The sequence below is a fragment of the Streptomyces sp. NPDC001544 genome, assembly GCF_042894285.1.
Taxonomy (GTDB): Bacteria; Actinomycetota; Actinomycetes; order Streptomycetales; family Streptomycetaceae; genus Streptomyces.
On sequence record NZ_JBIAVN010000017.1, the window covers coordinates 1 to 41,747 of the forward strand.

The 41,747-nt window shown below is 72.2% G+C and carries 31 protein-coding genes and 1 pseudogene; 21 read left to right on the forward strand and 11 right to left on the reverse strand.

Annotation, left to right across the window (positions count from 1 at the left end):
• Positions 1-346: 346 nt before the first annotated feature.
• The gene (locus ACFY0F_RS31455; protein ID WP_388801801.1) at positions 347-1,252 is read right to left on the reverse strand and encodes an NADP-dependent oxidoreductase; all 906 of its coding nucleotides are present in this window, start codon (positions 1,250-1,252) and stop codon (positions 347-349) included.
• Between the two features lie 425 nt (positions 1,253-1,677).
• On the opposite strand from ACFY0F_RS31455, the gene ACFY0F_RS31460 reads away from it, so the two are divergent.
• From ACFY0F_RS31460 to ACFY0F_RS31475, 4 genes are all read left to right on the forward strand, one after another.
• A complete protein-coding gene (locus ACFY0F_RS31460) occupies positions 1,678-2,034 on the forward strand; it encodes a MerR family transcriptional regulator (protein ID WP_388801804.1) in 357 nt (118 codons plus the stop codon).
• 338 nt (positions 2,035-2,372) lie between these two features.
• A complete protein-coding gene (locus ACFY0F_RS31465) occupies positions 2,373-5,258 on the forward strand; it encodes a helix-turn-helix transcriptional regulator (protein ID WP_388801807.1) in 2,886 nt (961 codons plus the stop codon).
• Between the two features lie 481 nt (positions 5,259-5,739).
• Positions 5,740-5,895 carry a hypothetical protein gene (locus ACFY0F_RS31470; protein WP_388801810.1) on the forward strand — a complete coding sequence of 52 codons (156 nt, stop codon included), beginning with the start codon at positions 5,740-5,742 and terminating at the stop codon, positions 5,893-5,895.
• A 39-nt stretch (positions 5,896-5,934) separates the two neighbouring features.
• Positions 5,935-6,213 (forward strand): gamma-glutamyl-gamma-aminobutyrate hydrolase family protein, encoded by a 279-nt coding sequence (locus ACFY0F_RS31475; RefSeq protein ID WP_388802196.1) that lies wholly within the window; start codon positions 5,935-5,937, stop codon positions 6,211-6,213.
• A 49-nt stretch (positions 6,214-6,262) separates the two neighbouring features.
• Here the strand turns inward: ACFY0F_RS31475 and ACFY0F_RS31480 are convergent, their stop codons facing one another.
• Complete coding sequence (locus tag ACFY0F_RS31480) at positions 6,263-6,442, reverse strand: DUF6104 family protein (RefSeq protein WP_240118762.1); 180 nt, start codon at positions 6,440-6,442, stop codon at positions 6,263-6,265.
• 197 nt (positions 6,443-6,639) lie between these two features.
• Here ACFY0F_RS31480 and ACFY0F_RS31485 point away from each other — a divergent pair, with 197 nt between their 5' ends.
• The 8 genes from ACFY0F_RS31485 to fxsT all read left to right on the forward strand — a co-directional run bounded on the left by ACFY0F_RS31485 (position 6,640) and on the right by fxsT (position 20,213).
• Positions 6,640-7,467, forward strand: coding sequence for a CU044_2847 family protein (locus ACFY0F_RS31485; protein ID WP_388801813.1), 828 nt, complete (start codon positions 6,640-6,642; stop codon positions 7,465-7,467).
• The gene (locus tag ACFY0F_RS31490) at positions 7,464-9,560 is read left to right on the forward strand and encodes a trypsin-like peptidase domain-containing protein (protein ID WP_388801816.1); all 2,097 of its coding nucleotides are present in this window, start codon (positions 7,464-7,466) and stop codon (positions 9,558-9,560) included. Before ACFY0F_RS31485 ends, ACFY0F_RS31490 begins: the two co-directional genes overlap by 4 nt.
• A gap of 109 nt (positions 9,561-9,669) precedes the next feature.
• On the forward strand, positions 9,670-10,716 hold the full coding sequence (locus ACFY0F_RS31495; RefSeq protein ID WP_388801819.1) for an AAA family ATPase: 1,047 nt from the start codon (positions 9,670-9,672) through the stop codon (positions 10,714-10,716).
• 7 nt (positions 10,717-10,723) lie between these two features.
• Entirely contained in the window at positions 10,724-14,110 is a 3,387-nt protein-coding gene (locus tag ACFY0F_RS31500; protein WP_388801822.1) for an SAV_2336 N-terminal domain-related protein, read from the forward strand.
• Positions 14,111-14,123: 13 nt separating this feature from the next.
• A complete protein-coding gene (gene fxsA / locus ACFY0F_RS31505) occupies positions 14,124-14,312 on the forward strand; it encodes an FxSxx-COOH cyclophane-containing RiPP peptide (protein WP_388801825.1) in 189 nt (62 codons plus the stop codon).
• A 164-nt stretch (positions 14,313-14,476) separates the two neighbouring features.
• A complete protein-coding gene (locus ACFY0F_RS31510; RefSeq protein ID WP_388802199.1) occupies positions 14,477-15,595 on the forward strand; it encodes an FxsB family cyclophane-forming radical SAM/SPASM peptide maturase in 1,119 nt (372 codons plus the stop codon).
• Positions 15,595-17,052: an aKG-HExxH-type peptide beta-hydroxylase gene (locus tag ACFY0F_RS31515; protein ID WP_388802201.1), complete on the forward strand. Its 1,458-nt coding sequence runs from the start codon at positions 15,595-15,597 to the stop codon at positions 17,050-17,052. The genes ACFY0F_RS31510 and ACFY0F_RS31515 overlap by 1 nt, the downstream gene beginning before the upstream one ends.
• A gap of 152 nt (positions 17,053-17,204) precedes the next feature.
• Entirely contained in the window at positions 17,205-20,213 is a 3,009-nt protein-coding gene (fxsT, locus tag ACFY0F_RS31520) for an FxSxx-COOH system tetratricopeptide repeat protein (RefSeq protein ID WP_388801828.1), read from the forward strand.
• Positions 20,214-20,306: 93 nt separating this feature from the next.
• On the opposite strand, the gene ACFY0F_RS31525 is transcribed toward fxsT, so the two are convergent.
• The 4 genes from ACFY0F_RS31525 to ACFY0F_RS31540 form a co-directional block, all read right to left on the reverse strand.
• Positions 20,307-24,095, reverse strand: coding sequence for a multifunctional oxoglutarate decarboxylase/oxoglutarate dehydrogenase thiamine pyrophosphate-binding subunit/dihydrolipoyllysine-residue succinyltransferase subunit (locus tag ACFY0F_RS31525; protein WP_388801831.1), 3,789 nt, complete (start codon positions 24,093-24,095; stop codon positions 20,307-20,309).
• A 402-nt stretch (positions 24,096-24,497) separates the two neighbouring features.
• Complete coding sequence (locus ACFY0F_RS31530; protein WP_388801833.1) at positions 24,498-25,607, reverse strand: sensor histidine kinase; 1,110 nt, start codon at positions 25,605-25,607, stop codon at positions 24,498-24,500.
• The gene (locus tag ACFY0F_RS31535; protein ID WP_388801836.1) at positions 25,604-26,341 is read right to left on the reverse strand and encodes a response regulator transcription factor; all 738 of its coding nucleotides are present in this window, start codon (positions 26,339-26,341) and stop codon (positions 25,604-25,606) included. The genes ACFY0F_RS31530 and ACFY0F_RS31535 overlap by 4 nt, the downstream gene beginning before the upstream one ends.
• 123 nt (positions 26,342-26,464) lie before the next feature.
• Positions 26,465-27,142, reverse strand: coding sequence for a spermidine synthase (locus tag ACFY0F_RS31540; protein WP_388801839.1), 678 nt, complete (start codon positions 27,140-27,142; stop codon positions 26,465-26,467).
• Positions 27,143-27,336: 194 nt separating this feature from the next.
• Between ACFY0F_RS31540 and ACFY0F_RS31545 the strand changes: the two genes are divergently transcribed.
• Complete coding sequence (locus ACFY0F_RS31545) at positions 27,337-28,086, forward strand: rhomboid-like protein (RefSeq protein ID WP_388801842.1); 750 nt, start codon at positions 27,337-27,339, stop codon at positions 28,084-28,086.
• Positions 28,087-28,547: 461 nt separating this feature from the next.
• Positions 28,548-30,971 carry an endopeptidase La gene (gene lon / locus ACFY0F_RS31550; RefSeq protein ID WP_388801845.1) on the forward strand — a complete coding sequence of 808 codons (2,424 nt, stop codon included), beginning with the start codon at positions 28,548-28,550 and terminating at the stop codon, positions 30,969-30,971.
• Positions 30,972-31,034: 63 nt separating this feature from the next.
• On the opposite strand, the gene ACFY0F_RS31555 is transcribed toward lon, so the two are convergent.
• Positions 31,035-31,859, reverse strand: coding sequence for a lysozyme (locus ACFY0F_RS31555; protein WP_388801848.1), 825 nt, complete (start codon positions 31,857-31,859; stop codon positions 31,035-31,037).
• A 263-nt stretch (positions 31,860-32,122) separates the two neighbouring features.
• On the opposite strand from ACFY0F_RS31555, the gene ACFY0F_RS31560 reads away from it, so the two are divergent.
• Entirely contained in the window at positions 32,123-32,614 is a 492-nt protein-coding gene (locus tag ACFY0F_RS31560) for a MarR family winged helix-turn-helix transcriptional regulator (RefSeq protein WP_388801851.1), read from the forward strand.
• Positions 32,615-32,663: 49 nt separating this feature from the next.
• On the opposite strand, the gene ACFY0F_RS31565 is transcribed toward ACFY0F_RS31560, so the two are convergent.
• On the reverse strand, positions 32,664-33,452 hold the full coding sequence (locus tag ACFY0F_RS31565; RefSeq protein WP_388801854.1) for a protein phosphatase 2C domain-containing protein: 789 nt from the start codon (positions 33,450-33,452) through the stop codon (positions 32,664-32,666).
• A gap of 384 nt (positions 33,453-33,836) precedes the next feature.
• On the opposite strand from ACFY0F_RS31565, the gene ACFY0F_RS31570 reads away from it, so the two are divergent.
• Genes ACFY0F_RS31570 through ACFY0F_RS31595 form a run of 6 tightly spaced genes read left to right on the forward strand, consistent with a single transcriptional unit; the run spans position 33,837 to position 39,838 of the window.
• Positions 33,837-36,632: a nitrate- and nitrite sensing domain-containing protein gene (locus ACFY0F_RS31570; RefSeq protein ID WP_388801857.1), complete on the forward strand. Its 2,796-nt coding sequence runs from the start codon at positions 33,837-33,839 to the stop codon at positions 36,630-36,632.
• Positions 36,629-37,126, forward strand: a complete 498-nt coding sequence (locus ACFY0F_RS31575; protein WP_388801860.1) for a roadblock/LC7 domain-containing protein — start codon at positions 36,629-36,631, stop codon at positions 37,124-37,126. The genes ACFY0F_RS31570 and ACFY0F_RS31575 overlap by 4 nt, the downstream gene beginning before the upstream one ends.
• A complete protein-coding gene (locus ACFY0F_RS31580) occupies positions 37,123-37,542 on the forward strand; it encodes a DUF742 domain-containing protein (protein WP_388801863.1) in 420 nt (139 codons plus the stop codon). The genes ACFY0F_RS31575 and ACFY0F_RS31580 overlap by 4 nt, the downstream gene beginning before the upstream one ends.
• Positions 37,523-38,176 (forward strand): ATP/GTP-binding protein, encoded by a 654-nt coding sequence (locus ACFY0F_RS31585; protein ID WP_388801866.1) that lies wholly within the window; start codon positions 37,523-37,525, stop codon positions 38,174-38,176. The genes ACFY0F_RS31580 and ACFY0F_RS31585 overlap by 20 nt, the downstream gene beginning before the upstream one ends.
• Positions 38,177-38,208: 32 nt before the next feature.
• Positions 38,209-39,462, forward strand: coding sequence for a styrene monooxygenase/indole monooxygenase family protein (locus tag ACFY0F_RS31590; protein WP_388801869.1), 1,254 nt, complete (start codon positions 38,209-38,211; stop codon positions 39,460-39,462).
• 58 nt (positions 39,463-39,520) lie between these two features.
• The gene (locus ACFY0F_RS31595) at positions 39,521-39,838 is read left to right on the forward strand and encodes a cupin domain-containing protein (protein WP_388801872.1); all 318 of its coding nucleotides are present in this window, start codon (positions 39,521-39,523) and stop codon (positions 39,836-39,838) included.
• 44 nt (positions 39,839-39,882) lie between these two features.
• Here ACFY0F_RS31595 and ACFY0F_RS31600 read toward each other — a convergent pair.
• The 3 genes and pseudogenes from ACFY0F_RS31600 to ACFY0F_RS31610 all read right to left on the reverse strand — a co-directional run.
• Positions 39,883-40,491, reverse strand: a pseudogene (locus ACFY0F_RS31600) (coiled-coil domain-containing protein); the annotation flags it as partial.
• 115 nt (positions 40,492-40,606) lie between these two features.
• Positions 40,607-40,927 carry a hypothetical protein gene (locus tag ACFY0F_RS31605; RefSeq protein ID WP_388801875.1) on the reverse strand — a complete coding sequence of 107 codons (321 nt, stop codon included), beginning with the start codon at positions 40,925-40,927 and terminating at the stop codon, positions 40,607-40,609.
• Positions 40,920-41,579 (reverse strand): TetR/AcrR family transcriptional regulator, encoded by a 660-nt coding sequence (locus ACFY0F_RS31610; protein ID WP_388801878.1) that lies wholly within the window; start codon positions 41,577-41,579, stop codon positions 40,920-40,922. The genes ACFY0F_RS31605 and ACFY0F_RS31610 overlap by 8 nt, the downstream gene beginning before the upstream one ends.
• Between the last annotated feature and the right edge of the window lie 168 nt (positions 41,580-41,747).

Genomic DNA, 41,747 nt, shown 5'->3' on the forward strand with positions numbered 1-41,747 from the left:
CCGGTGGGGGCACCGCCCGCTCGAGCGAAGCCGAGAGTGGGGGAGGGCGTGCCAAGCCCCGCGTCTGCGGCATGATCCGCCGGACAGGCCCTAGGTGTGCTGTCCCGGCACGTGGGTGACACGCGGGCGGCTGGAGCGGTCCCGCGTCAGCCGATCGACCGGCCCCCGGCCCTCCTGATCAGACATCCACGATGCCCCTGGGGTCACTCGGCGATGGTGGTGCCGTCGTTGACCGCTGACATGCCGACGCGAACGGGGAGGGAACATGCACGGAACCCTCGCCACGCAGGCCCACGCGTTGCGAGTTACCCATCTCGTGGGCCTGTTCAGACACGGATCGGCCTGTTCAGATGCAGATCACGATCTTTCCTCGGGTGCGTCCGCGCTCTGCGTGCGCGTGGGCGTCGGCGATCCGCTCCAGGGGGTAGGCCTGTTCGATACGAGGTGTGTAGCGGCCTTGCCCGCCCAGTTCCGCCGCCGCGGACAGGAGAGTGGAATCGTTCTCCGCGTTGACCACATGCGTGCCCAGGCGCTGCCCGCCCACGTGGTCGGCGACCGTCGCGACGCGCTTCGGGTCACCTGTGATCGCGACGAGGTCGTCCAGGGAGCCGGAGGCCGCGGTGTCGAGCACGATGTCGACGCCATGCGGAGCGAGCCTGGTGAGGCGCCGTGCGAGGCCGGGGCCGTAAGTGGTGGGAAGGGCGCCGAGAGAGGTGAGGAACTCGTGGTTGCGTTCACTGGCTGTCCCGATCACAGTGGCACCTTGCGCCACCGCGATCTCGACCGCCGCACTGCCCACGCCTCCGGCGGCGCCCTCGACGAGAAGGGTGCGCCCCGCGAGGGAGCCGAACGCGTTCAGTCCACCCATCGCGGTCGCTGACGCGAGACCGGCACCAGCGGCCTGCTCGTCGTTCCACGTGGCGGGGGTGTGCGCCCAGGCCGAGAGGATGAGCAACTCTGCGGTCGCCCCAGTGACACCGCCCAGTCCGAAGACCCGGTCGCCCATGCTCACCCCCCGCACCCCGTCGCCGATCTCGTCGACCACACCGGCGCCGTCGCGCCCGGGAATGGCGGGCAGCTCCAGGGGAATCAGCTCGCGCAGGGCGCCGGCGCGCAGCTTCCAATCGATGGGATTGACGCTGGCCGCCGCGACGCGGACACGGATCTCACCGGGCCCGGGGTGGGGGTCCGGGGCCTGCTCGATCACCAGGCTCTCCGCTCCGCCGTATTCGTGGAACCGTGCTGCGCGCATAATGGTCTGCCTTACTTCGACGGGCCGGAATGACGTGTTCATCCGACGCTCGTCACCCTAGAACCTGACGTTGACGTGAGGTGCAAGCCGCAACTGCCGCCCGGCTGGAGGAGGGCAGGCGCGGATGGGTGAGGTTGCCGAGCGGGCGGGGGTCCGCGTGGGAGCCTGCGCCACTACCAGGGATCACGCCGCCCGTCACGGTCGACACCCATGTGCCCTCGGACGGGCTCGGCGATTCCGGCACGACGCGAGGACTGCCGTGCGCACGTGAACCGCGTGTACGCGCTCGTGTCCGCCACCGGGTCGTGATCAATCTCGGCGCCGGCAACGGTTCGATCGGCCCCAGGGCTGCCCCCGGAGCCGGCATTGCTAGCCTGAACCTGACGTCAACGTGAGGTAAGAGCGGGGAGGGAGTGGCCTGCGTCATGCGCATCGGACAGCTCGCCAGGCGGTCAGGGGTCAGCGTGCGGGCCCTGCGCTACTACGAGGAACAGCGGCTCCTGGAATCGACGCGGACGCCCGGTGGGCAGCGTGACTATCCCGACGAAGCCCTGGAGCGCGTCCAGCTCATCCAGGACCTCTTCGCGGCCGGCCTCTCCAGCCGTACCGTCGTCGAACTCCTGCCGTGCGTGAGCACCGGCGTCGCGACCCCCGCCATGCTCGCCCAGCTCATCATCGAACGCGACCGCATCGCCGCACGCATCCAGGACCTGACCCGGGCCAAGACCAAACTCGGCCGCGTGATCGAGAATGTGACCGCGGCGAACGTGGCGCAGGACTGATCAACCCGTCGCGAGGGGTGGGGCCCCGACCTGTCCGGCATCCACCGGGCACTGGCCGGTTCCGAAACCCCGCGGCACGCCGGCCACGCCGACATCGTGCGAGAACTCATCGACGGAACCCGGCGTGCTGCACTGAGGGGCCGGACGCTCCGCCGACACCTTGCACCCGTGGGTCAGAGATGGGAGTCCGGGGCCTACCGCACTGGGACGACGTCCGTAGCCCTTCGATCCGAAGGCGAAGGCAGTCCGCATCGTCGCCCAGATGTATGTCAGTGGCCGCTTCTAGGATTGGCGGAGGGGACAAAGATCCACTGAGCGGGCAAGGCGGAGGCACGGGCGTGACACAGCTGGTGGGTAGATCGGCGGAACTCGCCAGGCTTGACGACCTGCTCGCGCGCCTGGACCGGCCTGAGGCACCGGCGGTCGTCGACATCGCCGGTGAACCCGGCATCGGCAAAAGCCGCTTGCTCGGCGAAGTATGTGCCCGGGCCCGTCAGGAAGGATTCACGGTGCTTCGCGGCCGGGCTACGGAGTACGAACAGCACGTCCCTTTCCAGGCTTTCACCGATGCGCTCGCCGATGTCGACCCCGGCGTCATGGCCGCTGACCCTGCCCTCCCCGAACTGGACTTGATGCTGCACGGCATCCGACAGCCGCCGGGCGATCGGTCCGCATCGGGCGCCGTGGCCCGCTTCGGGCTGCATCGTGCGATCACCGCGTTCCTCGCGCGCCTGGGCGGGCGCGGTGTGGTGCTGGCCATAGACGACCTGCACTGGGCGGATCCAGCGTCGCGGGAACTCGTGGATCACCTGATCCGGCACCCTGCCCGCGGCCGCGTCCTGCTGGTGGTGGCACGGCGGGTCCGGCAGACCCCCATGTCCCTGACCGCGACGCTGGCGCGCGGCACCGACAGCGCAGACGTACTCCACTTCGCTCTGGGGCCGCTCCCCGAGCAGGAGTCCATCCGTACGTTGGCTTCAGATGTCCCCGAGTACCGGGCAAAGCAGCTGTACGCCGCCAGCGAGGGCAATCCCCTTTATCTGCTCGCACTGTTGCACGCGTACCGGGACGGAGCGTCCCTGCACGGCATCACGGCGCATTCCGACGCGACGGACGCGATCGGAGTACCTGGCGGGCTCGCAGCCCTGCTGCTCGACGAGCTGACCACGCTGACCGCGCCGCAGCATCGTGTCGCCGAGGCGGTGGCAGTGCTTGGCGACCGTGCCACACCCGCCATGGTGACCGAGGCCATCGGGCTGCCGGTCCAAGCGGTAGTGGAGGTGGAGGAGCAGATCCGCGCACTGATGGCGCGGGATGTGCTGCGCGCCGGGCCGGGCGGCCGATGGGCATTCCGTCATCCGCTCGTGCGGGCACTGGTCTACGAGAACATCGCGCCAGAGCGGCGTACCGACCTGCATCGTCGGGCCGCGAGGGAACTGGCCCGCAGTGGTGTTCCCGCCACCGAGCGGGCCCACCACGTCGAACGGTCGATGACCGCCTGGGATGCCGAGGCTGCGGCAGTGCTGCAAGAGGCTGCCGCGAAGTGCGCGGCGACCGCGCCGGCCACCGCCGCCCACCTGCTGCACGTCGTCCTCGGACATATGCCGGACACGCCCGACCACGCCCGACGGCGTGGCGAACTCGTCCTGGCGCGTGCCCAAGCTCTCGGCGTCAGCGGGAACCTCCGAGAGAGCCGGGACCTGCTGCACGACCTGATCGAAACGTCGGGCAATGATCTACCCGTGCTCCGTGCGGAGGCCGTCGCCTGGTGCGCGGTGATGGAGCGGCACCTCGGCCACTCGCCTGAGGCAACCGCCCTGCTGCGCCGGGAGCTGTCCCGCCATCCGAGCCCGTCGCCCGGCCAGGCGGTCTCCCTGAGGCTCGCCCTCGGCATGTCTGCCCTGCTGACCGCGTCCTATCCCGAGGCGCGCACGGATGTCGCAGAAGCGGTCTCCATCGCCCGTGCCGCCGGCAACTCCGCGGGTGAGGCGGCGGCCCTTGCCCTGGCGGCTCTGGGAGAGGCGTACGAGGGCGAGACGGAAGCGGCTGCCCGATTCACCGACGCCGCATCCCGGCTGGCGGATGCGCTGACCGACCCGGGCCTCACGGATCTGTGTGAGTCGTTGGGATGGCTGGCCTGGGCGGAAGCATTGCTGGAGCGCTATCCCGACGCGGAACGGCACTTCACCAGGGGGCTCGATGTCGCCCGACGCGGTGGCCGGCTGCACGTGCTGCCGCATCTGCTGACGAGCAAGGCCTTCGTCCACCTCAACACCTGCCGCCTGCCCTCCGCGCTGGAGGCAGCCGAGGAGGCGGAGACACTGGCTCGGGCCGCGGGCAGTTCCGATCTTTTGGCGTTCACCCTGGCCATCAAGACGCTGGTGCTGCTGCTGGGCCGTCCTTTCGGGGACGTCAGTGCCCTGGCCACCGCTGAAGAGGCTGTCGCGGCGACCAGTGGTGGCAAGGGCTGGTGGTCCGCCCTTGCGTGGTGCATGCTCGGGCACGCGGCGTTCGTGAGCGGGGACCCCCACCGCGCGCAGGAGGCCATCATGACGGCCGGCGGTGGCCGTGAACTCCGCCTGCTGCAGCCGTCGATCCGTCCGGGCCAGCTGGACACCCTCACGGGCGCCGCACTTGCCGCCGGTGACGTCGACCAGGCCGGACGCTGGGCCGAGCAGGCGGCGCGCGAGGCCGACCAGCTCGGTCTCGACGGCCAGCGCGCAGGCGCCTTGCGAGCCGAAGCCTCGCTGGCCGAGCACCGTGGCGACACCCGCGGGGCTGTTCGTCTCCTCGAAGCGGCCGCACAGGAATACGTCCGCTGCGGCCAGAGCCTGTGGGAGGCGTACGCCCTGCTGCGCACGGCGCCCTTGGCACAGCGCACCGGGCAGGGCACGCGCGCTGCCGCCATGTGGCACCGCGCCCACCGGATCGCTGTCGCCGGCGGCGCACGCCTGCTCGTGGACCTGGCCGAGTTGATTCGTCCTCAGACGATGTCTCAGGCGCCTGCGGTCCCAGCGGAACTGGCCGAACTGACGGCACGGGAACGCGAGGTGGCCGGACTGCTCGCGGAAGGTCTGAGCAACCAGGACATCGCCGCCCGACTCCACCTCAGCCGGCGCACCGTCGAAACGCACCTGTCCTCGATCTACCGCAAGCTCTCCGTACCGTCCCGCTCGGCGCTGACCCGCCTCATGACCCGCGTTGGGCTGGGAGCCGGCTCGTGAGTGGTCCGGTACGCCGTGTGAGTGAGGTGTGACCTTGCGGAGCGCAGCGTTGACGACCGCGCCTTCACATCGAAATGGCGGACGGGGCCGGCTCGTCGTCGGGGGCCCCTTCGGCCCACTGTTCCTTCTCCCCGCTTTCGGCTCGTCCGCGCTCCGCGGGCCCGTGTCTTTCAGCGGCCCCCTGGCCGACTGTGCCCTGCACGTTCCTGGGCCGCGCCGATGATCCGCACCGCGCCTCCGCCCGTGTAGTTACGTATTTGATTACGTAGTTCTACTGGAGCCCGCCGCGATGCGGCGTTGGGAGACTCGTTCCACGAGCTTCCTGACGGAGTCGTGGTGTCACGCCGAGGAAGCCTGCTGCCTCTTGACTGGGCAACCGCCGCCGGCGGCCCAAGGGATAGCGACCGCTGTCCAGTCAGTTGAGCCCCGCTGAGAATGGGAGAGTCTTCCGTTGGTTTCCAAGGTTCGTGTCCTTCTGGGCATGCTCGTGCTCCTGGCGCTGGCCATCGGCGCCATCGCCCTGCTCGCGGCGATGAAAGCCGGTGCCGTCTGGTTCACGATCGTTCCTCTCAGCATCCTCTTCACCGGCTCGACCGTCGCCCGGATGTCCGGATGGTTCGACAAGAAGGCTGGGTGACGGACCTGGCGGCTCACCTGTCGCACACGACGCCATCTGCTGCACCCGGTGACCATCCGACCAGGAACACGGATGGCGGAGGCAGTCGGCGCCGAGAAGGTCGAGGCGTCCTGCTTCCACCACCAACGGGCCGAGCGCCTGGGCAACGGCCTGACCACGGCGGCCACAGCCGACGACGGCACCATCGAAGCCCTGGAACTGCCTTCCTCACGAGGCTGGTTCGTGGCGGTGCAGTGGCACCCGGAGGACACCGCGCGCCATGACCCCTCTCTGCGGAAACTGTTCAGCGCTCTGGTACGTCATGCCGGCTCAGGCTGAGCAGCCCGGCCGGCGCGGCTGCGGCCCGCCGACACCCGAAGGAAACGACCTAGTCCTCGTCCTCGTCGTCCAGGCGGGCGAGCCATGTCGCCAGTCGTTCCACCGGAACCTCGAAGTCGGGATTCAGGTCGACGAACGTGCGGAGCTGCTCGGCGAGCCACTCGAAGGTGATCTCTTCCTCGCCGCGCCGCTTCTCCAGTTCTTCGATGCCTCGGTCGGTGAAGTACATGGGGATGGTGCTCCGTGGTGTCAGTGCAGGGGTAGGGCCGCTCCCGTGGGGGAAGAACCCTCTCCCTTGGGAAGAGTGGTGCCGGCTTCCCGTCCGGGGAGCCACGACAGGACAGGTAAAGGATAGGCGCAGGGAGCGCCGGGCCCGCCGGCCTGCCGGCGGGCGGGGCGATGCCACGGGGAACGGGGGAGCGTGGAATGGGGCGGGAAGCGACGCGGGTGGCGCGGATCGAGTTGCCGGACGGCACGCCGGTCTGGGCGCGGATATCGGGGGCCGACGAGCTGGCCGTGCCGCCGGGGGAGCTGTCGTACACGGACACCGGGTTCGCCGAGCGGGTGGAGGCGAGCGTGGAGAGCCTCCACTCGCTCGTCACCGGTGTCGCGCGCTCGCTGGCCGGTCCGCTGCGGGCGGTGCGGCCGGACGAGGTGAGCGTCGAGTTCGGCATCGAGCTGACCGCGAAGGCCGGGAAGGTCGTGGGACTGCTCGCGGACGGCGAGGCCAAGGCCGGCATCACGGTGACCCTGACCTGGAACGGCGGCGGCCCGCCGGACCCCACGGTTCCCGTCCTGGACACACCGCCGACCCCCGACCCGGCCCCGCTCCCACCCCCGCCGCCCGACTCACCTCCGCCCTCGCCCCCCGGCCCGGGCTCGGCTCCGGCTCCTGGCTCGGCTTCGGGTGGTGGCGCGGCTGCGGTTTCCCGGCCGAGCCCGGCTTCCGGCCCGGCCGCGACCTCCGGTCCTGGCCCGGCTGCGGCTCCCCGCTCGTCCCCGGCTGCCCGCCCTGGCCTTGGCCCGGTTCCCAGCTCTGGCCCGACTCCGGCCCCGGTTCTCCGCGACGTCCGGAACCCTGCCCCGCCGCCCTCCGCTCCAGACACCCCGACAAGCTCGCGTTCCGCAACCGCCGTAACCGCCGCAAGCACCCCCGCCCCTCCAGGCCTCCGCGACACCCCCCGCGCGGGCGCGTCCCCCGGCGTGCGGGGGCATGGGGGCGCCCGGTGGGTCGGCGGCGGGGGGCGGATATGACGGACGGGCACGGCGGGGGCGCATCGTACGGTGTCCATGCCGCCCACCATGCGCTGCGTGAACTCGTCCTGGCGGCCACCGTGCGCATTCATCACACGGGTGTCGGGTATGCCCTGGACGAACCCGGCACCTTTCTCGGCAGCGGATTCTTCATCGCCCCGAACTGGGTTCTGACCTGCGCACACGTGGTGAACGGCGGGGAGGGGGACGAAGTGGCGGTGGTCTACCAGACCGACCCCGGCCAGGGCCCCTGCGTCGTCCCCGGCCAGGTGGCGGCCACCCTCCCGGAGCACGTCGAACGCCCACTGCCCGGCGGCTGGCCGGCCCCGGACCTGGCCCTGGTCCGGCTCCGCGAACCCGTCGGCCACGACTGCGTGTACGTCTCCGAGCGGCCCGCCGCGCACTACGGCGAGGGCCGCGTGTTCTACGCGGGCTGGACGGTCACCGGAGGCCAGCTGCAGATCCTGGACGGGTTCCTCTCGGTGCAGGGCACCATCGGCGGCTGGTCCGCGGGGGTGCAGATGCGGATCGGGCAGAACGACCTCCCACCCGGTGTCTCGGGCGGCCCCGTGATCGACCCGGTGCGCGGCGAGGTCGTCGGCGTACTGAAGTCGCGCGCGGCCCACGGGACGGGCGGCACCTCCACGGGGATCGAGCGGCTGCGGACGCTGCAGGCGCCGCCGGACGGCGTGCGGACCGAGCACGACGACGTCTACCAGGCGGTCTTCCACGCCCACGACCGCTACCACCGCGACCGGCAGCAGCCCTCGGACTCCCGGCGCCCCACCTGGGCCGATCTGCAGGGCGAGCTCGGGGCCCGCCCCGGCCGCACGCTCGGCCCCGAAGAGCGCGGCGAACTGCTCGGCCGGTTCGCCGACCTGCCCCCGCCGGTCACCACCCGCAGCCTGCTCGACATCCTCGACTCCCTGCCGAACTTCCAGCTGCCCACCCTGGTCCCGGCGCCCCGAGGCTGGCGGGACGGCCTGGGGGTGCTGTACGAGAACGCCCGGCACGACGGCGCGCTGAAGCTCGTACTCGACTACGCGATGCAGGTCATGGCCGCCGAACGCCCGGCCACGCCCAGCCTGCTGGAGGCCGAACAAGCCCTGTGGGAGTGGGTGAAACAGACGTCGACGGGCCTCGACAGCGGCTACCGCCACGGCCTGGCCCGGCGGCGCGCCGAGTGGCTGGGGCAGCGTCGCGGCACCGGGACGCCGGTGTGGCCGGCCGGGGAGCGGCCGGCCACGCCCGGGCTGTCCGTGCTGCTCGAGGTGCTCCCCAGGGGCTGGGAGCCGGACCGCTGCGACTGGTCGGTCTCCGTGGCCGCCCCGGACGGCGACGTGACCCGTCTGCACGAGGAGGAGCGCACCCTGCTGGAGGACCTTCCGGCCCGGGTCGCGGCCCCGCTCGCCGAGGCCTTCCGTCGCTGTGACGAGCCCGGGCGTCCTGTGGCGCTGCACGCGGCGCTGCCGCACCCGCTGCTCGGGCTGGCCGTGGACGAGTGGCGGCTGCGGCCGGACGGCCTCCCCCTGGGCGCCGAACGGCCCGTCGTCGTGCGCTGCTGCGACCGTGACCAGCTCCCCGGCGCCGGTGAGCCCGGGATGCCCGGCACGCAGTGGAGCGGCGCCGAGGAGGAGACGGAGCGCCGGGACCGCTGGCGCCGGCTGCACGCCCGGGACGCCGGGACCGAGGTGCTGGACTGCGACGACGGGGTGCGCGAGCCGGTGCCGGCCGTGGCACGACTGCGCGGCCTGCCACCCCGTACCGTCCCGGTGCTGTGCCGCTACGGCGACCGGCGTTACGAGGACGACGCCGCCGCGCTCGGCCGCATCCTGCACGCGGGCTTCTCGGTGGTCGTGTGGCGCCGCTGGCACAGCCGGCCGGACGCCGTGTGCGGGGAGTTCCACCGGGGGGTCAGACAGGTCGTCGACGACGGTCACGGCGCGGCGTTCCTGCCCGACCTGGTGCACGGGCTGCGCGTGAAGCGGTACGCGGGGCTCACGGAGGCCTACTGGGCCGATGGAATAGCACTCCTGTACGACGACCCGCATCAGCCCCTGCCCGGAACCGGAGATCTCCTGGAGGCCCCCTGATGCAACGCGCCCGAGCGCCTTTCGGCCTCTTACCAGCTTCCCAGCGGGTCGATACCGTGATGCACGTTCGACGGCTGCCGTGGCGGACGAGTGACGACGAGGACCGGACATGACGGAATCCAGTGAGTGGCTCATCTACCGGGGCGCCGGAGAACCCCACGACGGAATGAGCCGGCTGCCTCCGCCGCCGCCCTGGCGGGACTTCGCCGGCCGGGACACCGCGGACGGCGGCGACGGCTCCCGGGAGCGGGACGGCGACGGCTCCCGGCAGCGCAGACTGGGCGCGCACCGGCACCTGGCGGAGCTCCACCGGCCCGGCGCCGAGGAGCTGGAGATGATCAACGCGGCGCTCTACCTGCGCCGCCCCCTGCTCGTCACCGGCAGCCCCGGCGCGGGCAAGAGCACACTGGCCCATTCGGTGGCGTACGAACTGGGGCTGGGCGACGTACTGCGCTGGTCCATCGTCAGCCGCTCCGCCCTCCAGGACGGCCTGTACCACTACGACGCCATCGCCCGGCTCCAGGACGTCCAGATCGCCGCGCAGGGGGGCTTCGGCGCGGCGGCGGGCAGCCCCGGCTCCGTGGAGGCCATCGGCAGCTACATCCGCCTCGGCCCGCTCGGCACCGCCCTGCTGCCCTCCGACACACCGCGCGTGCTGCTCATCGACGAACTCGACAAGAGCGACATCGACCTGCCCAACGACCTGCTGAACGTGCTGGAGGAGGGCGAGTTCGAGATCCCGGAGCTGCAGCGCATCGCCGACCGGCTGCCGGACGGCGAGGCCGAGGTGCTCACGGCCGACGGCGCCAAGGTCCGGATCCGGGACGGCCGGGTGCGCTGCCGGGCCTTTCCGTTCGTGGTGCTGACCAGCAACGGGGAGCGGGACTTCCCCGCCCCGCTGCTGCGCCGCTGCATCCACCTGGAGCTGGGCCGCCCGGACCACAACCGGCTCGCCACGTTCGTGCGCGCCCACCTCGGCGACGAGGCGGCCCGCGCCGGCGACGACCTGATCACCCGGTTCCTGGAGCGCTCGCGCAGCGAACTCCTCGCCGCCGACCAGCTGCTGAACGCCATCTACCTCACCGACGCGGCCGCACCGCCCAGCCGCGACCGACTCGCCGACCTGCTCATCCAGCGACTCGACCGCCCGAGGTGAGGCGCTGATGCCCGACGCCGAGGCGCCCCACGGTCCCCCCGGCCCGGACCGGGCGCCGCAGACCCCTGCCCCCGAAGGCACCGCCGACCCGATCGCCGAACTCGTCGCACGGTTGCGGCTGGCGGGGCTCGACCCGGACACCGAGGGGCTGAGCGACGCCCTGTGGCTGGCCCGCTGGGCGCGGCCGGCACAGGCGCCCGACCCGGACGGATCGCCGCGGGCCGGCGGGGCGGCGCCCACCGGCGGCACCGGGAAGCCTTCGCACCTCGACACCCCGGGCCCGACGAAGGGCACCCCGCGGCCCGAGCCGCCCGCACCGTCGTCGTACGGCATCCGGGCCGACGGAAGCGTGCCCCTGTACCCGCCGACGCGCGGCGGGGCGGGACGCGGGCGGGCATCGGGCCGTGCCTCGGCGCTGCCGGTCGGGGTGCCCGTGGCCCCCGTACTGCCCGCACCCCTCGAACTCCAGCGCGCCTTACGGCCGTTGCAGGGCTACCGCAGCGCCGCACCGCCGCTGCGCAAGGAGCTGGACGAGACCGCCACGGCCGAACTGAGCGCCCGCGCGGGGGGCTTGGTGATCCCCGTGCACCGGGCCGTGACCCGCGCCGACACCCGGCTGCAGCTGGTGCTGGACGCCTCACCGTCCATGCGCGTATGGGACCGCATGTTCGCCGAACTGGAGCAGATCTTCGGCCGGTTGGGCGCGTTCGGGGACGTCCAGGTCAGCCATCTGCACGAGGGGCCGGACGGCGACCCGCTGGTCAGCCGCAGCCCCGACGCGCACACGGCCCCGCTGCACGCGGCGGACCGGCTCAGCGACCCGACGGGCCGCCGGATCACCCTCCTGGTGAGCGACTGCGCGGGCCCGCTGTGGCGCAGCGGCCGCGCCCACCGGCTGCTGCACCACCTGGCCCGGCAGGCCCCCGCCGCGGTCCTCCAGCCGCTCCCGCAGCGCCTGTGGAGCCGCACCCGGCTGCCGGTGACGTACGGCGAACTCACCCGCGGCGCGACCCTGGGCGGCGCCGCCGCGCTGCGGGTGCGAGGCCCGGCCGGCGCCGTGGAGCCGCGGGGCGGCGGCCTGCCCGTCCCCGTGCTGCCCCCGGAACCGGTGGCCCTCGGGGCGTGGGCCCGGCTGCTGTCCGGGGCCGGCGCCGCCCCGGTCTCCGGCGCCGTGGGCTGGGTACGCGCGGACCAGCCGCCCGCGCCGGCCGCGGGCCCGGCCGGGGAGCGCTCCTGGGCGCAGCGCCTCGGCCGCTTCCGCTCCACCGCCTCCCCGGCCGCCGGCCGGCTCGCGGGCTGCCTGGCGGCCGCACCGCTCTGCCTGCCGGTGATGCAGCTCGTCCAGCGCACGATGCTCCCCGACTCGGGCCCGTCCGAGCTGGCCGAGGTGCTGCTCAGCGGACTCCTCACCCGCGCGGGCGACAGCTACGGCGACGGCGGCGCCCAGTGGTACGAGATGCAGCCCGACGTACGGGAGGCCCTGCTGTCGACCCTCGGCCGGGACGAGGCGGTCCTCGTCCTCAAGCACTGCTCGGAGTACATCGAGCAGCGCTACGGCAAGGGCGGCCCCAACTTCCCCGCCCTCGCCCTGGCCCAGCTCGGCGACGGCGACGGCGACGCCGGCGGCGCCGGACGCCCCTACGCGCCCGGCGGCTCCTACCCCGGCGACCCCGGCGAACACGGCGACCCCACGCTCGTACCGCAGCCCTTCGCGGAGGTCGCCGCGCGCGTGCTGGAGAGGTTCATGCCGCTGCCGGAACAGTTCGCGGCCTACGGCGGCCGTCCGGCGCCCGGTACGGCCGGTCCCCGCTCGGCGACGCACCGGGCGGTCACCCGGGCCCGTTCGCTGATCACGCGGTTCGACGACGAGCGCATGGTGCAGGACCTCATCGACGCCGTACAACTGCTGCGCGGCGCCACCGAGCACGAACGGCCGCCCGGCTCCGACCCGGAACTGTGGGCGGAGTACGCGCGGTGCACGCTGCGGCTGTGGGAGGTGCAGGGCGGGCCGGAGCTGCTGCGGGAGGCGGAGCAGGCCGCGGAACGGGCCGTCGCGCACCCGCACGCGCTGCGTGAACGGGCCGTCCTCGCGAGCGTGCTGCACGCCGCCGCCGTGGACCGCAGACGGCACGGGGACCACCGCGGCGCACTGGACCTGCTGCGCCGCGCCGACCGCGAGTACGCGGTGGCCTGCGCGGCCCCCGACCTGGCACAGGACGAGGCCCTGAAGCTCACCCTGGAACGCGTCGGCGCTCTGGAGGCACAGTGGCGGCTCGGGCACGACAGCGCGCTGCTGCAGGGCGCCGTGGGCATGCTGGAGGCGTTCGCCGACGCCTGGCCGGACCGCCGCCGGCGCCCGCCCGAACTGCCGCTCGCCCACGGGCGGATCCTGCTCCGCCTGGCCGACGCCACGGCCGACCCCGAACAGGCCCGCGGCCACGCCGAGCAGGCCGCCCGGTCGCTGCGGGACGCGCTGGACACCGCCGCCGAGGCCGGTACCGAACAGCCACCGCGTGAGGGCGTGCGCATCCGGCTCGACCTGATCGACGCGCTGCTGGCCTCGGGCGGACCCCTGGACGAGGCGCGGGACCGGGTCGAGGAGGGGCTCCGGCTCACCCGGGAACGGGGGCTGCGCTCGGCGCTGCTGGTGCGCTCCGGACGTATCGGCGTCGCACGGCACGGCGAGTCGGGCGACCCCCGCGAACTGCGGCTGGCCGCCGACCTGTTCGAGCAGGCCGCCCGTGGCATGCCGCGCGACGAGCCGGCCCACGCGGAGGTCCTCGCCGAGTGGGGCGGGGCGCTGCTGCGGCTGGCCGCCCTGGAGACCGGCGGCCGGGCTTCCGGCCCGCTGTCCCAGGCGATCCGGGTGCTGCGCGAGTGCCGCACGGAGACACCGCCCGGTGACCCCCGGCTCGCGCACCGGCTGCTGTCGCTGGGGCAGGCGCTGATGGCCCGCTACGGCACCCGGGGCGACCCGGTCGACCTGCGCGAGGCGGAGCACCTCTTCGGGCTGGCCGCGGCCGAGGCGGGCGACGCGCTGTCAGCCGCACGCTGCCTGCTGGAACTCGGCAAGACCCGGTTCGAGACGTACCGCAGCCTCGGCCGGACCACCCGGCTGGACCCGGCGGTGGACGCGTTCCGGGACGCCGCCCAGGCCGCGGGGGACGCGGAGGAGACGGCCGAGACCGAGCGGCAGCGGCTGACGGCCGTGGAGCTGCACGCTCAGGCACACCACTGGCGGGGTAGGACCTATGAGGCGGCCGCGCGCCCGCGTGCGGCCCGCGAGGCCTACCGGTCGGCGCGGGCGGAGTGGCAGCGGATGCCGCAGGACGGCGTCGGCACGAGCGAACCCACCGCCGAGGAGACGGCACGCAGGCTGGCGGAGCTGGAATGACATGGGGGAGAGCATGAGCGTGGAGACCACGGAGCAGGTGTCGGAGCCGGTGGGGGACGAGCCCCTGCCGGATGTCCTGTCGATGAACCTGACGGAGCTGAGGACGGTCCGGCATCCCGTGCTGCGCGAGGTCCTTGAGGATCTGCGGGAGCGGGCCACCCGGCCGGGCGAGACGCTGTGGGGGTTCACCAACTCCCTTTGACAGAGACGGTATCCGGTCAAATCCCTTTGCCGACCAGTGAGTTCAGTTTGCCCGTGGTCCGCTCGGGAATGCGGCCCCTGGACGGCCGAGGGCATGGGGGTGGCTAAGTGTCGTACGGCGTTGCTCGCGCTGTCCCGTTCCCCTTCCGGCAGTTCATCGTGAAGATGCACGGCCGCTGCAACCTCGCGTGCCGTTACTGCTACCTCTACGAGGGACCCGACCGGTCCTGGCGCGACCGCCCCCGGGCCGCGTCCCCCGCCGTACTGGACCGGACCGCCACCCGCATCGCCGAGCACGCGAGCGCGCACGGCCTGACGGCGGTCGGCCTCGTCCTGCACGGCGGCGAACCGCTCCTGGCCGGCGCCGGCACCCTGGCCCGCTTCACCGCCACGGTCCGTGAGCGCGTCCGGCCCGGGACCTCCGTCCACCCGGTCGTCCAGACCAACGCCACCCTCCTCGACGAGCGGCGCCTCACCGTCCTGGCCGCCGCCGGCATCCGTGTCGGCATCAGCCTCGACGGCGGCCTGCCCGGCCACAACACCCAGCGCGTCGACCACGCCGGCCGCCCGTCCTGGCCCGCCGCGGCCCGCGGGGCGCGGCTGCTCGCCGACCGCTTCGCCGACTCGTACGCCGGCATCCTCACGGTCGTCGACCCGACGCTGGACCCGGTCGAGACCTACGAGTCGCTGCTCTCCCTGCGTCCCCCGGCGCTCGACCTGCTGCTGCCGCACGGCAACTGGTCCGCGCCGCCGGCCCACCACGGCGAAGAGCGCCACGGCCGGTGGCTGTGCGCCGTCTTCGACCGCTGGTGGGACGCGGGACGGCGGGAGACCAAGGTCCGCCTCTTCGAGTCGTGCATGGCCCTGCTGCTCGGCATGCCCGCCGCCACCGAGTCCCTCGGCCTCACACCGTTCGAAGCGGTCGTCGTGGAGACGGACGGATCGATCGAGCAGGTCGACTCGCTGAAATCCTGCTACGAGGGCGCGGCCGAGACGGGGCTCGACGTCTTCCGGCACGCCTTCGACGAGGTGCTGCGCCACCCGGGGGTGGCGGCCCGGCAGGCGGGCGAGGACGCGCTGGCCGCCGGGTGCCGTGCGTGCCCGTTGCTCCGGGTGTGCGGCGGCGGCCACTACGCCCACCGCTACCGGGCCGGACACGGCTTCGCCAACCCCTCCGTCTACTGCGCGGACCTGCAGCGATTCATCCGGCACGTGGCGCGACGGCTCACCGAGGACGCGGCCCGTGCACCGGCCGCCTCCTCGGCCGAAGGAGGCACACCGTGATACTCCCGTCGCTGCCCGACCACGCCCTCACCGAACTGGGCCGCACCGGCGGCAGCCCGGAGACCCTCGCCCTGCTCGCGCGGGACCAGGACACCCGGCGGCTCCTCGTCCTGCGCGCGGTCCTCGACGGCGCGACGGCGTCGCCGGCCTGTTCCCCCGGCGCACGGCAGCGGCTCCGGGAGGACTGGGCACTGCTGGAGGAGGCCGAGGCCGCGCGGACGGGCCCCCGCGGACGGGCCCCGTCGACAGCCGGCCCCTCCGGCCCCGCCGTCCGCACCGGCCTCCTCCAGCCGCTCCTCGGTTCCTGGGCCCAGCGCGTCCTGCACACCCTGGAGGCCGCGGACGGCGACCCGCGGGGGCAGCGGGACCTGGCCGCCGGCCTGGACCACTTCGGCGCCGTGACCGCGGCGATCGCCGCCCGCGCCGGAACGCCCTTCGCCGTACGGCTCACCGCCCACGCCGGAACACTCGTGCTGCCGTCCGTCGGAGCGCTGCACACGGACGATCCGGGGCCCACGCCGGTCGACACCGTGTGCCGCGGCGGCCGGCTGACCCTGCGCCGGCCGGGTGCCGCCGATGTCGTCGTCCACCTCGAGGACGGCGTCGGAGCCTGGTCCGGCTCCCGCGCCTGGACCTCCGCGTACGCGCTGCCCGGTCTGCTGCCCGGCACCGGCCCGGTCCCGTTGGACGACCTGGACCCGTACCGCACCGTGCACGGCGGCCCCCACTACTACGGCCTGAGCGGCCCGGTCACCCTCGACGACGCCGCACGCAAGCACTGGCTCCAGGCATGGACGGGCACGGCGACCGCCCTGCGGCTCGGCGGCGAGGGGAGGCTCACCGAGGCGGCGGCCCTGCTGCGCTGCCTGGTACCCCTCGCGGCGCCGCCGGGCCAGTCGCCCGACGGCCGCTCCCACGGCGCGTGCAGCGCCACCCGCCCGGAGGCCTTCGGAGCGGTGCTCAGCAGCACACCGCCGAACGCCACCGCCTTCGCAACGACGCTCGTGCACGAACTGCAGCACGCCAAACTGGCCGTGCTCGGCATGATGGTGACCCTGCATCACTCGGACGGACGAGCGCGGTACTTCGCGCCCTGGCGCCCCGAGCCGCGCCCCTACGAGGGCCTGCTGCAGGGCGCCTACGCCCACCTCGCGCTCGCGGACTACTTCCAGCGCCGCGCACTGGGTGAAGCGGACGCCGCGCGCCGCGACGAGGCCTGGGGCCGGTTCGCGGGCTACCACGCGAAGGTGACGGCGGCTCTGCCGGCACTCGTCGGATCGGACGATCTCACCCCGAGAGGACGGCAGTTCGTCGAGGTCATGGTCGACACCCACGAGCGGATGGCCGCCATCACCGTCCCCAGGGCCCACGTCGTCAGGGCCCGCGAGTATGTTCGAGCCGCCCGCCGTCTGTGGGTGCAGCGTCACGCGGTGGATGTGCGCCGCTCGCGTGAGTGAGGCGCGGATGCGCGCGCACCACGTTGCGTCCGCCAGGTGGAGATCGTTGTGTCGGCGGGCAAGGATGCGTCCACGAGCATCGGAGCAGGCGCGCGCACGCGCCTTCCCCGGGCCGTGCACAGCTTCTAAAATCGCGAGCGGGAGGCCGCTGCATGTCTGGAACGCGTAGGCCGGTCGGGTCAACCGGGAGGGGGACCGCGAAGCAGACCGTCACGATCAGCTTCGCCGGGTTCAACCGGGCCTGGGCGGCCTGGATCGGGGACCGTCTGGAGCGGCGCGGCCTGCGGGTGGTGTACCTGCGCTGGGACGCGCCTCCCGAAGTCCCTCTGGTGGAACTGCTGCGCGACCTGAGCCTGGCCGAGGGCCGCGTCCTGATCCTGATCAGCGACTGGTACTTCAAACTCGGCCCGCGCACCTTCGAGGAGTGGAACGCGGCGCTGCGCGAGGTCGTGGCGCCGGACCCCTCGCGCTTCGCGGCCGTCTCGGTGACCACCGCCTCGGTCCCCACCGCCACCGCCGTCCTCGCACCCGTCGATCTCGTGAGCACCGGCCCGGACGAGGCCGAACGGCGTGTCGTCGAGCGGCTCGGCCTGACGTACGAACCGCTGCCGGAGACCGCCGAGAACCGGCGCGGACCGCGTTTCCCGTCGGCCATGCCCGAGGTGTGGGGTGGCGTACCGCGCCGCAACACCCGCTTCACCGGGCGCGAGCCGCTGCTGAACGAGGCCTACCACCTGCTGAACAGCAGTGAGCCCGGCGCGGGCGTGCTCACCTTCTACGGCATGTCCGGGGTGGGCAAGACACAGCTCGCCGCCGAGTACGTCTACCGGTTCAGCTCCGAGTACGACGTCGTGTGGTGGATCAACGCCGAGAAGCGGGTCACCTACCGCCGCGTGCTGGCCGAACTCGCCCCCAAGCTCGGCCTGTCGACCGGCGCCGAGTACGGCGAGCGGCTCCGCGCGGTGCGTGACGCGCTGCGCCGGGGCGAGCCGTTCTCCCGGTGGCTGCTGATCCTCGACGGCGCGGACGAGCCCGACCAGATCTGGGACCTGGTCCCCACCGGCCCCGGGCACGTGCTGATCACCTCCCGGAACCCGCAGTGGGGCGACCACAACAGCCGCCTGCTGCAGATCCCGGTCTACGCCCGCGACGAGTCGGTGGCCTTCATCCGGCGCCGCGCGCCGCGCCTGTCCGAGGCGGACGCCGACCAACTGGCCGAGGCCCTGGAGGACCTGCCGCTGCTGCTGGACCAGACGGCCGGCTGGCTCAACGACTCCGACCTCTCCGTCGAGGACTACATCGCCCTCCTGGACGGCGGCATCGACCAGGACGTGGTCAGGGTCTCCGCCGACTTTCCGGTCGCCTTCCAGACCGCCTGGTCGATACTGCTGAACAAACTCCGCGAGACCGTCCCCGAGTCCGTCGACCTGCTGCGTCTGTGCACCTTCTTCGCGCCCGGCTTCATCCCCGTACGGCTGCTGCGGGAGATGCCGCTGGACGACCTGCCCGAACAGCTCACCGGGCTGCTCGAGGACCCGCTGCTGTGGAACAGAGCCATCAACCAGCTGCGCCAGTACTCCGTGGTGCGCCTGGAGTCCCATGACGTGGGCGCCGACTCCGGTGCGTCCTCGGGCGAGTCGCTGTACCTGCACCGCATGGTCCACCAGATCGTGCGCAGCGACATGCCGGAGGCGGACCGGCAGGAGTTCGTCGACGTCGTGCGACGCGCCCTGGCGACGGCCGACCCCGGCCGCGCCACGGACACCCGCCTGTGGGACGCCTACGCGGAGATCGTGCCGCACCTGAAGTACGCGGACGTCCTGGGCAGCAGCGACCGCACGGTGCAGAACCTCGTCCTGAACTGTCTGCGCTACATGTACTTCGCCGGCGAGTACACCTCGGGCATCAAACTCGGCGAACGCGCGCTGCAAGCCTGGCGGTCCTTGCTCGGCGAGTTCCACCCCAGGATCTTCGACCTGATCTACCAGTACGCCAACCTGCTGCGCGCCTCCGGCGACTACGAGCGCACCGAGGCCATCGAACGCGAGGCCGTGAACCGCCTGCGCGAGGAGCGGGGCGAACGGGACCTGGACCATCTGCGGGCGGCCGGCGGCCTGGGCGCCGACCTGTGGGGCCTGGGCCGGTACGACGAAGCGCTGGAGCTCTACCAGTGGCTGTACCCGACCTACCGCGACCTGCTGGGCGAGGAGGACTCCCGCACCCTCAACGCGCTCCACAACCTGGGCTTCACGCACCGGTTGCTCGGCCACTACCAGCAGTCCCTCGACATCGACAAGACGACCCTGGAGATGCGCCGCCGGCTGCTGAAGGCACGGCACCCCTGGGCGCTGTTCTCGGAGAACTCCTACGCCATCGGGCTCCGCCTGCTGGGCCGCTACGCCGAGGCCGAGTCCATCCAGACGAAGAACGTCCGCGAGAGCCGCCTCGTCATGGGCGCCGACAACCCGCAGACGCTGCGGGCCGAGCACAATCTGGCGCTGTGCCGGCTCCGGGGCGGTGACCGGGCGGGCGCCGGAGCGATGCTGGCCCGCGTGCTGGAACGCTACGAGCGCACGGTGGGCGACCGGCACCCGCAGACGCTGGCCGCCGCCGTCAGCCAGAGTTGCTTCGCCCGTGAGCACGGCGACATCGACCAGGCCCGCGAGGCGAGCGAGTCCGTCCTCGCCCGCTATGAGCAACTGCTCGTCGAAGGGCATCCCTTCATCGCGGGAGTCCGCGGCAACCAGGCGCAGATCCTGCGCATGGTCGGCGAACGGGATCACGCGCACGTGCTGGCCGAGCAGGCACTGGCCGACATGACCACGGCGGTCGGGGAGAACCACCCGCACACCCTGGGCTGCGCCATCAACGCCTCCGCCCTGCGCAACCTGGTGGGCGACACGGAGGGAGCCGCCGCGCTCAGCCGGGACACCGTCACCCGGGCGACGGAGTCCCTCGGCCGCACCCATCCCCTCACCCTCTCCGCACGGGTGGCCCACGCCGCCGACCTGCGTGGCCTGCGCAACGTCCAGCAGGCCGAGAAGGTGGAGCAGGAGGCCCTGTCCGACCTGGAGGCCACGCTCGGCAAGCAGCACGTCCACACCCTCTCGGCCCGCTCCCGCAACAGGCCGTACTGGGACTTCGAACCGCATCCGACCTGAGCGGCCGCACACGCCGAAGGGCCCGGCCCCGGAGAACTTCCGGGGCCGGGCCCTTCCGTACGTGCGGTCGCGTACGTCCGGCGCCGACCGGACCTACGCCTCGAACACCTCACGCACCAGCTGCTCCTGCTCGGCCTGGTGCCGCTTGGCGGAACCGACGGCCGGGGACGAGGAGTGCGGACGCGAGATCCGGCGCAGGCGCTCGCCCGCCGGGATGTCCGCGCCGACCGCCAGGTCCAGGTGGTCGATCAGGTTGAGGGCGATGAACGGCCAGGCACCCTGGTTCGCCGGCTCCTCCTGGGCCCACAGGTACTTCTCGGCGTTCGGGTACTTCTTGATCTCCGCCTGGAGCTCGGCACCCGGCAGCGGGTACAGGCGCTCGATACGGATGATCGCCGTGTCCGTGATGCCGCGCTTGGTGCGCTCGGCCTCCAGGTCGTAGTACAGCTTGCCGGCCACGAACACGACCTTGCGGACCGCGGCCGCGTCCACCGTCGAGTCGCCGATGACGGGGCGGAACTGACCCGACGTGAACTCCTCCGTCTTCGACGCGGCGGCCTTCAGACGCAGCATCGACTTCGGGGTGAAGACCACCAGCGGCTTGTGGTGCGGGTTGTGCACCTGCCAGCGCAGGAGGTGGAAGTAGTTCGACGGCAGGGTCGGCATCGCGACCGTCATGTTGTTCTGCGCGCACAGCTGCAGGAAGCGCTCGACACGGGCCGAGGAGTGGTCCGGGCCCTGGCCCTCGTAGCCGTGGGGGAGCAGGAGCGTGACACCGCTCGTCTGGCCCCACTTCTGCTCGGCCGCCGAGATGTACTCGTCCACCACCGTCTGCGCGCCGTTGACGAAGTCGCCGAACTGCGCCTCCCACATCACGAGCGCGTCGGGGCGGGCCAGCGAGTAGCCGTACTCGAAGCCCATGACCGCGTACTCGGACAGCAGCGAGTTGTAGACGTTGTAACGCGCCTGGTCCTCGGCGAGGTACTGCAGCGGGGTGTACTCCTCGCCCGTCTCGCGGTTGATGAGGACCGCGTGCCGCTGGCCGAAGGTGCCGCGCTGGGAGTCCTGGCCGGACAGCCGGACCGGGGTGCCCTCCAGCAGCAGGGAGCCGACGGCGAGGGTCTCGCCCATGCCCCAGTCGATCGTGCCGTCCTCGACCATCGTGGCCCGGCGCTGCAGCTGCGGCAGCAGACGCGGGTGCACGTGGAACGTGTCGGGGATGTTCACCTGGGACTCGGCGATCCGCTTCACGACCTCGGAGGAGATCGCGGTGTTCACGGCGACCGGGAACTCGGCCTGCGGGTCCGACACCGGGCCGGCGCTCGGCTGGGCGGTGACGGCCTCGCGGACCTCGGTGAAGACCTTCTCCAGCTGGCCCTGGTAGTCCTGCAGCGCCTGCTCGGCCTCTTCCAGGGTGATGTCGCCGCGACCGATCAGGGACTCGGTGTACAGCTTGCGCACCGAGCGCTTCTTGTCGATCAGGTCGTACATCAGCGGCTGGGTGAAGGCCGGGTTGTCCGACTCGTTGTGACCACGGCGGCGGTAGCAGATGAGGTCGATCACCACGTCCTTGTTGAACGCCTGGCGGAACTCGAAGGCGAGCCGCGCCACGCGCACGACGGCCTCGGGGTCGTCGCCGTTCACGTGGAAGATCGGGGCCTCGATCATGCGGGCCACGTCCGTCGCGTACATGGAGGAACGCGAGGACTCGGGGGCCGCGGTGAAGCCGACCTGGTTGTTGATGACGATGTGGACCGTGCCGCCGGTGCGGTAGCCGCGCAGCTGCGACATGTTCAGGGTCTCGGCCACCACGCCCTGGCCCGCGAAGGCCGCGTCGCCGTGCAGGGCCACCGGCAGGACCGTGAAGTCCGTGCCGCCCTTGTTGATGATGTCCTGCTTGGCGCGGGCGATGCCCTCGATGACCGGGTCGACGGTCTCCAGGTGGGACGGGTTGGCGGCCAGCGAGACCTTGATCTGCTCGCCGTCCAGACCGGTGAAGGTGCCCTCGGCGCCCAGGTGGTACTTCACGTCGCCGGAGCCGTGCATCGACTTCGGGTCGAGGTTGCCCTCGAACTCGCGGAAGATCTGCGCGTACGACTTGCCGACGATGTTGGCGAGGACGTTCAGCCGGCCGCGGTGGGCCATGCCGATGACGACCTCGTCCAGACGGGACTCGGCGGCGCTGTCGAGGACCGCGTCCAGCAGCGGGATGACGGACTCGCCGCCCTCCAGGGAGAAGCGCTTCTGGCCGACGTACTTCGTCTGCAGGAAGGTCTCGAAGGCCTCCGCCGCGTTCAGCCGGCGCAGGATGCGCAGCTGCTCCTCGCGCTCCGGCTTGGAGTGCTGGCGCTCGACCCGGTCCTGGATCCACTTGCGCTGCTTGGGGTCCTGGATGTGCATGAACTCGATGCCGGTGGTGCGGCAGTACGAGTCGCGGAGCACGCCGAGGATGTCGCGCAGCTTCATCATCGACTTGCCGGCGAAGCCGCCGACGGCGAACTCGCGCTCCAGGTCCCACAGGGTGAGGCCGTGCTCGGTGATGTCCAGGTCGGGGTGCTTGCGCTGGCGGTACTCCAGCGGGTCGGTGTCGGCCATGACGTGGCCGCGGACCCGGTAGGAGTGGATCAGCTCGAAGACACGGGCGGCCTTGGTGACGTCGTCGTCGTGCGACGCGTCGATGTCCCTGAGCCAGCGGACCGGCTCGTAGGGGATGCGCAGCGCCTCGAAGATGTCGTCGTAGAAGTTGTTCTCGCCGAGGAGCAGGTTGGCGACGGCGCGCAGGAACTCGCCGGAGGCGGCGCCCTGGATGACCCGGTGGTCGTAGGTCGACGTGAGCGTCATGACCTTGGAGACGCCGAGCTTGTTCAGGGTGTCCTGGCTGGTGCCCTGGAACTCCGCCGGGTAGTCCATGGAGCCGACGCCCATGATCACCGACTGGCCGGGCATCAGGCGCGGCACGGAGTGGACCGTGCCGAGGCCGCCCGGGTTGGTCAGGGAGACCGTGACGCCGGTGAAGTCGTCCATCGTCAGCTTGTTGTCGCGGGCGCGACGGACGATGTCCTCGTAGGCCTGCCAGAACTCGAAGAAGTTCAGCGTCTCGGCCTTCTTGATGGCGGCCACGACGAGCTGGCGGTCGCCGTTGGGCTTCACCAGGTCGATGGCCAGGCCCAGGTTGACGTGCGCCGGCTTGATCAGGGTCGGCTTGCCGTCCTTCTCGCCGAACGACCAGTTCATCGACGGCATGGCCTTGATGGCCTGCACCATCGCGTAGCCGATGATGTGCGTGAAGGAGATCTTCCCGCCGCGGGCCCGCTTCAGGTGGTTGTTGATGACGATGCGGTTGTCGAACAGCAGCTTCACCGGGACCGCGCGGACCGAGGTGGCGGTCGGCAGCTCCAGCGACGCGTTCATGTTCTTGGCGACCGCGGCGGACGGGCCGCGCAGCGTCACGAACTCCGGCCCGTCCGCGGACGCGGCCGCGGGGGCCGCGGCGGCGGGCTGGGCCTTCGCCTTCGGCTGAGCGGGCGGCGCGGGCTGGGCCAGCTGCGCGGGCTTCGCGGCGGCGGGCGCGGCCGGGGCGGCCGGAGCCGCCGGGGCGGCCTGCGCCGGCTTGGCGGGCGCGGCAGGCGCGGCGGGCTGCGCGGGAGCACTGGCGGCGGGCTTCGGTGCCGCGGGCGCCGGAGCGGGCGCGGCAGCAGCAGCCCCGGGCTTGTAATCAGCGAAGAAGTCCCACCAGGCACGGTCTACCGAATTCGGGTCCTGGAGGTACTGCTGATAGATCTCGTCGACGAGCCACTCGTTAGGACCGAACGCGGCAGCGGGGTTCTTCCCGGCTTGGTCGTCGGTCGAGATGCTCGAGTTACTGGGGGACTGTGGCGACACGGCGGCAACCGCCCTCTTCCGCTTCACAAGGTGATGGACAGCGGGAATAAAGGCTACGCCTCCAAGACCGTGAAGGTCAGGTCGGGCCGGTTCATCGTCGCGTAAGTCACATGAAAAAGCGTGTTTCAGGGGTTGAAATGGCGGGAAACAAGCGTGGTTCACCTGAGGAACGGACGCCACGGTCCGGGCCTGGGCGCGACTTGCCGCAGGCCTCCCCCTGATCACACGTGTCCGCCAGCGCGGACACCGGTGGATCTTGTGGCTCCGGTTCGAACTTTACGTCAACTTGGCACGGGCGGCTCCCCCGCCCGGGTGATCGGACTCCGCCACCTCCGCTCGGATCCGGCCAACCGGATCCGGCCGCAGCGCCCGACGCCCGGCCCGCGGAGGCCGGCCGCGCCGTCAGATCTGTGGGGAGTGCTCTCCGGGCAGGCTGATCAGGATGCGGCAGCCCCGCTCGGACTCGGCCACTCCGATGCGGCCGCCGTGCAGATCGACGGCCCAGCGGGCGATCGCCAGACCGAGCCCCGTGCCGCCGTCGCTGCCCGGTCCGTGCGGACGTCGTACGGCACTGCCCCGGTTGAAGCGCTCGAAGACCCGGTGCCAGTCCGCCCGAGGGATGCCGGGCCCCTCGTCCAGGACCTCCAGCTCCAGCGACTCCGGCTGCGGCCCGCGCCGCGCCTTCACGGTCACCCGGCCGTGCGGCGGGCTGTGCTTGACCGCGTTGTCGATGAGATTCGCCACGACCTGGTGGATCCGCTCGGGATCCGCATGCGCGGTCAGCTCCGGCGGGGACACGTCCAGGTGCAGGTGGACGTCGTTACGGGTGTGGTTGCCGGAGCCGGACGCCATCCCCGCGCGTGCGGAGGCGACCATGTTGGCCTCCTTCAGCACGCCCGACAGATACGGCCACACCTCGAAGCGCCGCTTGCGCAGCGGTACGACCCCGTTGTCCAGCCGGGACAGGTCCAGCAGTGTCTCCACCAGCCGCCCGAGCCGCTCGGTCTGCTTCAGTGCCGTCCGCATGGTCTCGGGGTCCGCCTCGGCGATCCCGTCGACGACGTTCTCCAGCACCGCCCGCAGCCCCGCGATGGGGGTGCGCAGCTCGTGCGAGACGTTCGCCACCAGCTCCTTGCGCTGCCGGTCCTGCGCCTCCAGCTCGTCGGCCATGACGTTGATCGTCTGCGCCAGGTCGCCCAGCTCGTCGCGGCGGCTCTCCCGCACCCGGCGGGTGTAGTCACCGTGCGAGATGGACCGGGCCACCGTGTTCATGTCGTCCAGGGGCGCGGTGAGCGAATGGGCCACGAACTGCGTTATCAGCAGTGTGGCGATCATCGAGAACACCGTGATGAAGCGGAGCTCCGTCTTGGTGTGCACCGCGATCATCGACAGCCCGGTCGTGATCAGCACCGAGATGACGACCAGCGCGCCCAGCTTGGTCTTGATCGAGAACGGGCGTACGCCGCCCCAGGGATCCCCGGGGCCTCGCCGTGGCAGCGGCCCGTCGCTCATGGCGTCGGGGTCTCCAGGGCGTAACCCACGCCGTGCACGGTACGGATGCGCTCGGCGCCGATCTTCCGGCGCAGTGCCTTGATGTGGCTGTCGACGGTCCGGGTGCCGGAGGCGTCCGCCCAGTCCCAGACCTCGGCCAGCAACTGCTCCCGGGAGAGCACCGCGCGCGGGGTGTTCGCCAGGCACACCAACAGGTCGAACTCGGTGGGCGTGAGGTGGACGTCCTCGGACCGGACCCGGACACGCCGCTGCGCGTGGTCGATCTCCAGCTCGCCCAGGCGCAGGATGCCCGAGCGCGGGGTGGACGCGGCGATCGCCGCCCGCTCCACCCGACGCAGCAGCACGTGCACCCGCGCGGCCAGCTCCCGCATCGAGAACGGCTTGGTCATGTAGTCGTCGGCGCCGACGCCCAGCCCGACCAGCATGTCGGTCTCGTCGTCGCGCGCGGTCAGCATCATGACCGGAACGGGCCGCTGGGCCTGCACACGGCGGCAGACCTCCAGACCGTCGAAGCCGGGCAGCATGATGTCGAGGATCAGCAGGTCGGGCTGCCAGGCCTCTGCGGTGTCCACGGCGGCCGGTCCGTCACCGGCCGTTTGCACGAGGAATCCCTCGGCGCGGAGCCGGGCCGCGATGGCGTCGACGATCGTCGCGTCGTCCTCGACCACGAGGACCCGGCGCTGTGCGCCCGGGGTGGCCGCCGTGCCGTTCTGGGAGGTGTGTGTCTGCTCCATCGCCCGCCCCTGAGTGTGCTTTCCGGAACCAGTGGGGTGATTCCTCGGTCTGCGCATGGTTGCGATTGACGCTTGAATGATCCGCGTCAGGGATGCACATTACGGGGAGTTGCGTCGCCTTTGCTATCCAGGTCGTACGGCGAGATGTACGGCGTCCGGAACGCCCCGGGCAACGGGGATCTCTTCGGTACGCACCTGCCGGAACCCGGCATTCCGCAAGGTATCTTCAAATTCCGGGGAGGGTGTCGCCGACCACACCGCGAGCACCCCGCCCGGCCTCAAGATCCCTGCGCAGCCCGCGAGTCCGGCCGGTGAGTACAGGCCGCCGTTGCCGTCGGTGACAGTCCAGCCCGGCCCGTTGTCGATGTCCAGGCACAGGGCGTCGTACGTGGCGGATGTCTCATTGACGTGGTCGAGCAGATCGGCTTCCACGATCCGGGTGCGCGGGTCGGCGAGGGCGGTGGCGGAGAGCGCGGACAGCGGGCCGTCGAGATGCCAGTCGATGACCGCGCGCTCGCGTTCGACGACCGTGATCCGGCCCCAGCGGGGATCGGCCGCGGCGTGTGCGAGCGAGAAGCCGACGCCCAGTCCGCCGATCAGCACCTCCGGTTCGGGCCGGCCGTCCAGGGCGTCGCGGGCGGCGTCCACGAGCAGCCGCTCGGAGCGGCCGTCGGAGGTGTCCATCAGGAAGCAGCCGTTCGCGATGATCTGCAGCAACTCCCCATGCCGGCGCAGGACCACCTCGCCGTAGGGGCCCTGACGGCGGTCCAGGACCACGGGGGTTTCGTGGGTGGCGTTCACCTGGTCATCCTGCCCGAACCGGGCTTTGCGGGCAGCGGAATTACCGGTGACGGGCGGATGTCGGCCATGGTGCCCGCCGCGCGCCCGCCAGGGAGCTTGAGAGGTTCCTGAGAATCCCGTCCCACGTGGCGTCGGTCATAGACAGCGACCAGTGGGACACGAAGGGTGGGGCGGGACGGAAGGAGCGCCTCACCGTGGAACCGACCGCGCGGGCCGCGAGGACGGCCGAGCTGCTCGACGGCGTGCCGCGCCAGCGAGGCCCGGCGGCGCAGAGCGCCCCGGCGCCGGCTCCGCCCGCCCGCCCGGCCCCCGCCCCGTCACCGGCCCGCCGCCTCCTGCGGCTGCTGCCCACCCCGACCGGTACGCCGTTCACCTTCGGCTACGCGGCCGTGCTGGCCGTCACCTCCCTGGTCGCCCGGTACGCCCACCCGTCCCTGGTCCAGGCCCTCCACCAGGCCTCCAGCACGGATGTCGCCCATCTGCTGCGCACGCCGGTGCTGGTGCTGACGGCGAGCGCGCTGTGGGTCGCGGGCGGGCTCGTGTCGCCGTACACGCTCGGCTTCGTGCTCGTACTGACGGCGCTGGAGCGGCGGGTGGGCGCGGCGCGCGCGGCCGGGGTCTTCCTGCTCGGGCACGTACTGGCCACGCTCGCCACCGAAGTGCCCGTCGGACTCGCGGTCCTGGCCGGTCATCTGCCGGACAGCTCCCTGCACCGCATGGACTACGGGATCAGCTTCGGCGTGGCGGCCTGTGTCGGCTCACTGGCCGGCCTGCTCACCCCGTGGCTGCGCTGGCCACTGCTGGCCCTGACCGCCTGGATCCTCGTCCAGGACCTGATCGCGTTCACCGACCCGATGACCGACTGGGGCCATCTGATCTCCCTGGCCATAGGAGTGGCCACCTGGCCGGGGGTCCGCCGCGGGCAGCGGGCCCGCACGGCCTGACCTCCACCGGCCGTCGCTCTGCACGACGGCACGACCCGGAGCTGCGACAGCGGACCACCGACGCCGCGATCCGGGTCGCGGGCCGCCCCGGGATCGCCGGGCGCAGCCATCGCTCCGTCGCGGCCGAGGTCCGCGCGTCTCCAGGTCGGGCGGCGCGTTGAGGATGCCGCGGAACAGACCGACGGTCCGCAGCAGCCTGCCGTCGTGCTCGTGCGTGACCCCGGGCGGCGGGGCCGGCGGAGTCGCGCGTATCTGGGCGTCGTAGGCGGCGAGTAACGCCGAGGTGTCGCTCATCCGGTGCACCGTACGGGGAATGCGAGGGCGGGCGGCAAGTGCTTTTCCGATGGGGCACGCGCGATGCCCGCCTGATGATCGCTCACAGCGAACACCCCTTGGGGAACAATCAAAGGCTCACGAGCATTGAGTCGGCATAGCTCAAGTTGACTGCCTAAGGGGAGATCATGACTGCTGAGTCCACGGCGTCCACACCACTCACCCTGCCCGTGCTGCCCCTCGACGACGAGGTCGTGCTGCCCGGGATGGTGGTCCCGCTGGACCTGAGCGACTCCGAGGTGCGGGCCGCGGTGGAGGCCGCGCAGGCCGCCGCCCGGTCGGAGCCGGGGAAGCCCAAGGTGCTGCTGGTGCCGCGCATCGAGGGGACGTACGCCAAGACGGGTGTGCTGGGCACGGTCGAGCAGGTCGGCCGGCTCGCCGACGGCGACCCGGGCGCCCTGATCCGCGGCCGCGGCCGGGTGCGGATCGGTGCCGGGACCACCGGGCCGGGTGCGGCGCTGTGGGTCGAGGGCACGAGGATCGACGAGAGCGTGCCGGACCCGCTGCCGGGTCAGGTCGCCGAACTCGTCAAGGAGTACAAGGCCCTCGCCAGCAGCTGGCTGAAGAAGCGCGGCGCCTGGCAGGTCGTGGACCGTGTCCAGGCCATCGACGACGTCTCCGCGCTCGCCGACAACGCCGGTTACTCGCCGTTCCTGACCACCGACCAGAAGGTCGAGCTGCTGGAGACCGCCGACCCGGTCGCCCGCCTGAAGCTCGCCACCCAGCAACTGCGCGACCACCTCGCCGAGCAGGACGTCGCCGAGACCATCGCCAAGGACGTCCAGGAGGGCGTCGACAAGCAGCAGCGCGAGTTCCTGCTGCGCCGCCAGCTCGAAGCCGTCCGCAAGGAACTGCGCGACCTCAACGGCGAGAAGGACGGCGAGGAGTCCGACGACTACCGCGCCCGCGTCGAGGCCGCCGACCTGCCCGAGAAGGTCCGCGAGGCGGCCTTGAAGGAGGTCGACAAGCTGGAGCGGTCCAGCGACCAGTCGCCCGAGGGCAGCTGGATCCGCACCTGGCTCGACACCATCCTCGAACTGCCGTGGAACGAGCGGACCGAGGACGCGTACGACATCCAGGGCGCCAAGGCGGTCCTGGACGCCGAGCACGCGGGCCTGGAGGACGTGAAGGAACGGATCACCGAGTACCTGGCGGTGCGCAAGCGGCGTGCCGACCGCGGCCTCGGCGTGATCGGCGGCCGGCGCGGCGGTGCCGTACTGGCCCTGGTCGGCCCGCCCGGCGTCGGCAAGACCAGCCTCGGCGAGTCCGTCGCGCACGCCATGGGCCGCAAGTTCGTCCGGGTCGCCCTCGGCGGCGTCCGCGACGAGGCCGAGATCCGCGGCCACCGGCGTACGTACGTCGGCGCGCTGCCCGGCCGAATCGTCCGCGCCATCAAGGAGGCCGGTTCGATGAACCCGGTCGTCCTGCTCGACGAGATCGACAAGGTGGGCTCGGACTTCCGCGGCGACCCCGCGGCCGCCCTCCTCGAAGTCCTCGACCCGGCCCAGAACCACACCTTCCGGGACCACTACCTGGAGGTCGAACTGGACCTGTCGGACGTGGTCTTCCTCGCCACCGCCAACGTCCTGGAGGCCATCCCCGAGGCCCTGCTCGACCGCATGGAGCTGGTCCGCCTCGACGGCTACACCGAGGACGAGAAGGTCGTCATCGCCCGCGACCACCTGCTCCCGCGCCAGCTCGACCGGGCGGGCCTGGGCGAGGACGAGGTCACCCTCGACGAGAGCGCGCTGCGCAAGCTCGCCGGCGAGTACACGCGCGAGGCGGGCGTGCGCAACCTGGAGCGATCGATCGCCCGGCTGCTGCGCAAGGTCGCGGCCCAGCACGAACTCGGCGAGCGGGAACTGCCGTTCACCGTCACCGACGGCGAGCTGCGCGACCTGATCGGCCGGCCGCACCACGTGCCCGAGTCCGCCCAGGACCCGGCCGAGCGCCGCACGGCGGTCCCGGGCGTGGCCACCGGCCTCGCGGTGACCGGCGCGGGCGGTGACGTCCTGTACGTCGAGGCGTCCCTCGCGGACCCCGAGACGGGTGCGGCGGGACTGACCCTCACCGGTCAGCTCGGCGACGTGATGAAGGAGTCCGCGCAGATCGCGCTGAGCTTCCTGCGCAGTCACGGCGCCGAACTGGAGCTGCCCGTCGCCGACCTGAAGGACCGGGGCGTGCACATCCACTTCCCGGCGGGCGCGGTCCCGAAGGACGGCCCGAGCGCCGGCATCACGATGACGACGGCGCTCGCGTCGCTGCTGTCCGGCCGGCTGGTCCGCACGGACGTGGCGATGACCGGCGAGGTCTCGCTGACCGGCCGGGTGCTGCCCATCGGCGGCGTCAAGCAGAAGCTGCTCGCCGCCCACCGCGCCGGGGTGACCACCGTGATCATCCCCAAGCGCAACGAGCCCGACCTGGACGACGTCCCGGCCGAGGTGCTGGACAAGCTCGACGTCCACACCGTGACCGACGTCCGCCAGGTCCTGGAGCTGGCGCTCGCGCCCGCGACCAGCGACGCGGCGCCGGAGGTTCCGGCCGCGGCGTGACGGACGCAGTCGGAGAGGCAAGGCCCGGGTCCCGTGAGGGAGGCCCGGGCCTTCGCCCCGACGTCAGCCGTTGGCGAGGGCGACCACCCGGTCCGGCGCCCCGTTGAACCGGTCGTGGTCCCCGACCGTCGGCCCGGACGAGGTGTACTGCCACATGGTGTAGAAGTCCCAGCCCGCCGGCAGCGTCCCCGGGTCCGACGCGTACTTGGCGATCCACAGCGGGTTGCTCGACGCGAAGCCGCCGTAGTCGCCCGTGCACTGGCTCCACCAGCTGGTGGCCGTGTAGACGACCGCGTCCCGTCCCGTACGCGCCTTGTACGTCTTCAGGAAGTCGGCGATCCAGCTCACCATCGCACTGGTGGACTTGCCGTAGCAGGCGGCGCCGTAGGGGTTCCACTCGATGTCGAGGGTGCCGGGGAGGGTCCTGCCGTCCTTGGACCAGCCGCCGCCGTGGTCGACGAAGTAGTTGGCCTGGGTGGCTCCGCCGGCGGTGTCCGGGGTCGCGAAGTGGTAGGCGGCGCGGATCATGCCGACGTTGTAGGAGCCGTTGTACTGCTGGGCGAAGTACGGGTTGGTGTAGTACGTGCCTTCCGTCGCCTTCGTGTACGCCCATCTGACCCCGCTGCTCCACAGGGTCGACCAGGCGACGTTGCCCTGGTAGGCGGAGACGTCGACGCCCTCGGTCCGGGTGACGGCGGTGGGGGCGGGGCTGCCGTCCTGGCCGTCGTGGGCGAGGACGCCCATCCCCATGTGGGCGGTGCCGCGGACGGGAGTGCTCGCGGCGTGCGCGGTGGACAGGGGGACGGTGAGGGAGAGGGCCGCGAGCAGGGCGGTGGTGAGGGCCGTGAGCGCGCGCGGACGCATGGAACGGGATCTGGACACGGACATGACGCGCCTCCGTGACGAGGAGGGGGTGTGGGGGAGTGCGGAGAAGTGGGGGGACCCCTCGGGAACCCACGGGTTGATCCACTGGCGCGGGCGTGGGCATGCCATTGAGGGTCTGTTCATGAAGCTACGCACGTAGATGACGGCGTGGAAGGGGGTCCGGATACCGCCGTTGGTCTACGCCTGCGAAATACTTGGAGAGCTGCGGCAACGACGAAGCCCGGCAAAAACTTTCAGGACCGGGAAACCCGAGCAGAGGTGCTGACGTGCACGAGGACGCGAACGGCGGCGGACAACCCGTCGCCGCCGAGGTGACGCCGAGCGGTGCGGACCAGGAGTTCCTGGCACTGGAGCGCGAGCTGACGGTGTTCCTGCGGCGTGCCCGCGCCAAGCAGGGCGAGATGGCCCGCGAGGTCCACCCCGACCTGGAGCCGGCCGCGTACGGCCTCCTCGTCCGCCTCGACGAGCACGGCAGCCAGCGCGCCACGGAACTCGCCGCCTACATCGGGGTCGGCAAGGCCACCATGTCCCGCCAGCTGCGCGCCCTGGAGGAGCTCGGGCTCATCTCCCGCGAGCCCGACCCGGCGGACGGACGGGCCTGGCTGGTGAGCCTGACGGACGAGGGCCGCCGCCGGGTGGGCAAGGTCCGGGAGGCCCGCCGCGCGCGCTACCTCAGCCAGCTCGCGCACTGGGACCGGCGGGAAGTGGCCGAACTGGCGCGGCTGCTGCACGAGCTGAACGGGACCATGGAGAAGTAGGACCCCCTCCGGCCGGGCGGGGCGGTCCGACGGCCGGGAGCGGGCCGCCTCACAGCTCCACGTACACCACCGTCGCGTCGTCGTGCGTCTTGCCGCGCCCGAGGAACGCCCGGGCCTCCCGGTCCGCCGCCTCCCGTTCCCGCACCCGGTCGACCGCCGCCCGTGCGCCCTCCTTGCGGATGACGTCGCACAGGGCCGTCCAGTCGCCCTCCCGGAACTTCTCCACCCAGCGCGTCGCGCCGTCCGTCAGCGCGGCCAGCGCGCGGACCTCGTGCCGGGGGAGGGTGCCGGTGACCGCGCGGGCGGCGACCTCCGGGTCCGCGGCGGCCGTGAAGAAGCCGCCCTCCTTGTTGCGGGCCCGGGCGTCGCAGACGGCCTCGCTCGCCAGCCAGGCGCGGGGGATCCGGTCCAGCCGGTCGTCCAGGACGGGCGTGACCGTGCCGTCGGGGGACCGCAGCAGCAGGGCCGAGTCCGACAGGACCAGGTGGTCCACGGTGTCCTGGGTCCAGCGGGCCAGGACCACCGTCGCCTGGGGGGTGCGCGGGTGAGAAAGGTCACAGGTGGCCGAATGTGCGTCGGCCGTTCGACCGATCGCCCGGGAGAGTATCTCCGGCAGGGTCAGATCAGGGTGCGAAACGGCCAGTTCGGTCAGCGCACCGCCCAGCCGCGCGGTGTACCAGGGGACGGAATGCAGACAGCCCGCGCCGCCCCTCGGCGGGGTCACACCGTCGAGGACGACGACACAACCGCCCTGCCCGGAGGCTGGTAGCGCGACCGCGGCGAAGTCCTCGTTGGGGCGGCTCGCGTCACCCGGTTCCGAAACGAGTTCAGTACGCATTCGGCCAGTCTGCACGACCCTTTCACAACGTCCGCGAAAGGCTGGCAAAGATCGCGGAATTCCCGCCACCTCGCAGGTCAGGCGCCTGTTTTGGGGTGGAATGGCGTGCTCCGGGAAGGCGTGCCGGCGAATCCTGCCAAAGCCTGCCGTCCGCGTCCAACCGGCCCACCGCGGAGGGCCTGCGCACACACCGGAGGAACTTGCCCGCCAACTCCCAACCGATGTTCACTCCTTTGGGTGGCGAGCCAGTTGATGCGCGACCACTGACCACCGGCACTGGGAGGGTCGGGGGACGGACCGTACCGGGTGCGGGCACCGCTCGCGCCGACGTGACGGGGCGCCACCCGGGCCCATGGGTAGACGAGTTCAGGAATGCGAGCACCGGTGCAGAAGACGCGGCCTCGGCGCACAGGCAACCAGACGGCCTCGGGAGGGGACGCCGAGCGCACCCCGGTCGGCACCGGCCGCCCCACCCACGTACGCAACCGGCTCATAGTCGCCGTCGCCGTGGTGGCCGCCGCCATAGCCGGGGCCGGAGTCCCCTCCCTGCTCACCGCCTCCGGGGAGCTGAGCGACTCCCAGGACCTGGTGACCCTCGCGCAGAGCACCCAGGACGCCCTCACCCTCGCCCACTCGCTGGCCGACGAACGCGACGAGGTCACCGCCTACGTCGCGGCCGGCCGCCCCAAGTCCCAGGCGCCCTCCGAGCAGCGCAGCGCCCGCGTCGACCGGCAGACCGAGGACCTGCGCGCCGACACCGACCTCCCCCACTCGCTGCGGATGGACCTCGACGGCATCGCCGCCGTACGCCGATCGGCGCTCACCGGCAAGAGCACGGCCCTCGAAGCGCACCAGGCCTACTCCGCCGCGATCACCGAACTCCACCGGCTCGCCGAGCAACTGGCCGAGCAGACGCCCCCGCGGGCCGGCTCCGGGGCGTACGCGCTCGCCGAGCTGGACTCCGCCGTCCAGCAGGCCGCCGCCGCCCGCGGCCTGCTCGTGGCGGCCCTCGACGTGCCCTCCAGCGAGCAGACGGTGATCAGCCCCACCACCGGCCTGCCCACCACGACCACCACCGCCTCGGGCGCCGAGAAGAAGCAGCGCGACGCCCTCACCGCCGCCGCCCAGCAGGCGCGGATCCGCTCGGACGCCGCCCTCGCCGACTTCCGCGACACCGCGCCGAAGCCGGCCGTCGCCTCCTACGACTCCACGGTCACCGGCCCCGAGGTCAACTCCGCCGAGAAGTACCTGGCCTCCCTCACCGACCAGCCGGCGCTGAGCGACGACGACCTCGCCACCAGCACCAAGAAACTGGACGCGGCCCTGTCCGCCCGGGTCGACCTGATGCGGGGCGTGGAGTCCGCCCTCTACGACCACCGCACCAAGGACCTCGCCAAGCTGCGCGACGACGACGTCACCGCGCTGGAGATCCGGATCGCCGTCCTCGGCGCCCTGCTGCTGGTGGCCGTCGGCATCGCCACCGCGATGGCCCGCAGCCTCACCCGCCCGCTGTCCGTACTGCGCCGGGGCTCGGCCCGCCTGGCCGAGGCGGCGGACCCCGCTGCACAGGAACCGGTGAAGTTCACCGGCCGCAACGACGAGTTCGCCCAGGTCGTCCGCTCGGTCAACGCCCTGCACGCGCACGCCGCCGCCCTCCAGGAGCGCGTCACCACCCTGGAGACCGACCGCAAGCACCTGGTCGGCCAGCGCCAGAAGATGGCCGACGCCCGCGAGGAACTGCGCGCCGAACTCAACGACTCCGCCGCCCAGCTGGAGCGGCTGCGCACCAGCATCGGCGGCACCTTCGTCAACCTCGCCCTGCGCACGCTCGGCCTGGTGGAACGCCAGCTCGCGGTCATCGAGGGCCTGGAGGAACGCGAGGACGACCCCGAGCGTCTGTCCACCCTCTTCAAGCTCGACCACTTCGCCACGGTCATGCGCCGCCACAGCGAGAACCTCCTGGTGCTCTCCGGCACCGAGCACGTCCAGCAGCACCCGGGCCCGGTCCCGCTGGTCGACGTCGTCCGGGCGGCGGTCAGCGAGATCGAGCGCTACGAACGCGTCCGCATCGCCGCCCTGCCTCCGCACGCGCACGTGGCGGGCTTCGCGGCCGACGACCTCTCCCACCTGCTGGCCGAACTGATGGAGAACGCCACCTCGTTCTCCCCGCCGGACCTGCCCGTCGAGGTCTCCGGCTGGCTGCTGGAGAGCGGCGAGGTGATGCTCTCCGTGCAGGACGAGGGCATCGGCATGACCAGCGACCGTCTGGAGCGCCTCAACTCCCGCCTCGCCGACTTCGATCCCGAGTCGCCCTACGACCAGGAGGGCGAGGACGGTCTCGGCCTCGGCCTGTACGTCGTGGCCCGCCTCGCCCACCGCCACGGCGCCCGCGTCCAGCTCCGCGAGCAGAAGCAGGGCGGAGTGGCCGCGGTGGTGGTGCTGCCCGGGCCCCTGCTGTCCCAGCCCCCGGCGGCGGCCGTCCCCGCGCCCACCGTCGCGGGCGGCACCCACACCTTCTCCCTGCCGGGCGCGGACGCCGAGGCCAACTCCAACGTCCTGCACGGCCGCCACACCGGCGGCGACCCGCTGGTGACCCTGGCGGAGCGGGCGGTACGCAACGCGCCGGACGCGGCGGAGCCCGTACACGAGTCCGCCGAGCGGATCCCGGGGGAGATCCCCGAGACCCCCGCCGAGAGCACGATGGAACTCCTGCTCCCGGACCTGCAGCCCACCCCGGCCCCCGAACCCGAGGCCACCCACGCACCCGCGGCCGCCGGCGACGCCGAGCACCAGCCGGCCCCCGCACCCACCCACGCACCCGCAGCCGCCGACGGCGCCGAGCCCCCACAGGGGCCACCCGCGCCAGGCCACGAAAGCAGCACGGGTGGTGCCGGTGGGAGCACGACCGCCGAAGGCGAAGCCGAGGCGCACCCGCAAGAACACACCCGCACGGACGACGAAGAGCGACTCACCGCCAAGGGCCTGCCCAAGCGCACCCCGAAGATCAGCGCACCGGCACAGGCACCCCGCAGGCGCAGTGGCTCCGTAGACGCCGAAGCCCTGCGCCGCAGGCTCGGCGGATTCCGCCAAGGCGCGGAAGCCGGCTACCGCCACGTAGAGGCGGAAGCCGCCACAACCGAAGAAGCCACGGGGGGCACAGTCGAGGAGGCAAGCAGTTGACCGCGCCCAGTACCTTCGGACTGAGCAGGGAGGCCCGCAACCTGCACTGGCTGCTGACCAACCTGGTGGAGGAAGTCCCCGGCATCCAGTCCGTCGCCGTGGTCTCCTCCGACGGCCTGCTCCTGCTGTCCTCCGATCCCGCCGCCGCGGCGGAGGCCCGCCAGGCCCGTCCCGGCAAGGGCCCCCGCGGCTCCTCCGCCGACCTGGCCACCATCGTCTCCGGCATCGGCAGCCTCACCGTCGGCGCCGCGAAGCTGATGGGGTTCGGCGGGGTCAAGCACACGATGGTCGCGATGGACGAGGGCAGTCTGTTCGTGATGTCGATCAGCGACGGCTCGCTGCTCGGTGTGCACGGCTCCGCGGAGTGCGACATGAGCGTGGTGGCGTACCACATGGCGCTCTTCGTCGGCCGCGCCGGACACGTCCTGACGCCCGAGCTGCGCAGCGAGCTCCGTAAGTCCATGGAGTCCGAGTCGACGGGGAGCGCTCGATGAGCAGCAGCACGCCGAACAAGCTCCCGGTCCGCGGCGGCGACCGCAGGCCCGCCCGCGTCCGCCCCTACTCGCTCACCGGCGGCCGTACCCGCTTCGGCCACGTCCTGCTCGTGGAGACCTTCGTGGCGACCACGGCGGCGATCGAGGCCCCCGAGGAGCGCAAGGAGCTGACGAGCGCTCCGCTCTCCGCGGTCATGCCGGAGATGCGGGCCATCGTCGAACTGTGCCGCCGTATGCGCACGGTGGCCGAGATCGCCGCGCTGCTGAAGATGCCGCTCGGCGTGGTCCGCGTCCTGCTGAGCGACCTCGCGGACCAGGGAAAGATCCGTGTGTACGGAACCGGAACGAACCACGGCGCCGGCCGGCCGGACCGCGCACTGCTGGAAAGGGTGCTGAATGGACTCCGCCGTCTCTGACGCCGTCGCCCCCTACGGGCAGACCCCGGGAACCCCCCTCGCCGAGCCCGACGAGGACCTGAAGTCCTGGCAGACGGACCGCACCCGGGCCCCCGTCGCGACGAAGATAGTCGTGGCGGGCGGCTTCGGGGTCGGCAAGACCACGATGGTCACCTCCGTCTCGGAGATCACGCCCCTGCAGACCGAGGCGCTGATGACCGAGGCGAGCGAGGAGACCGACGACCTCACCGCCACGCCCGGCAAGCTGACCACCACCGTGGCCATGGACTTCGGCCGCATCACGCTCGACGACGACCTGGTGCTCTACCTGTTCGGCACGCCGGGCCAGCAGCGCTTCTGGTTCATGTGGGACGACCTGGTGCGCGGTGCGATCGGCGCCGTCGTACTGGCCGACACCCGTCGCCTCAGGGACTGCTTCCCCGCGCTGGACTACTTCGAGAGCTGCGGGCTGCCGTACGTGGTGGCCGTCAACCACTTCGACGGCAGCGAGCTGTTCGAGCCCGAGGACGTGCGCGAGGCGCTCACGATCCCCGCACACATACCTGTCATGATCATGGACGCGCGCCGCCGGATCTCGGTGATCGAGACCCTGCTGGCACTCGTGGGCCACGCGCTCGACGAAACCCCCGAGTAGCACCCGAAAAGCAATCTAGGAGCACCACCCGCATGCGGAAGATACTCGTCGTCGGGGCCGGCCAGTCCGGTCTCCAGCTCGCCCTCGGCCTCCAGTCGCACGGGTACGAGGTCACCCTGATGTCCAACCGGACCGCGGACGAGATCCGCTCCGGCCGGGTCATGTCCACGCAGTGCATGTTCCACACGGCGCTGCAGCACGAGCGCGACCTGCAGCTGAACTTCTGGGAGTCCCAGGCCCCGAAGATCCAGGGACTCGGCGTCTCGGTGGCCGCCCCCGGCTCGCACGACCCGGGTCCGACCCAGCGGGCGATCGACTGGGTGGGCAGGCTCGACGGATACGCGCAGTCCGTCGACCAGCGGGTGAAGATGGCCGGCTGGATGGAGACGTTCGCCCAGCGCGGCGGCCAGCTCGTCATCCACGGCGCGGCGGTCTCCGACCTCGACTACTTCTCCCGTACGTACGACCTCGTGCTCGTCTCGGCGGGCAAGGGCGAGCTGGTGTCCATGTTCGGCCGCGACCCCCAGCGGTCCCCGTACAGCGAGCCGCAGCGCGCGCTGGCGGTGGCGTACGTGCACGGCCTCGGTCCCCGCCCCGAGCACCCGGAGTTCGACGCGGTCCGCTGCAACCTGGTCCCCGGCGTCGGCGAGCTGTTCGTCATGCCGACGCTCACCAACTCCGGCCGCGCCGACATCCTGTTCTGGGAGGGCATACCCGGCGGCCCGCTGGACGTCTTCAAGGGCGTCAAGGACCCGGCGGAGCACCTCTCCCTGACCCTGGAACTCATGGAGAAGTTCACGCCCTGGGAGTACGCGCGGGCCACCCGGGTCGAGCTGACCGACGCGGGCGGCACGCTCGCCGGCCGCTACGCCCCGACCGTCCGCAACCCCATCGGCCGCCTCCCCGGCGGCGGCCTGGTCCTCGGCGTGGCCGACGTCGTCGTCGCCAACGACCCGATCACCGGCCAGGGCTCCAACTCGGCGTCCAAGTGCGCCGCCGCCTACCTCGCCTCCATCCTGGAGCAGGGCGACAAGCCCTTCGACGAGGAGTGGATGCAGGCCACCTTCGACCGCTACTGGCAGACGGCCCAGCACGTCACCAAGTGGACCAACGCGATGCTGGCCCCGCCGCCGGAGCACATCCTCAACCTGATCGGCGCCGCCGGCCAGCTCCAGCCGGTGGCCGACCGCTTCGCCAACGCGTTCAACGACCCGGCGGACTTCGAGAACTTCTTCTACGAGCCGGAGAAGACGGCCGCCTACCTGGCCTCGGTCGCCGGGGCCTGAGCGGCCTCCGACCCGGGAGCCGGCCGGCGTCGTAGTCCTCTCCGACTCTCCGATCACTGTGGGCCGCCTTCGGGCGGCCCGCAGTCGTCATGCCGGCGAGGCTCTCGCAACCGAGCGAGTACAGGTCGGGCGCATCCACAGGTTGGCCGGGCACGCGTCCGGGCGGCACGTGCACAACGGTCCCGTGGTCGGGAGCATCGTCGAGGGTACGGTCCGGTTCCAGGTGGAGGGCCAGGCCGAGACCGTCCTGCGACCGGGAGACGTGTTCTTCGAGCCCGCGGGCGTTCCCATCGCCCACTTCGACGCGATGGACGAGGACGTCACGTTCCTCGGCTACTTTCCGCTGACCGCCGGTCAGGAACCCGGACTGCGCTGACCGGGTCCGGGGGAGTCCTGCGCCGGCGGAAGTGTGACGGCGGGCTCCGGCCTGCCGAGCGCGGCGAGCTGTTCCGGGGTGAGGGAGGCGAGCAGCTTCTCGATCTCCGCGAGCTGCCGGCGTACGTCGTCGCGGGCCTTCCCGCGCTGCGCGGCGAGGGTGAGCTGTACGTCGAGGGCCTGGCGGGCCTGGCGGGCCAGCCGGTCGCTGCGCTGTTCACTGTCCGCGAGCCGCGCCACGGTTCTGGCCCGCTCGCGTGCCAGCCGCCCGATCACATGGCCCTCGTCGAGGGCGTGCTGCGGGTCGCGGGCCAGCAGCAGCCGTACGTAGGGGGAGATGGCGGTGCTGTTCTGGTACTGCTGCCGGGCCAGCCTGCCCGCCGCGTTCCTGCTGTCGTACAGGGCGCGGCGGGCGCGGGCCAGCTCCCGTTCCCGCCGGTCGACCTCGGCGCGCTGCCGCCCGAGCTGCTCCCCGGTGCTCTCGTAGGTCCTGGTGGCCTGCTCGGTCTGCCGGTAGAGCCGCTGCAGTTCCGTCAGCATTTCGGCCACGGTCCGCGGGGGCTGCGGGACGGCGGACGCGGTGGGCGCGGGTACGAGGACGGCCTGGGCCGCCACCGTGGCCGTACACACCAGGCGCACAAGTCTTCCTGACACGTCATCACCTCCGGTGCGGTAGGCGGACGATCCGCCATTCGTATTTCCGCACCGCGAGCATGAGGCGGGTACAGGCGAGACGTGCAACAGGTGTGCGCCGTCCGGCGCAACGGTTTCACCCGCCGGTGTCGTCCGGCCCGCCGGTCCGGCCGGGGCCGGGCTTGGACCAGGGCCATCTGATCCCGCGGCCCGGGCCGGCCTCCGGGTCGTACGCGTACTTCCATCCGCGCACCATCCCCGTGCGCCTGCTCTGCTCCCGGGGCACCCGCCGGTAGACGAGGACCGTGGGCGGGCCGCCGTCGGGGTCCGGGACGGGGATGCGGTACGTCTTCGGGGGGTGGCCCGTCATGCCCAGCAGCACGGGGAGCACGCGCCCGTCCATGGGGCCGCCCTCGAAGGGGGTGTCCTGACTCTTCACGGGACCAGTGTCAGGCATCCCCGGCCAGGGCCGTCGTGACCAGCTCCGCCGTCTGCGCATCCCGGCCCGCGGTCACCGTCAGGACGGCCACGAACTGCTCGACCAGCCAGTCGCGCAGCTCGTCGACGGGCGGCTGCTTGTCCTCGTCGAGCCAGATGAGGGAGGCCGCCTCCACCGCCGTGATCCACATCCGGACGGTCATGCGCAGGCGCGGACCCGGTTCCGTGACGCCGAGGTGGCTGAGGATGTGCTCGGCGGCGGCCCGGCGCACACCGTCGACGATCGCGGTCGTCCGGGACGTCTCGACGACGCTGCCCCCCTGCAGGAGGGCGCTGAAACCGGCGTCGTGCTCGTCGACGAAGGCCAGGTAGCGGTCCAGGGCACGGGCCAGGCGGGGCAGCAGCGGGCCCAAGCGGGGCTCGTCGAAGCACTGCTCCAACTCCTCGGCCGCGGAGCGCAGCGCGGCCTCGTACAGCTGCTGCTTGCCGCCCGGGAAGTACCGGTACACCAGCGGACGCGAAACCCCGGCCGCCTCCGCCACGTCGTCCAGCGACACCTCCTCCGGCGCCCGGTGCGCGAAGAGGGACAGCGCGGCGTCGAGCAGCTGACTGCGCCGCTCCTCGACGCTGAGGCGACGGTAGGCGGGAGTGGGGGCGGCCTCCGGGGTCATGCACCGCAGCGTAATCGCTTGCAGCGCGCTCAGCCGGGGACGCCTCTTCAGGCGAGCAGCCCCGACGACCACCACAGCCGTCGGCCGACGCCCCGCAGCAGTCCGATGTCGTCGAGGCTGTGCCGGTGTGCGGCTCCGCCGCGTGGCTGTCAGCCGCTGCAGGCGGTG

Coding starts and splice junctions, on each gene's coding strand:
- ACFY0F_RS31455 (WP_388801801.1), bottom strand. CDS start 1,252: ATGCGCGCAGCACGGTTCCACGAATACGGCGGAGCGGAGAGCCTGGTG.
- ACFY0F_RS31460 (WP_388801804.1), top strand. CDS start 1,678: ATGCGCATCGGACAGCTCGCCAGGCGGTCAGGGGTCAGCGTGCGGGCC.
- ACFY0F_RS31470 (WP_388801810.1), top strand. CDS start 5,740: ATGCTCGTGCTCCTGGCGCTGGCCATCGGCGCCATCGCCCTGCTCGCG.
- ACFY0F_RS31480 (WP_240118762.1), bottom strand. CDS start 6,442: ATGTACTTCACCGACCGAGGCATCGAAGAACTGGAGAAGCGGCGCGGC.
- ACFY0F_RS31485 (WP_388801813.1), top strand. CDS start 6,640: ATGGGGCGGGAAGCGACGCGGGTGGCGCGGATCGAGTTGCCGGACGGC.
- ACFY0F_RS31490 (WP_388801816.1), top strand. CDS start 7,464: ATGACGGACGGGCACGGCGGGGGCGCATCGTACGGTGTCCATGCCGCC.
- ACFY0F_RS31495 (WP_388801819.1), top strand. CDS start 9,670: ATGACGGAATCCAGTGAGTGGCTCATCTACCGGGGCGCCGGAGAACCC.
- ACFY0F_RS31500 (WP_388801822.1), top strand. CDS start 10,724: ATGCCCGACGCCGAGGCGCCCCACGGTCCCCCCGGCCCGGACCGGGCG.
- fxsA (WP_388801825.1), top strand. CDS start 14,124: ATGAGCGTGGAGACCACGGAGCAGGTGTCGGAGCCGGTGGGGGACGAG.
- ACFY0F_RS31510 (WP_388802199.1), top strand. CDS start 14,477: ATGCACGGCCGCTGCAACCTCGCGTGCCGTTACTGCTACCTCTACGAG.
- fxsT (WP_388801828.1), top strand. CDS start 17,205: ATGTCTGGAACGCGTAGGCCGGTCGGGTCAACCGGGAGGGGGACCGCG.
- ACFY0F_RS31530 (WP_388801833.1), bottom strand. CDS start 25,607: ATGAGCGACGGGCCGCTGCCACGGCGAGGCCCCGGGGATCCCTGGGGC.
- ACFY0F_RS31535 (WP_388801836.1), bottom strand. CDS start 26,341: ATGGAGCAGACACACACCTCCCAGAACGGCACGGCGGCCACCCCGGGC.
- lon (WP_388801845.1), top strand. CDS start 28,548: ATGACTGCTGAGTCCACGGCGTCCACACCACTCACCCTGCCCGTGCTG.
- ACFY0F_RS31555 (WP_388801848.1), bottom strand. CDS start 31,859: ATGTCCGTGTCCAGATCCCGTTCCATGCGTCCGCGCGCGCTCACGGCC.
- ACFY0F_RS31565 (WP_388801854.1), bottom strand. CDS start 33,452: ATGCGTACTGAACTCGTTTCGGAACCGGGTGACGCGAGCCGCCCCAAC.
- ACFY0F_RS31580 (WP_388801863.1), top strand. CDS start 37,123: ATGAGCAGCAGCACGCCGAACAAGCTCCCGGTCCGCGGCGGCGACCGC.
- ACFY0F_RS31585 (WP_388801866.1), top strand. CDS start 37,523: ATGGACTCCGCCGTCTCTGACGCCGTCGCCCCCTACGGGCAGACCCCG.
- ACFY0F_RS31590 (WP_388801869.1), top strand. CDS start 38,209: ATGCGGAAGATACTCGTCGTCGGGGCCGGCCAGTCCGGTCTCCAGCTC.
- ACFY0F_RS31605 (WP_388801875.1), bottom strand. CDS start 40,927: ATGCCTGACACTGGTCCCGTGAAGAGTCAGGACACCCCCTTCGAGGGC.
- ACFY0F_RS31610 (WP_388801878.1), bottom strand. CDS start 41,579: ATGACCCCGGAGGCCGCCCCCACTCCCGCCTACCGTCGCCTCAGCGTC.